The following is a 55,221-nucleotide window of genomic DNA, read 5'->3' as shown; positions in this document are numbered from 1 at the left end:
GGGCAGGATTCCGGCCAGCGCCGCGAACACCACGCCGAGCGACGCCCCGAACACCAGCCCGCAACCGGTCACCTGCCAGGCCAGCCGGCGTGCCCGCTCCGCCTCGTGCGCGCCGAGCGCCGCGCCGACCAGCGCCTGGGCGGCGATGGCCAGCGCGTCGAGCACGAAGGCCAGGAACATCCACAGCTGGAACACCACCTGGTGGGCTCCGGACGCCGCGGCGGAGGTGTGCGCGGCCACCGCGGTCGCCGACACCCAGCACGCCTGGAAGGCCAGGCCGAGCAGCGCCAGGTCCCGCGCGAGGCCGAGCTGGGCGCGCATCGCGGCCGGGACCGGGGCGAGCGGCACACCCTCGGCCCGCAGCGCCCGCACGAACAGGCCCGCCGAGACCAGCTGCCCGGCCACGTTGGCGACGGCCGAGCCGTCGAGCCCCCAGCCGAGGCCGTACACCAGCACCGGGCACAGCACCGCGGACAGGCCGTTGCCCACGAGCACGTAACGCAGCGGGCGGCGCATGTCCTGCACACCGCGCATCCAGCCGTTGCCGGCCATCGTGACCAGGATCAGCGGCGCGCCGAGCAGGGCGATCCGCATCCAGCCCACCGCGGCGGCGGCGACGCGGTCGTCACCGGCGAGCAGGCCGGCGATCGGCGCGGCGAGCAGTTCCCCGACCACGACCAGCACCAGCCCGGCGACCACGCCGAGCCAGGTCGCCTGCACACCCTCGGCCACGGCGTCGGCCCGGCGGCCGGCGCCGTGCAACCGGGCCGCGCGGGCGGTCGTTCCGAAGGACAGGAACGTCATCTGGGACGCGATCTGCGCCAGCACGATCGCGCCGACCGAGAGCCCGGCGAGCGGAACCGCGCCCAGGTGGCCGATCACGGCCGTGTTGACCAGCAGGTACAGCGGCTCGGCGGCCAGAACGCCGAGCGCCGGCACGGCGAGCGTGATTATCTGCCGCAGTGGAGACCCGGTCCCCGCCACGCGCTCGTCCATCCGCCCTCCGGTAAGGGTTGTAGCCCAACACTGATCCTTACCGGCGAGCTTAGATGTAATAGTCTCTTTCCGCTAGAGACCATTACATCAATCGGACGTCCCATGGACGCGTCGACGAAGACGACCCCCTCGGCGAGAGAGGGCCTGCGGCCTGTCAGCCCATCGCCGACTCGCCGCCCGGATAGGCGAAGGAGGATCGGGGTGAGTAGACCCCACACGATCTGCAGGGGGTCGGCCGGGCGGAGCGCGTGGACGGGGTGGCCCGGCTCCAGGAACTCCAGCGAGACGACCTCGAACGGATCGACCGGCTCCGCCACGAACGGATAGTTCCCGCTGACCCGCCGCCCGTCGACATCGGTGACGTACCGCAGTTGCCCGTGGTTGACGGCCGCGCCGGTCCGCCCGGCCCGCGCGGTCGTACGGATCACCGGCACACCGTCGGACTCGGTCGCCGCGACCAGCGTGTCCCCGTCGATCTCGATCGCCGTGCGGGGCGCCCTCGCCGAGGACAGCGACGCGGGCGAACCCGACGACCTCGAACGCGCGCCGGGTCATGTCCTGCACCGCCTCCGGCTTCTCCCGGCCGGTCAGGACCGCGGGGCCGGGCCCGCCGCGGCCAGGGCGAGCGCCTCCGCACCGGTGCCGTCGCCTCCCCCGGCGCGGGTGGCCCACGCGTAGGCGCCGTTGGCGACGACGAATCCCCATGGCGCACTGAACAGCGCCAAGGCCAGTGGGAGACTGCGGGTGGGCGACGAACCGGCCGGCGCGAGCACGTCGCCGGAGGGCGGGACGGAAGACGGGACGGACGTTTCCACGATTCTCCTCGGGGGGGGTACGGCCCGCACGCCTTCGGCGGAGTGCGGGGCGGGTTCGGGCGACGCTCACGTCAGGGGCGACGAGCCGCGCCGGTGAAGGCCGCGGGTTCAGCCGCGGGGCCGCAGCGCCGGCGCGACCAGTGCGATGCAGCCGAGGGTGAGCACGACGCCGGCCGCGGCCATCGCCATCGCCTCGGCGGGAACTCCGCCGGCGAAGAACGCGGGGACGGCGGTCAGCCCCGACAGCAGCCTGGAGATGATCACGGCGACCGCGCCGGCCCGGCTGCCGCGCCAGGCGAACACGACGCCGGCCAGGGTGACCAGCCCGAGGGCGGCCCCTGCGACGGCCACCGCGAACGGCGGGTGTTCCCCATCGCCGAACGGCAGCGTGATCACATCGATGAGGCCGAGCAGGCCGCTCAGGATCAGCCCGGCGACGAGGAGACGGGAGCGTTTCACGGGATCCTCCTTTGTGTGCCTGCCCGCAGTCTCGGCCGCCCGCCCGGGTCCGCGGATCCGGGCGGGCACGGGACCGATCTCCGTACTGGCACGTATTCATCGGGCGGCACCGGCGTCCTACCGTGTAGGCGTGGCCACCCCCCGTCTTCTCGCGTTCGCCCTGGCGCCCCTGATCGGCGTGCTCACGGGCGCCGGGGTGGTGCTGGCGGCGATCGGCGGCGACGGCGGTGTCACGACGGAGTTCGCGGCCGGCGCGACGCTGGCGCTGCCCTCCGTGGTGCTCGGGATGGTGGTCGCCGTACGGCGTCCCGACAGCGTTGTCGGCCCGCTGCTCATGCTGGTCGGCGCGACGGCGGTGTGGGTCACCGTCGGCGACCTGTACGCCTCGGCCGTCACCCGCCGGCCGGACCTGCCGTTCTCCGAGGTGTACGCGGCCCTGTCGCAGGGCGACTGGATGTTCCTGTACGTGCCGGCGGCACTCCTCATGCTGGTGTTTCCGGACGGACGGCTGCCGGGACGGCGATGGCGCTGGGCGATCGCCGGGCTGCTGGGCGTTCCGGCGCTCTTCATGCTGATCACGGCGTTCGATCCCGGCCCCTACCGGCAGCCGTTCGAGTCCACGCCGCACCTCTTCCGGCTCCCGGAGCCCTATCTGCCGGCGCTGCGGGTGGTGGGCCTGGCGCTGCTGCCGGTCTTCCTCGGCCTGCTGGTCGCGTCCGCCGCCGCGGTGGTGCTCCGCTACCGGAGGACGACCGAGAAGGCGAAGCGGGCACAGCTCAAGTGGTTCACGCTCGGCGCCGCCTGCCTGCCGCTGACGCTGCTGCTCTGCTGGGCGAGCTACCTGTTCCTCGGCGGGCCGGATCTCGTGCTCGCCGGCCTGGCGGCGACGGCCCTGGCGATCCCGGTGGCGACCACGATCGCCGTGCTGCGGCACGACCTCTACGACATCGACCGCGCGATCAGTACCGCCGTCACCTACGGCCTGGTGACGGCGATCCTGCTCGGCTTCTATACGGCCGCCTCGTTCCTGGTGGGCCTCGGTGCCGGCCGGAGCTCATCCGTCGCCGCTGCCGCGGGCACGGCCGTCTGCGCCGCCGCGCTGTCCCCGCTGCGCGTCCGGCTCCAACGCTGGGTCGACCGCCGGTTCTACCCGGACCGGCAGGCCGTGCTGACCGCCATCGAGGAGCTGCGCGACCGCACGCACGCGGGTCAGGCGCAGCCCGAGGAACTGGAGACCACATTGCGCACCGCGCTGCGCGACCCGGAGCTGCGGGTCGGCTACCGGCTGCCCGGCACATCCCGGCTCGTCGACGCGACCGGCGCTCCGGTCGACCCCGGCGACGCTCTCGTCGCACAGGTACGGCTCGGCGGCCACGACATCGGTGCCATCGTGCGCGGTGGCACCGGTACCCGGGAGCTGCTGCGCGAGGCGGCCTCGGCCGGCGCGCTGCTCATCGAGGTGGTCCGGCTGCGCATCGAGGTGAGCCGGGCGCTCGACGAGGCCGAGGCCAGCCGCACCCGGCTGCTGCACGCCGGATACGAGGAGCGGCGGCGGCTCGAACGCGACCTGCACGACGGGGCGCAGCAGCGCCTGGTCTCCCTCGGCATGGCGATCCGGCTGGCACAGCGCCACCTCCACGACGGCACGGTCCACGTCGACGACCTGCTCGACCGGTGGGTGGCCGAGCTGGCCGTCGCGGTCACCGAGCTACGGCGGATCGCCCACGGCCTGCGGCCCAGCAGCCTCGACGACGGGCTCGGCAACGCACTGGTCATGCTGGCCGACAAGGTGCCGGCCCCCGTGACACTCGACGTCGCCGCCGACGACCTTCCCGAGGACGTGGCGATGACCGCCTACTACGTCGCGAGCGAGGCGATGACCAACGCGGTCAAGCACGCCGGACCCGTCACGATCGGAGTCCGCGTCACCCGGTCCGGCGATCGGGTCACCGTACGGGTCAGCGACGACGGGCCCGGGGGCGCCGAGATACGTCCGGGGACCGGCCTGGCGGGCCTCGCCGACCGGGTGCGGGCGGCCGGTGGCGCGTTACGGCTGTCCAGCCCGGCGGGCGGCGGCACCCTGGTCGAGGCGGAGCTGCCGTGCGCGTTGTGATCGGCGAGGACTCCGCGCTGTTCCGGGAGGGGCTGGCCCGCCTGCTCGCCGACGCCGGGCACGAGGTCGTGGCCAAAGCCCAGGACGCCCCGGGGCTGATCGCCGCCGTCGCGGCCGCGAACCCCGATCTGGTGATCATCGACATCCGGATGCCGCCCGATCTCACCGACGACGGCGCCCGAGCGGCCCGGCGGATCCGCGACACCCACCCGGAGCTCGGCATCGTCCTGCTCTCCCAGCACGTCGAGACCCGGCACTCCGTCGACCTGGTGTCCCGCGGGAGGTTCGGCTACCTGCTCAAGGACCGGGTCTTCGATGTCGACGACTTCTTCGACGCGCTGCAGCGGGTGGCCGCCGGCGGCTCCGCCCTCGACCCCGAAGTCGTCTCGCGCCTCATCGGCGCCCGCCGGGCCGCCGACCCTCTGGCGTCGCTGAGCGCCCGGGAACGCGAGGTGCTGGCCCTGATGGCGGAGGGCCGCACGAACGTCGGCATCGCCCGGCGCCTCTGGCTGACCGGCCGGACGGTGGAGACCCATGTCAGCTCGATCCTCGCCAAGCTCGGCCTGGCCGGCTCGGAGGAGGACCACCGCCGCGTGCTGGCCGTCCTCCTCTACCTCAACCGCCCCTGAATCTCCACCTCGGCCGCCTCTGGATCCGGCCGCGACCGGCCGTCTCCCGCGCCCGGCGTACCCGGCTGCCCGCGCGTCACGGGGGGCCGTTCGCGGGCGGGCTCATGCGAGATGCCGCCCTATGCGGCGCCGCCGTACCACTGCCACTCCGTACGGTCATCGGCCGCCCTCCGGGTTCCGCAGGACCTCGATCACAGGCGCAGTTCATCGACCTGTCCGTGCCGGCGACCGATGACGAGGGTCTGGGTCCTGTCCTGGAATGGGCCCGCGCGAACCTGGATCAGCCGCTCACGGTCGAGGAGCTGGCGCGACGGGTCGCGATGAGCCCCCGGACCTTCTACCGGCGTCATGCCTGGTGCGGATGGCATTCACCTTCACCTGGCCGTGCTCGGCATAGAGCCGCACCCGGGCTTCGAAACGGAGGCCGCCCAGAATGCGGTCGGCCGTTCCGGAGAAGCAGAGGTGGCCGACACCGAAACCGAAACCGAAACCGCGCCAAGCGAAGGACAACGATGTGAGGGTGATTCCACCGACCTCCTCGGGGAGGTTCTTCAGCGCCCGTTTTCGATCCCCGGCCACGGGATCGGTCACGCTCGCACGGCGCTCGCGGGTGCCGGCGGGTCACCGCGCTCTTCCCCACGGGAAGGGGCGAGATTACCGGCAGCGGTCAACCATGTCAGGAGCAATGTACCTATTGACGCCTATTTTACCCGGCTGGTACTAATCGCGAATCTTGTCCTCTCCCCTTGCGGCCCAAAGGGCGAGGGCGCCACGCGGACCTCCACATCCGCCAGTACCAGGGAGTTCCTCTATGAGGAGTTCATTCGACCACCCCCGTCGGCTCAGGCGACTCGCCGTCGTCGGCGGCTTGGCGGCAGCGCTGGCCCTCGGGACCGTGTCCGCCGCCGTCGGCGGCGTCCAGGCCCAGGGATCGCCGGACGCGGGCCTGACGGCCGCCGCGACCGGCGCGCTGAAGGACTACGACCACGAGATCGTCGACCGGTTCGACTCGGCCAACTCCGTCGACCATATTCGGCGGCTCGCCGTGAACATCGGCCCGCGGCTGAACGGCACCCCGCAGGAGCGGGAGGGCGCGGAGTACATCGGCGGTGTCCTGAAGTCCTACGGCTTCGATGTGACCCTCCAGTCATGGGGCCCGGTCTCGACCAAGAACGTCGCGAAGATCACGTCCCCGAACGCCGACCTGCCGGGAGGACCGAACTGGCAGATGGCCGCGTCGACCAGCGCGAAGTTCACCGGCGATGACGCCGCCGTGGAGGGACGGGTCGTCTACGCCAAGACCGGCCAGTCCGCCGCGGACTTCCCCGCCGACACCGCGGGCAAGATCGTGCTGATGGACTACAGCACCACCGCGTCGGTCCGCAACACCGCGGTGGTCAACGCGGTGAGCCAGGGTGCGGTCGCGGTCATCCTGGCCCACCCGGCCGGCAACAACGCGCCGCCGTCGTTCACGCTCACCACGGCCCAGCCGAACATCCCGGTGATGGGCGGCGGCAGCGCGCACCACACCTGGATCAAGGGCCTTCTGGACAAGGGCCCGCTGACGCTGCGGGTCACGACCAACCAGTACGTCAACCCGATGGGCACCAACGTCATCGGCATCCGGCACGCGGTCGGCGACCCTGACGGCACCAAGGCTCCGATCGTCATGGTCGGCGCGCACATCGACTCGGTGCTGGGCGCGCCCGGCGCCCACGACGACGCCTCGGGGAACGGCGTCTCGCTGGAGATCGCCCGGGTCCTCAGCCAGTACCCGCTGGACAAGGAACTGCGGATCGGCGGCTTCGGCGGTGAGGAGGGCGGCCTCCTCGGCGCGAAGGCGTACGTCAACACGCTGACCGCGGCGGAGAGGGCGCGGTTCGTCGGCGAGTGGCAGATGGACATGGTCGGCACGCCGTACGAGCCGGCCCGGCTGTGGGCGCTGACCCCGAACGGCCAGTCGAACCACGTGGTCCAGGAGGCGTACAACGCGGGCGCGCGCGCCGGTTTCGACGGACTGCGCAACTGCAGGCTCGGGCAGAGCGACCACCAGGCGTTCTTCGACGCGGGCATCCCGTCCTCGCTGTTCATCTGGCTCGACTACCGGCCGCCGACCCCGCCGGCCGTCTGCGGCCCGACCGGTGGGACGTACGTCACCGAACCGCAGTACCACAGGCCGACGGACACGATGGACAACATCAGCCCCGAGCGACTGCAGATCACCCTTGACGTCGTGGGCGGCGCGGTGGCGCACAACGCGTTGAACGCGGTGACGGTGTCCGCGGTCTCCGACGGCGGCCGGCCGCTGACCGGGGCGCCGGTGCGGGCCGACTGCGGCAACGGCCCGCGTGACCTGGGCGCCACCGGCGCCGACGGCCGGCTGCAGGCGGTGCTCCCGCACGCCACCTGCGACTTCACCACGACCGTCGACGGCCGGGTGGCGAACGAGCGCGGGGTGTCGATCGCCGGTGACCAGGCGGTGAAGATGACCGTCGACCTCACGAAGCCGACGATCTCCCTCACCACGCCCGCCGACGGCGCGGTCTTCACGCTCGGGACGGCCGCGACCGCGTCCTACCGGTGCGACGACGACCTCACCGGGGTCGCCACCTGTGTCGGCACGGTGCCCGACGGCGGCGCGCTCGACACCTCCGCCGTGGGCTTCCACGAGTTCACCGTGAACGCCACCGACAAGGCCGGCAACGCGGCCGACACGAAGGTGACCTACCAGGTCGTCTATCCCTGGAAGGCCTACTTCCCGGAGACGATGGACGGCAAGGCCGGCAGCGCCGTACCGATCAGGTTCGGCCTCGGCGGTGACCGCGGCCTGGACGTCATCGCCGCCGGCTACCCGGTCTCCCAGCCGGTGGCCTGCGACTCCGGGAAGGCGACCGGCGCGGCCGAGCCGACCGGCGGCCCCGGCAACTCGAAGCTCGGCTACGGAGACGGCCGGTACAACTACGTGTGGAAGACCGACAGGAGGTGGTCCGGCACCTGCCGTACGTTCGAGCTGAAGCTCGATGACGGCAGCAGCCACTTCACCACCATCAGCTTGAAGTAACCGCGACACGACCCCGGCCGGGGAGCGGAGCCGGCATCGCGCCCCGCTCCCCGACCGCGGACGCGGGACATCCGGGCGGCACGCCGCCGCCCGGAGGTCTCACGATCCGGCCACTCCCCGCTGGAGGCCGTCAGGCCGACACGGCGTCGCAGACCCGGTGGCCGCGGCGCCGCACCACGATCAGCCGGTGTAGGCCGGCCTGACGACGACGGCTTCCTTCGGGCCCGCCGTCGCCTTCTCCGTGGGCCGTTCCTCGGCCGGCGCCGGAGCGGACGTGGGCCGCACCTCGGCCGGCGCCGGAGCGGGCGTGGCGGCCGGCTTCGCAGGATCGGCCGCGGCCGTGCCCGAGAGTCCCGCGAGGCCCGCGGTCAGGGCCAGCACCGCGCTGATGCCGATGAGCGTGGCTTTGATCTTCATAGGATTCCCCTGTTCATTCAAGTCGGGCCTCAGCCCAGTACGACGACCGGAGTACCGATCGCCAGGTTCTTCGCCATCCAGGTGATGTCGTCGTTGCTGATCCGGACGCAGCCATGGCTGGCCCGCGTGCCGATGGCAGAGGGCTTGTTCGTCCCGTGGATCGCCAGCTGGCCTGGGCCGCCGGCGAAGCTCTTCAGCACCGGTGAGAAGCCGCTCAGCCCGAAGGCGTAGGCGCCGTAGGCCCCGCCCTGGTCGACGGGTCTCACCAGCTCGGTGAAGAAGTAGCGACCCGGAGGCGTCGGCGTGCCCGCTTCACCCGTCGCGACCCTGCCCGTCCTGACGGCCCTGTCACCGTCATAGACCGTGAACCTGAACGCCCCTCGGTCGATCTCCACCCGGTGGGCGGTCTCCGCGAGCGTCACGTCGGTGGCCTTGACCCAGCCCTTGCTGCCGTTCGGCCGGATCGGCAGCAGCACCTGGAGCCACTCGCCCTCGTCACGTTCCACCAGGAAGACACGCACCGCGCCGTAGTCGTTGGGGCTCGTGATCGTCCTCTGTGCCGTCCCCTCCTTGCTTCCGTAGACCGTGATCCGAGATCCCTTGACGCTCGCGATCTTCGAACTGCCACTGCTCGCCGGCTCGGATCGTGCGGCGCTGCCCGCCGGCTCGGTTCGCGCGGCGCTGCCCGCCGGCTCGGATCGTGCGGCGCTGCCCGCCGGCTCGGATCGTGCGGCGCTGCCCGCGCTGCCCCCGCAGCCGGTCAGCAGGAAGGCGAGAGTCGCCGCAGCAGCCGTACGAAGCAGGTTGGTTCTCACCTGCCGCAGCCTGGCGACAGAATGTGTGGAACCTGTTTGGTTGTCATGTAGATCCCATGTGCACCCCCCGACATGGGCATAACCTCAGCCCATGTGCGCGTACGTGCTGGTCGCCGAGGACGACCCCAAGCAGGCCGAACTGCTCAGGCGATATCTGGAGCAGGAGGGCCACGAGGTCCTCGTCGTGCACGACGGGCGTTCCGCGATCGACGAGGCGCGGCGGACGGATCCCGACCTCGTGGTACTCGACGTGATGATGCCGAAGGTCGACGGGTTGGACGTCTGCCGGGTGCTGCGTGCCGAGTCCGGCCTGCCGATCCTGATGCTGACCGCCAGGTCCACCGAGGACGATCTGCTGCTGGGGCTCGACCTCGGTGCTGACGACTATGTCGCCAAGCCGTACAGCCCGCGTGAGCTGATGGCCCGCGTGCGGACCCTGCTGCGCCGCACCGGGAGGTCCCACGACGCCGATCGGCAGGTGTTCCAGGTGGGTGATCTCCTCGTGGACCCGGTCAGGCACACCGTCACCGCGGCGGACACGCTGGTGGACTGCACACTCGCGGAGTTCCGGATCATCGAGACGCTGGCTGCCGAGCCGGAGCGGGTGTTCACCAGGAAGCAGTTGCTGGAGCGCATCCATGGTTTCGACAGGTTCATCACCGAACGCACGGTCGACGTGCACGTGATGAATCTGCGCAAGAAGATCGAGTCTGATCCGCGTCGCCCGGTCCGGCTGCTGACCGTGTACGGCGTCGGCTACAAGCTGACCCGCGCATGAGGTCTTTGTTCGCCAGATTGCTCACGAGTTCGGCTGTCGTGGCGGTCTGCTCGATCACGGCGACCGCGTGGCTGGCCGCCAGCAGCACCTCCGGCGCCATCCAGCAAGAGCAGGGCCAGACGCTGGCCAGCGACGCCCGGATCAACAACAGCCTGCTCGGCTACGCCTCCCGCCATTCGGACTGGTCGGGCGTAGCCGGCACCCTGCGCGACCTCGCCGCCCAGAACAGCCGCCGCATCGCGCTGGTCGCCGAGAACGGCACCCTCCTCGCCGACTCGGCGACCGCCGGGACCCCACTGCCCGCCAAGGTGTCGGCCGTCGTCGACCCGCTGGCCGTGGATGTGACCCTGGTGCCGGGGGCGGCCGGGGACCGTATCGATCCACGCGCGGTAGGTCCTTTCCTGTTGTCCGCCCATGATCGCGCCCGGCTGAGGAAGGCCGCCGACGCCTACGCCGCCTGTGCGGGCCGCACCGGGCAGGCCGTACAGGTGACCGTCTCGAACACCGGCAGGCCCCTCGTCACGACGCTCAGCCAGGGGGGCGGTCAGGAGCCGAGCCCGGTGCCGAGCCCGGTGCCGACCGAGGCCCCCGCCGTGGTGGACGTCTGCGACGCCACCATCTTCAGTACGCCGACGCGCACCGAGAAGGCCGCGTTGAAACAGCTCAACCTCCTGGTCGGCAAGTGTCTCAAGGGCAAGGGCAAGGACGCGGGAAGGGGCTCCGTCGGCCTTGACTTCACCTGGGTCTCCAGGGAGAAACAGCCGATGCCGCCGGTCGCCGAACCCGATCAGGTGATCTCCTCCTGCGTCGTCACCGCCCGCAGAGAACAACTCGACCCCTACGTCGCCCCCGCGGCGTATCTGTACATCGGCTCCCCTGCCGAGGGCACCGGCCAGCGCATCCCGCTGCCCTCGATCGCCGGTGCCGCCCTCCTCGTGCTCGTGCTGACCGTGGGCGTGAGCATCATGGCGGCCAGACGCCTGGTCAGGCCCGTCAACGCGCTCACCCACGCCGCGCAACGGATGCGTGACGGGGACAGCTCCGCCCGCGTCACGGTCAGGACCACCGGCGAGATCAGCGAGCTCGCCACGGCGTTCAACGAGATGTCGGAACACCTCCAGCGCATGGAGGAGCAGCGCAAGGCCATGGTCAGCGACATCTCCCACGAGCTGCGCACGCCGCTGAGCAACCTCAGAGGCTGGCTGGAGGCCACCCAGGACGGCGTCGCCGAGTTGGACCCCGCACTGATCGCCTCGCTGGTCGAGGAGATCCTGCTGTTGCAGCACATCGTCGACGACCTTCAGGAGCTCGCCCTCGCCGACGCGGGCAAGCTCCGTCTGCACGTCGAACCCCTCCACCTCGGCGACCTTCTCGACCAGGTGACCACCGCTCACCGTGGTCGAGCCGAAGCCGCAGGGCTCACGCTGACCGCCGTGGTCACCGATGACCCTCCGCTGACCGCGGATCCGGTACGGCTTCGCCAGGCCATCGGCAATCTGGTGACCAACTCCCTGCGCTACACGCCACGCGGCGGGCACATCACGCTGGGCGCCCGCCAGGATGGCGACCAGGTCGTCATCGAGGTGACCGACACGGGGGTCGGGATCCGCGCCGAGCACCTCCCCCACGTCTTCGACCGGTTCTGGCGGGCGGAGAAGTCCCGCAACCGCCAGACCGGCGGCAGCGGGCTCGGACTCGCCATCGTGCGCAACCTGGCCGAGGCGCACGGCGGCACGGCCACGGTCGCCAGCGTGCCAGGTGTCCGCACGACGTTCACTCTGCGTCTCCCGTCGCAGCGGGACCCATGAAGGCCCGCCGTGTCACCCGGAATCGACGGCCGTCCTCGAAGTATCCGCCCCCTGGCGACGCCCTTTCCGCCTGACCGCTCCTCGCGCCTCCCGCTCGCCGAGCCGGCCGTGAGGGCGCCGGCCGGTCAAGGCAGCGTGGAGGTGACGACCGTGGTTCCCGCGGGAGCGCCGCATGCGATGGCGTTCGGTGAAGAACCGGCGCACCGTGGCGGCCGGCGGGTCCCGGTTCGCGGCCAGGACCGTCGCGTAGTCGGCGAGCCGCTCCGGGGTCGTCACCAGGCGGATGTCCAGGCCATCGGCGTGCGGCTCCGGCGGGGCGGCGCGCAGGTCCCTCCACATGCCCGTCTCGGCCTCGGCCGCCTCCGGACCGTCGACCTCGTCGAAGACCGTCCTGTTCACTCCCCGGCGGGCGCGACGCCCACCGGGCACGCGACCCCGGTGCCCCCGATGCCGCAGTGGCCGATACGCGCACATGACATGGAACGCGTCTCCGCTTTCGTGCTCAGAGTCGTTCGGACGGGAGAGCGAACGCGCCCACATGCCGCGACGAGAAGCGGACTCGACACGGGGCATGGACCGGGGCCACTACCAAGCGTTCACCCTCCCGACCACGTACGCATCTTGGCTTCCACTCAAAAATTCTCCTCGACGCACTGGACTGTCAACTTGGCCATTAACCCGGAAACCCGAATCTTCCGGACATTCCGGCCGCCCGTTGAACCGCAAGGATGTGTCATGAACAACCGCCCAGGTAGCAGCCGCGGCACCCGTGCACGGCTCACGCTCTACGCGGCCACCGCGCTGGCCGTCGCGGCACCGCTGTCGATCTCTTCGGTGGCGGCGGCGGACTCGCGGACCGTACCCGCCGCGTCCACCGCCTCGGCGACGGGCCCGGCCACGGAGCAGTGGACGACGCGGACCGTCGCACCGGGCGTGGAAGTGCGCACCGGCACGATCAGGAACCCCGCCGCCGCCCCGGCCTGGGCCGTCACCGTGCAGGCCGCCGTCAAAGCCCGGTTCACCGATGCTCCGGCCTGGGCCACGGTCGGCACGGAGTCATGGGCCTCGGACACCGTGACCCGGCTGCGTACGGCCGGCTTCGAGCCGAAGGCGGCCCGGATCCCGTGGCCGGATTACGCCGACACGCCGCACGGTCTCATGGGCGTGCGGGTCCGGATCGGCTCCTACCCCACCCAGGCCGCGGCCCAGAGCGCGGCGGCGCAGGTCACCGCGGCGGGATTCCGCAACGTCGTGGAGTGGACCGGCTACGACGCCGACCAGCCGGCCGACGTGGAGAACATCCACGTCGCGGTCATCGAGCCACGCGTGTTCGACGGTTCCGTCGTCGCCACCCACGACGACAGCGTCACCCAGCGGGAGACGACCTCGTCGGTGGCCGCCAAGCTGGGCTCCCTGGTGGGCGTCAACGGCGGTTTCTTCCTCACCTCCGACGCCGACGGCGTCCAGGGCGCCCCGGCCGGCATCAGCGCCCACGACGGCGAACTGGCCTCGATGGCGGCGGGTTCGCGCGCGGCGCTGATCCTCGGGGACGGCGGCCGGCACAACCGGATCGCCGACCTGACCACCGTCGTCACCGCGCGCATCGGCTCCTCCACCCATCCCGTCCAGGGCGTCAACCGCACGCCGGGGCTGGTGCGGAACTGCGGCCGGCCCGGCGCGACCCCCACCGCGGAACCCCGCCAGGACCTCACCTGCACCGAGACGGACGCCCTGGTCAAGTTCACGGGTGAGTACGCCCACGCCCTGCCGACCGGTCCCGGCACCCAGGCGGTGCTGAGCCCCAAGGGCCGCGTGGTGTCGATCGGCAACCGGGGCGGCACCGTCCCCGCCGGCCACACCGTGCTCCAGGGCGTCGGCTCGGCGGCCGACTGGCTCACCGACCACGCCGCGGCCGGTGGAAAGGTCTCCATGACGGAGGTCATCCGCGACACCGACGGCAGGCGGGTCAAGCTGGGCCCGGACGACAGCATCGTCAGCGCCGCCCCGACGCTGGTGAAGGACGGGCGGATTCACATCGACGCCGCCGCCGAGGGTGTGGTCGACCCGGCGGACCTGTCCTTCGGCTACGCCTGGGCGAACAACCGCCAGCCCCGCACGATGGCCGGCATCGACCGGCAGGGCCAGCTGCTGCTGGTCACCGTGGACGGCCGCCTCAGCGACGGGAGCGAGGGCTTCACGATCGCCGAGGCGGCGGCCTTCATGCGATCCCTCGGCGCCGTCCAGGCGCTGAACCTCGACGGTGGCGGCTCCAGCGCCATGGCGGTGAAGGGCGCACTGGTCAACCGCCCGTCCGACGCGGCGGGCGAACGCCCCGTCGGCGACACGATCCAGGTACTGCCCCGCACTCCCTGACGCCGTAGCGTCACCCGGCGTCCTTCGGAGAACGAGCCCGGCGACGCGCGTCCCCCTCTCCTCCCCCGCCAAGCCCCGCAGAGCCCCGCAGAGCCCTGCAGAGCTCGAAAAGGCCGCCTTCAGGATCACGGAAGGCGGCCTTCCGCTCGCCCCGGCGCACGTCGTCAACGGCGCCGCAGGACTACGTGCCACGCGGTTTCGCGCGGACGTGCATGCGTTCCCCCTGTGCCCCGAACAGGCTGAGGATCTCCACCGGCCCTTCCCCGGTGCTGCCGAACCAGTGCGGTAGCCGGGTGTCGAACTCCGCGGCCTCCCCCGCCCCGAGCACGATGTCGTGCTCGGCGAACACCAGCCGCAGCCTCCCGCTGAGCACGTACAGCCACTCGTAGCCCTCGTGCGTACGCGGCTCGGGATCGCGGCGGGCGACCCCGATGACCATCTTGAACGCCTGCAGGCCACCGGGGTGCTGGGTCAGCGGCACGACCGTCGAGCCCGCGCGTTTGATCGGCTTCAACCGTACCCGCGGATCACCGACCGGCGGCGCGCCGACGAGCTCGTCGAGCGGCACCTGGTAGGCGCGGGCGAGCGGCAGCAGCAACTCCAGCGTGGGCTTGCGCTCACCGGATTCGAGGCGGGACAGGGTACTGACCGAGATGCCGGTGGACTCCGCGAGCCGGCTCAGGGTGCTGCCGCGCTTCTTGCGAAGCTCACGCAGCCGCGGGCCCACAGAGGTCAGGACAACGACGTCGTCATTTGCCATACCGGCAACGTTACTTGCCGAACCGGCGGTGAAGGGCGCACCGTGGGCGCACTCGGCGAACGAAGGGAACCACGGTGGGCAGAGCTCCGGCGAACGCGGCAAAGGCGGGAAGCGCCGAACGGACGTCTTCGGCTCGATGGGCGCTCACGTGCCTTTCGCTCTCCATGTTGCTGCCCTCGCTCGGCACCAGCATCGCCAATGTCGGCCTGCCGACACTGTCGCAGGCGTTCACCGCCTCCTTCCAGGAGGTCCAGTGGATCGTCCTCGCCTATCTCCTCGCCACCACCATCCTGGTCGTCAGCGTCGGACGGCTCGGTGACCTCATCGGCCGCCGGCGGCTGCTGCTGGCCGGGATCTCCCTGTTCACGGTGGCCTCGGCACTGTGCGGCGTCGCGCCCACGCTCTGGCTGCTGATCGCCGCCCGGGTGGCGCAAGGGGTCGGAGCGGCCACCATGATGGCTCTCACCATGGCCTTCGTCGGCGGGACGGTGCCGAAGGCGAAGACCGGCAGCGCCATGGGACTGCTCGGCACGATGTCCGCGATCGGCACCGCTCTCGGCCCCTCGCTCGGCGGTGTCCTGATCTCCGTCCTGGGATGGCGGGCGATCTTCCTGGTCAAGGTACCGCTGGGCGCGCTGGCCCTTCTTCTCGCGCGTCGCCATCTGCCCGTCGACCACCAGGGGCGGAAAACCGGCCGGACCGGCTTCGACAACACGGGCACGCTGCTCCTTGCCCTGACGCTCGCGGCCTACGCGCTCGCCATGACGGCCGGACGCGGCCGTCCGGATCCGCTCAACACGGCTCTGCTGCTGGCCGCCGGAGTCGGAGCCGGCCTCTTCGTCCTCGCCGAGAGAAAGGCGGCGTCACCTCTGATCCGGTTGACGATGTTCCGCGATCCCATGCTGAGCACGAGCCTCGCCATGAGCGCGCTCGTCTCGACGGTGATGATGACGACGCTGGTGGTCGGGCCGTTCCATCTCTCCCGTGCGCTCGGGCTCGACGCGGCTCCCGTCGGACTCGCCATGTCCGTCGGTCCGCTGGTCGCCGCACTGACCGGCGTGCCGGCCGGTCGGATCGTGGACCGTCTCGGCACCCAACGCATGACCGTCCTGGGACTCGCCGGGGTGGCGGCAGGGTGCTCCGCTCTGGCCGTGATGTCGGCGTCGCTCGGCATCGCCGGCTACATCGCCCCCGTCGTTGTCATCACCTCCGGCTACGCGCTTTTCCAGGCGGCCAACAACACCGCCGTCATGGCGGACGTCCCCCCGGAGCGGCGAGGCGTCGTCTCCGGCATGCTCAACCTGTCGCGCAACCTCGGGCTCATCACCGGCGCGTCCGTCATGGGCGCCGTGTTCACCCTCGCCTCGGGGGCCACCGATGTCACGACGGCGCGCCCCGAGACCGTGGCCACCGCCACGCGGATCACGTTCGCGGTCGCGGCGGCTCTGATCGTCGTCGCACTGGCCGTCGCAGCCGGAGGCCGCGCCCTTACGGCCCGCCGTTCGAGTCCTGAGGCGGATGGCCTCGGGACATGACGCGGCACCGTTCCCAACCGCCGTGGACGGTGTCGTCCGGGTTCCCGGCCGGGGACACCTCCTCACTCACCGGGGAACCGAAGCCGGGCGGCCGCCGTACCGTGGCGGGATGCGCCGCGCGGAGCGACCATGCGGGCGGCGGCCGGTGCCCGGTGCATGGCCCGCTGCTCGGGGTGGGCGGCGACGAGGTCGCCGGCGGCGCCGACGGCCAGGGCCGGGACGTCGTTGTGAACCGCGTACCCACCGGCCGGGCTTGGCCGCGGGTTCCTGGCCTAACGGTCCGGGTCGTGAATGACGGCCCACGTGTCACCGCGCTTGAAGTAGAGCATCTCCGTATCCGTGTAGAGGGTGGGGGATGCCTTGCGGTCGTTGCGAATCCACAGCCTGCCGGCCCGTGATGTGGCGAGATCGAAGATCACCAAGGCTTTCCGTCCCTGTTCGTCCACCTGGTCCATGCTGACGAAACGGTCGGCCACGAGTGACCGGGGGTTGTCGCCCGGCAGGTCCAGAACCTGGCTGCCGTCGCGGCGGGTCGCCCGGTCGCCGGTGAGGCACCAGGTCACATCGCACCGCGCCCGCGCCGGGTTTTTCAGCCGCTCCCCGGTGCTCAGGTTGAGCAGATTCGTCATGACCCCCGGGCCATCGGCGGGACGCCCCGCCCAGGGCCAGGAGAAGAGGCGCAGTCCCTTCGTGCCCGGGACGGGCGACGGTTCGCCGCCCGCCACCGGAACCTGGTTGACGCCCCCCGACTTGGTCGACGACCAGAAGATCCTGCCGTCTCCGACGGCCAGATCCACACCGTAGATGGTGTCCCCGTTCACCTTGTCCACATCCCGTTCGGCCGGGAACGAGACCACCGTGCGAGGAGTGCCCCCGGTCACCGGAATCGTCATGATGTGGATGTCTCGGTCCACATACTCGAACCAGGCGATCACGCCTTCGCCCACCGCCGGCGAGTCCACCGGCGCGATGGGGCGGTCGATGACGGCCAGGCGCTTAAAGGTCTGCGATTCCAGACGATAAACCCACAACTCAGGCGCAGGATCGTAGCCCTTCTTCGACACGTACCCGAGCATGGTGCGTGAGTCGATGAACAGCTTCGGCGTGAAGGCCCTACCGTTCGGGACCTTCCGGGGGACCTCCGCGACCACCGAAGGCAGGACCTGTTCCAGCGGCGGCGCGATCTCCTTCACGATCCGTCGTTCGTGAATGTACGGCGTGGGCTTGGCCGTGGTGGCGGGTCGCTGCTCGGAAGCCCACCATGTCACGCCTGACGCCGCCCAGATCGCCAGGCAGGTGGCCATCGCGGTCGCCGGCACCAGGCCACGGCGTCCGCGCCGGGTCCGCCCCACGGTCACCTGGCGCAGCAGATCCGGCGGAGTGGCCGGGATCCGCGTCTCCGCACCGGCGAACGTACGGCGCAGCGCCTCTTCGACGTCGTTCATCGCAGTCTCCTTAGCGGGGTGACGGTGTCACGCAGTTTGCCGAGGGCGCGGGATGCCTGGCTCCGTACGGTTCCGGGAGAAATGCCGAGGATCTCGGCGATCTCGGCGTCCGATCGGTCCTCGTAGTAGCGCAGGACCAGTACGGCACGCTGCCTCTTGGGCAGTTCGGCCAGCTCGTCCCAGAGGTCCAGCGGTGGCTCCGCCACCGGTTGCGGCTGTTCGGGCACCTCCCATGTCAGATGTTCGCGCCTGCGCCGCCTCCAGACGGAGATGTGCAGCCGGGTGATCGTGGTTCGCACGTAGCTCTCCGGGTTGTGCTTGCGCCGCACGCGCGGCCATGAGCTGCGCAGCCGTACCATCGCCTCCTGAACGAGGTCGGCGGCGTCGTGCGGGTTGCCGGTGAGCATGTAGGCGTAGCGGAACAACGCATCGATCCGATCGGCGGCGAAGTCCGCGAAATCCGGCGCGTCATCCACGGGCGGGAATCCTCTCGTTCATCCCGGCTGAGACGCACCAGTACCCCGAAATGTTGCATCGTCTGGAATCCGCTGAAGCACGGCAGGGTGCGGGCCCGTACACCGGGGAACGGCGACAGGCCGCCCAGCAGGCGACACGCCACGCCTGGCGAGCAGTGCCGGATCCAGCGCCGTCATCGCGATGGCGCTACGGCGGCCTGACGACCCAGGTGCCGGGTGCAGCGCAGCAGCGCCGAGCGGACCACCGTACGCTCCTCCAGCAGATCGCTCAGCCGGGTCTGGGTGAAGCCGTCGATCCGGCTCCACAGTCCGACGTAGGGCCGGTTCGGCTCCTGGGCCTGCATCGCAATCAGATGCCCGATCACCTCCAGTGCGGTACGGCCGGTGCGCCGCACCAGGAACTGCCGGTGCGGCGGGGCCCGGTTGAGCGCGCGCCGGGAGAGCCTGCTCACGCCAACCGCACCGCGACGTTGCCCCGGTAGGAGCCCTTGAGCATGGACAGGAACGCGCCGGGCACCTCCTTGATGCCGCCCTCCACGATGGTCTGTGGGAAGACGAAACGGCCTTCTCCCAGCCATCGGGTGAAGTGCTCACGCCAGGCCGCGACCTGTTCCGGCGTGTGGTGGCAGGAGAACGGCGACAGCTCGATGCCTCTGGCCTGGGCCGCCGCGCGGTCCGGCTCGGGAAAGCGGTCGGCGCCGCCGCCGAGCTGGTGGGAAAGGGAGCCGCACAGCGCGAAGCGGGCGCCGGGCCGCGCCGTCTGGACCGCCGCCTGGTACTGCTCGCCGCCCACGACGTCGAAGAAGACCGTGATGCCCTCGGGCACGAGTTCCCGCAGCCGGTCGGCCACCGGTCCGTCGTGGTAGTCGAAGGCGGCGTCATAGCCGAGCTCGTCGACCAGGTAGGCGGCCTTCGCCCGGCTGCCCGCGCTGCCGATCACCCTGGCCGCGCCCCGGCATCTGGCGATCTGCCCGGCCAGCGAACCGACCCCGCCGGCCGCGCCCGAGACGAACACCACGTCCCCCTCACCGACGGCGGCGACGTCGGCCATCCCGTAGTAGGCCGTCACACCCTGGCCGAGGTGATAGGAGGGCTCGGGGAAAAGGTCACGGTCGAGCTTGACGTACTGCGCGGCCGGGCCCGCCGAGTGCTCGCTCCAGCCGGTCATCGACTGCACCAGATCGCCCACGGCGAGATCCGGGCTGTCGGAGCGGACCACGGTGCCCACGACGGCGGCGCCCACCCGGTCGCCGGGCTGCCAGGCGGGCACCGGGATCCGGCAGTCGGCCCGCATCAGCTCCAGATAGGCCGCGGCCAACCCCACGTAGTCGGTCCTGACGATCACCTCGCCGTCCACCTCGGTCTCGGCGAGGGCGAAGTGATCGAGGCCGGGCTCATCGGTGACGTGCGCGGCCAGCCGGATCTCACGAGTGATCATTCCTGTTCCTTCCTTGCGGGGCTTCGATCTCAACGCTAAGGAGGCTTCCGGCCACTTTCTGACCGGAAGCCTGGGCAGACTGGAACCATGGCGAACACGAGCTCACGCACCCTCCGGCTGCTGGCCCTCCTGCAGACCCACCGCCAATGGGCGGGCGCGGAGCTGGCCGATCGGCTCGACGTCTCCGAACGGACGCTTCGTCGTGACGTCGACCGGCTGCGGGAGCTGGGGTATCCGGTGCACGCCGCGCGCGGGACCGACGGCGGGTATCAGCTCGCGCCCGGCGCCGTGCTGCCGCCGCTGCTGCTCGACGAGGAGGAGGCGGTCGCGCTCGCCGTCGGCATGGGTGAGGCCGCGCGGAGCTCGATCACGGGCATGGAGGCGTCCGCGATCCGGGCTCTCACCAAGGTCGTCCAGGTCATGCCGCCCCGGCTGCGCCGCCGCGTGGACGTCCTGCGCGGGGCGACGGTCTCCGCGACCTCGGCGGAGCCGGTCGTCACGGTGGACGTGCTGACCACCGTCGCCCAGGCGTGCCGGGACGAGGAGCGGCTGCGCTTCTCCTACGCCGCACGGGGCCGCGAGCCCTCATCGCGCGAGGTCGAGCCGTACCGGCTGGTGACCCTCGGCCGCCGCTGGTATCTGGTCGCCTACGACCTGACCCGGCAGGACTGGCGCAGCTTCCGGCTCGACCGCCTGGCACAGGCGCAGGCGACGGGAGCACGTTTCCGCCCGCGCGACCTGCCCACGCAGGACGCGGCGGCGTTCGTCAGAGCGGCCGGCGGCGTGCCCGAGCCGTACACGGTCGAGGCGCTCGTGCACGCACCCGCCGCATGGGTACGCACGACGGTCGGTCAGTGGGGGACGGTCGAAGAAGCCGGCGAACGCAGTTGCCTGCTCAGGATGACCTCGGCCTCACTGGACTGGCCGGCCCAGGCGCTGGGCAACGTGGGCGCGGAGTTCGAGGTACTGGGCCCGCCGGAGTTCGTCACGTACATCCGCGAATGGGGCGAGCGCTTCGTCCGGGCCGCATCACCCAGATCATGAGGTGGCAGGCTTCCGTAACGACCGTCGTGGGAACGAGAAGCGACCGGGACGGCTCCGCAGAAGCATGGGCTGAGCGCGGCCGGCTTACGCTTCGAGACCGGCCACGGGCAGGAACCGCTGGGGTGTGGATCAGCGTGAGGGGCGGCAGAGCGCGGCGTCGAGGGCGGCGAAGAGATGCTTGTCGTCCTTCGGCGTGCCGGTGACGTAGACGGTCGCGGCCTTGCCCGCGCGGTTGCGCCCGCTCAGCACACGGGTGCCCGGCAGACCGCCGTCGTGCATCCATGCGGGGCCGCAGCTCAGCTGATAGGTGTACAGGCCAAGGCCGTAGCGGCTGCCCTTGGGGTCGGAGGCGGGCACCGGGTCGGCGAGCATCGTACGCAGCGTCGCCTCGGGGATGGACTGCCAGAAGCGGTTGAGGTCTTCCGGGGTGGAGATGAGGCCGCCGCCGGCGCCGAAGGCGTAGCCGGGCAGTCGGGTGGTGTCCGTCTCTCCGGACCGCGGGGAGGCGGGGTTGACGCCGTAGGTGTGCGCGTGCCGGTCGCGGACGCCGAGTTCGCCGTTCTTCGGCCAGTAGGTGCCGGGCAGGCCCTTCAGCACGCCGTCCTCGGTCACCTCGCGGAAGTCCTTGCCCGTCACCTTCTGGATCAGCATGCCGGCCACCAGATAGTTGGTGTTGGAGTAGAACCATCGCTCGCCCGGTTCGCCGACCATGGGGCGGGTCAGGGCGAGCGCGAGGTGATCAGCGGGAATGGCGGGCTTGGTCCAGTCGACCAGGTCGAAGTACTCCGGCAGGCCGCTGGTGTGCTTCAGCAGCTGACGGACGGTGACACGCGCACCGTGCAACGAGCCGGGCAGGTAGTGCTCGACCTGCTCATCCAGGTCCAGCTTGCCACCGTCGACCAGCCGCATCACCGCCGCCGCGATCACCGGTTTGGTGACGCTCGCCGCGCGGAACCGGCCGTCCCCGCCGACCATCGGCCTGCCGGTGCCACGCTGCGCGGTGCCGGAGGTCCACGTCGTCATACGGCCATCGCGGTCACGCACGGAAAGCACCGCACCGGCCATGCCGTCCTGCCTTGTCAGCCGGTCCACCTGCTGCTGGACGGTCTTACCACTGGAGACGGCGGCGCCGGCGGCCAAGGCCGGCGAGGCAGCGCCCAGGAGGATGGCGAAGGCCGTGCCGGCGGCCGCGGCGGCAAGAAGCTTACGCATCGAGAGAATCTCCTTGTACGTGAGGTGATGCCCCTATCGTTCAGCTCTCGCATTCGAAGATCAGTCATGCCGTCAGGGCTGTTCATGGTGGGGCCTGCACTACCGAGCCGGGGTCCGTCCGGTGAGCGGCTCCGCCGCGGATTCGCCGGTGACGAAACGTCCCGGGAGGCGCCACGCCGACAACCGCCTCCGGTTGGTCGTTCGGGAAATCCCCGCCTTCTGCCTTCTGCATTCAACGGAGTTTCGAAGCGATGCTCAAGCGCTGGAACGGCCTCCGGTTCCTCGGCCATCGGGGCTTCTACGGGGTGCCGCAGCCGGCGTCGGACGCGCGCCACCGGGTGCCGTTGCGGATCGATGCCCGGACGGTCCGGGTGATCGCCGATGGGGTGCTGATGTGCACCCGGCCGAGCCCGTTGACGCCCTCTCAGCGCGGCAGGCTGCACGGCGCCCGCCTGGCCCAGGGCGCCGACGGTGCCCTCGTCGGCCGCTTCCCTCAGGTGGAGCGGGTGGTGTCAGGCAACGGCACGCTCATGGTGGCCGGCTGCAAGGTCCAGGTGGGGCAGGTGCACCGCGGCAAGGTCGTCACCGTCGTCCTTGAACAGACCCGGCTGCGGGTGCTGTTCGAAGGTGAGGAGCTGTCGGTGCACCCACGAACGATCACCAAGGAGGTCAACCGGCTGCGAGCGAGCGGCCATATCGACTACAGGATCTAGGCCTGGTGGAAAGCATCACCCGACACCGATCCGTCAAGCATCAGTTGGAGCTTTACAGTCACTCTGTGTGATGTCCGCTCCGGATCACATAAGCCGCCGCGAGGTCACAAGCCAGTTTGACCTGAGCGTGAAGAAGGTCATCCTTCCGGACACCGAATACCTCAACGGAGATCACCGTGCCGCCCACAGCCTGGGCGAGCCTGACGTCCAACCGCGCCATCGCCCCGATCAGTGGGTGGTCATACCAGCGTTCGGCCTGCTCATCATCGGTGTCAGGCAACGCGGTACGGATGGCCTGCCAGTCGAGATCATCGAACTCATAACCAATGAGCGACGCGAGGATCTCGCAGAAGACCCTCGCGTTCTCCTCCCTGATCCACCCCTCATGGATCAGACCTGGCTCGTCAGGCATCGCCGGACGTCAGGCCCACCGGACAGGAGACCCCTGTGCCCCCGATCCCGCAGTAGCCGTTTTTGTTGCGGTGAAGGTACTGCTGGTGGTACTCCTCGGCGTAGAAGTAGTCGCCGGCCGGGGCGATCTCGGTGGTGATGTCGCCGTAGCCCGCGTCGGCGAGCACCTTCCGGTAGGCGTCGCGTGAGGCCAGGGCGGCCTTCTCCTGCTCGGGCGAGTGGAAGTAGATCGCCGAGCGGTACTGGGTGCCGACGTCGTTGCCCTGGCGCATGCCCTGGGTGGGGTCGTGGGCCTCCCAGAAGACGCGCAGCAGCTCCTCGTAGGAGATCCTGGCCGGGTCGAAGACCACGCGGACGACCTCGGCGTGACCGGTCTGCCCGGTGCAGACCTCCTCGTAGGTGGGGTTGGGGGTGTACCCGCCGGCGTAGCCGACGGAGGTGGACACCACGCCGGGGGTCTGCCAGAACTTCCGCTCGGCGCCCCAGAAGCAGCCGAGGCCGAAGTCGGCGATCTCGGCCCCCTCGGGGTACGGCGGAGCCAGCGGGGCGTCGAGGACCGCGTGGCGCGCGGGCACCGCCATCCTCGTGTCACGGCCCGGCAGCGCGTTCTCCGGGGACACCATGGAAGTCTTGTTGCCGAACAGCCAGCCCATGTGCCGACATCCTCCTCACCTGTCGCTCCAGGGGACCCGGGCGTCCTCACCTGTCGCTACAGGGTGAACCAGTGCGCGCACCCCGATGTTCCCGTAAGCGCCGCTTAACGATTAGCGAAGCATCGCTAATTTGTATTAAATGTGGTAAGCAGCGAAAATATAAAACATGCCTGAATCGCGCCGAGGAGTCCTGTACGGCATCGCCGCCTACGCCATGTGGGGCCTCTTCCCCCTGTACTGGCCGCTGCTGAAGCCGTCCGGCGCCCTGGAGATCCTCGCCCACCGCATGGTGTGGTCCCTGGTGGTCGTCGCCGCCATCCTGGTGGTCCGGCGGCACTGGTCGTGGTTCGGCGAGCTCCTGCGCACTCCCCGCAAGCTCGGCCTGCTCGTCCTGGCCGCGGCGGTCGTCACCGTGAACTGGGGCGTCTACATCTACGCGGTCAACACCGGCCACGTGGTCGAGAGCGCGCTCGGCTACTTCATCAACCCCCTGGTCAGCGTCCTGTTCGGCGTCTTCCTGCTCAAGGAGCGGCTGCGGCCGCTGCAGTGGGCGGCGGTCGGCATGGGCGCCCTGTCCGTCGTCGTCCTCACCGTCGACTACGGCAGGCTGCCGTGGATCGCGCTGGTCCTGGCCGCCAGCTTCGGCACCTACGGTCTCATCAAGAAGATCGCGGCGGTCGGGGCCGCGGAGAGCATGACCGTCGAGACGCTGGTGCTGCTGGTGCCCGCGTTCGCCTACCTGGTCTACCTGCAGGTCCAGGGTGAGGGCACCTTCGCGAACGCGGGCGCGGGCCACGCCTTCCTGCTGGCCGGCGCCGGCGTGATCACGGCCGTGCCGCTGCTCTGCTTCACCGCCGCCGCGATCCGGGTGCCGCTCACCACGATCGGCCTGCTGCAGTACATCGCCCCGGTGCTGCAGTTCCTGTGCGGGGTGTTCATCGCCCACGAGGCGATGCCGGCCAGCCGGTGGGCCGGGTTCGCCATCGTCTGGCTGGCCCTGTCGATCTTCACCTGGGACAGCCTCCGGGCCGCCCGCCAGGCGCGCCGCGTCGCGCTCCGTGACCTGGAGCCGGCGGGCACGCCCGGCTAGGAGGCGCCGTACCGGGGCTCCACCGGGGCCGCGGCCCGGTCAGCCCGAGCGCTCGACCACGTAGTCGCACAGCGCCAGATAGGCGGCGCGGGCCGGGATGTCCGGCAGGCCCGACAGGTCCTCGCGGGCCCGGTCGGCCCAGGCGACGAGCTCGGCGCGGGCCTGCTCCATGGCCGGGTTGGCGCGCAGCAGGCGCAGGGTCTCCTCGACGTCCTCCTCGGCCACCGGACCGGCCAGCAGCTCGCACAGCCGGGCGTCGGCGGGGTCGCCGGAGGCCAGGACATGCAGCACCGGCAGCGTCCGGACGCCCTCGCGCAGGTCGGTGCCGGGGGTCTTGCCGGACTCGGCCGACTCCGAGGCGACGTCGAGCAGGTCGTCGCCGAGCTGCCAGGCCACGCCGATGGCCTCGCAGGCCCGGGTCAGCCGCTCGACGACCTCCGGCGCGGCGCCGCTCAGCAGGGCGCCGAACCGGCCGGAGGTCGCGATGAGGGAGCCGGTCTTGTCGGCCAGGACGTTGATGTAGTGGGCGACCGCGTCCTCGCCGGGGCGGGGGCCGATGGTCTCGCGGATCTGCCCGCGCACCAGGCGGGAGAACGTCTGCGCCTGGATGCGGATGATGTCGGCGCCGAGGTCGGCGAGGATCTCCGACGCCTGGGCGAACAGGTAGTCGCCGGTCAGGATCGCCACGGTGTTGTCCCACCGGGCGTTGGCCGACGGGGAGCCCCGGCGCACCGGGGCCTCGTCCATGACGTCGTCGTGGTAGAGCGTCGCCAGGTGGGTCAGCTCGATGACCACCGCCCCCGGCACGACCCCGGGGGCGTCCGCGGCGCCGAACTGGGCGGCCAGCAGCACGAGCATCGCCCGGAACCGCTTGCCGCCGGCCTCGATGAGGTGTTTGGACGCCTCCGTCACGAAGGCGTCGTCGCTCTCCACCGAGGCCCGCAGCAGCTTCTCGACCTCTGCCAGCCCCGCTGTGAGGTCCTGCGCCAGCCGTTCGTCGATGAAAGGCAGATCAACAACCGGTGGCGCAGCCATGAAGCACTACTCCTCTAACGAATGAACAACGCGGACGCAGCCTGGTCCGCGAGATCGAGCACCGGCTGGGGGAAGACTCCCAGCACTACGGTAGCCGCTGCCGCGAGTGCGACCACAGCCGAGGTCCCCACAGTGGGGACGGCGATGCTCGGCCCGTCCGCCGCGGGGTCGTTGAAGAACATCAGCACGATCACCCGGACGTAGAAGAACGCGGCGATGGCCGAGCTCACCACACCGACCACGACCAGCGGCACCGCGCCGCCGGAGACCGCCGCCGCGAACACCGCGTACTTCCCGAAGAAACCGCTGGTCAGCGGGATGCCCGCGAAGGCCAGCAGGAAGAACGCGAAGACACCGGCCAGGAACGGCGACCGCTTGCCCAGGCCCGCCCAGCGGGACAGGTGACCGGCCTCGCCGCCCGCGTCGCGGACCATGGTGACCACCGCGAACGCGCCGACCGTGGTGAAGCCGTACGCGGCGAGGTAGAACAGGATGGCCGACAGGGCCTTGGCGTTCTGCGCGGCGGCGCCGGTGGCGATCACGCCGGTGAGCAGGAAGCCCGCGTGCGCGACCGAGGAGTAGGCGAGCATCCGCTTGATGTCGGTCTGGGTGATGGCCAGGATCGCGCCGACGACCATGGTCAGGATCGCGATGCCCCACATGACCGGCTGCCAGTTCCACTCCAGGCCGCCCAGGGCGACCCAGAAGACGCGCAGCACCGCGCCGAAGGCGGCCACCAGCACGGTGGAGGCCATCAGGGCGGTGACCGCGGTAGGCGCGCCCTGGTAGACGTCGGGCTTCCACGCCTGGAACGGCGCGGCGCCGATCTTGAACAGCAGGCCGACGCCGAGCATCGCGGTGCCGATCAGCAGCAGCGTCTCCTGGCCGGAGCCCGCGCCGAGCGCGTCACCGATGCCCCTGAGGCTCACCGTCCCGGTGTAGCCGTACACCAGGGCCATGCCGTACAGGAAGAAGGCCGAGGAGAACGCGCCCAGCAGGAAGTACTTGACCGACGCCTCCTGCGACAGCAGGCGGCGACGGCGGGCCAGGCCGCACAGCAGGTACAGCGGCAGCGACATGACCTCCAGGCCGACGAACATCGCCAGCAGGTCGTTGGCGGAGGAGAACAGCAGCATGCCGCCGACCGCGAACAGCAGCAGCGGGTAGACCTCGGTCTGCGCGTAGCCGCTGCGGACCGCCTCCTCCTCGTCGGAGCTGCCCGGTACGGCGGCCGCCTGCGCGACGAACTGCTCGTCGTCGTTGATCAGCAGCACGCTGACGAACGCGAGGATGAGGATGATGCCCCAGACGAACAGGGCCGGCCCGTCGACCGCGACCGCGCCCATGGCGGAGGCGCTGGTCGGCAGGCCGTTCGCCGCCCCGAGGATCGTGGTGGCGAACGCGCCGAGCAGCGCCAGCAGCGTCAGCGGCATGTGGATCGACTTGCGCAGATAACGAGGTGCGAACGCCTCGATCAGAACTCCGATGATCGCCGCGCCGAACACGATCAGCATCGGGGAGAGCAGCGCGTATTCGATCGTCGGAGCTTGGATGGTGCCGTTCACTGCCCGGCCCCCTTCTTCTCAGCGACGGCCGGGGTGAACGGGGTCACGTGAACGCTGGAGAGCGTCTTGTCCACCGCGGGATTGATCACGTCGAGCATCGGCTTGGGGAAGAAGCCGAAGACGATGAGGAGCGCGACCAGCGGGCCCACCACCCACCGCTCACGTGCGTTGAGGTCGGTGAAGCCCTTGACCGACTCGGCCGTCGGGCCGTTCATCGTCCGCTGGTACATCCACAGGATGTAGATCGCCGCCAGCACCACGCCGGAGGCGGCGATGATCGCCGCGACCTTGTAGCGCTCGTAGGAGCCCATGAGGACCATGAACTCGCTGACGAACGTCGACAGACCCGGCAGTGACAGGCCGGACAGGCCGGCGATCAGGAAGGTCCCGGCGAGCACCGGGGAGACCTTCTGCACGCCGCCGTAGTCGGCGATGCGGCTGGAACCCCGGCGGTAGATCAGGAACCCGGCGATCAGGAACAGCGCGCCGGTGGAGAACCCGTGGTTGACCATGTACAGCGTGGCGCCCGCGCCGGCGTCCTTCGTCATCGCGAAGACGCCCAGCGCGATGAAGCCGAAGTGCGAGATCGAGGTGTAGGCGATCAGGCGCTTCATGTCGGTCTGGCCGATGGCCACGATCGCGCCGTAGACGATGCCGACCACCGCCAGCACGATCACCAGCGGCGTGAAGAACTTCGACGCCTCCGGGAACAGCTCCAGGCAGAAGCGGAGCATGCCGTAGGTGCCGACCTTGTCCAGCACGCCGACCAGCAGCACGGCGGCGCCGGCCGGGGCCTGCGCCGCGGCGTCGGGCAGCCAGGTGTGGAACGGCCACAGCGGCGCCTTGACCGCGAAGGCGATGAAGAAGCCCAGGAAGAGCCACTTCTGGGTGCCCGGGTCCTGGATGGCCCCGATCAGCTCGGGGAACATGAAGGTGTTCTTCTCGGCGACCACGTAGAGGGCGATCACCGCGACCAGCATGAGCAGGCCGCCGAAGAGCGAGTAGAGCAGGAACTTCACGGCCGCGTAGGACCGCTGGACGCCGCCGTACGACCCGATCATGAAATACATCGGGATCAGCATGGCCTCGAAGAACACGTAGAAGAGGAAGACGTCGGTCGCCGCGAAGACGCCGATCATCATCGCCTCCAGCACCAGCAGCAGCGCGAAGTAGGTCCGCACCGACCGCTTGGGCGGGGCCGCGGCCCCGGTGCCGTCCGCGTCGTGCCAGGAGGCCAGGATCACGATCGGCACGAGCAGCGCCGACAGCGCGATCAGCACCAGCGCGATGCCGTCCACGCCGACGCCGTAGTGGACGCCGAACCGCGGGATCCACTGGTGGACCTCGGCGAACTGGAACCGCTCGGCCGAGGCGGGGTCGAACCGGGTCGCCATGACGACGGTGAGCGCCAGCACGACCAGCGAGACCGCCAGGGCGACCTGCTTGGCGAGCTTGTCGTTCTTGACAAGGGAGACACCCACCGCGCCCAGTACGGGCACGGCCATCAGGGTTGAGAGCCAGGGCATCACATGGTCCCTACGTAGAGCAGCGCGCCAACGACCACGGCGGCACCGAAGAGGATGGACAACGCGTAGGACCGGACGTAGCCGGTCTGGATGCGGCGCACCCGCCCGGAGGTCCCGCCGATGCCCGCGGCCAGCCCGTTGACCAGGCCGTCGATGCCGCGGTTGTCGAAGAACACCGCGATCCGGGTCAGCCACTGGCCGGGGCGCATGAACAGCGCCTCGTTCAGGGCGTCGCCGTACAGGTCGCGGCGAGCGAAGACGGTGAGGAAGGAGCCGCGCGGGGCGACCTCGGGCACCTCGGCGGCGCCGTACCGGAACCAGGCGAACGCGGCGCCGATCGCGACCAGCGCGAGCGTGGCCAGGCCGACCGTGCCGACGCCGAAGATGTGCGGCTCGGGCAGCTCCGCCGGCAGGCCGACGGCCGGGGCGAGGAACTTCATGAACCGGTTGCCGAGGATCAGGTAGGCGCCCAGGCCGATCGAGCCGATGGACAGCAGGACCAGCGGGACGGTCATGACCGACGGCGACTCGTGCGGGTGGGCGTCGTCGGCCCAGCGCCGCTTGCCGAAGAAGGTCATGAAGACCATCCGCGACATGTAGAAGCCGGTCAGGCCGGCACCGAGCACGGCGAGCCAGCCGAGGATCTCGTTGTGCTCCATGGCCGTCTCGATGATGCCCTCCTTGGTGTAGTAACCGGAGAGCAGCGGGAAGCCGATGATCGCGAGGTAACCGATGAAGAAGGTGACCGCGGTGATCTTCATCACCGCGAACAGGCCGCCGTAGCGGCGCATGTTGACCTCGTCGTTCATCGCGTGCATGACCGAACCCGCGCCGAGGAACATGTTGGCCTTGAAGAAGCCGTGCGTGATCAGGTGCGCGATGGCGAAGGCGTAGCCGACCGGGCCGAGGCCCGCGCCGAGCATCATGTAGCCGATCTGCGACATCGTCGAACCGGCCAGGCCCTTCTTGATGTCGTCCTTGGCGCAACCGATGATCGCACCGGCGAGCAGCGTGGCCACGCCGACGATGGTCACGACGAGCTGCGCGGTCGGGGCGGCCTCGAAGAACGCGCCGGACCGGACGACCAGGTAGACGCCGGCGGTGACCATGGTCGCGGCGTGGATGAGGGCCGAGACCGGGGTCGGGCCCTCCATCGCGTCGAGCAGCCAGGACTGCAGCGGCAGCTGCGCCGACTTGCCGCAGGCGCCGAGGAGCAGCAGCAGGCCGATCGCGGTGACCGTGCCCTGGGACAGGCTGCCGCCGGCCATCGCGTCCTGTACGGCACCGGCGCCGAGGTTCTTGTAGGCGAACGAGCCGAAGACCGACCAGATCGTGAACAACGCGATCAGCAGCCCGAAGTCGCCGACGCGGTTGACGATGAACGCCTTCTTCGCGGCGGTCGCCGCGGTGGGCTTGAACTGCCAGAACCCGATCAGCAGGTAGGACGCCAGACCCACGCCCTCCCAGCCGACGAACAGGCCGAGGTAGTTGTCCGACAGCACCAGCAGCAGCATCGCCGCGACGAACAGGTTCAGGTAGGAGAAGAACCTGCGCCGGTCGGGGTCGTGCGACATGTAGCCGATCGAGTAGATGTGGATCAGCGAACCCACACCGGTGATCAGCAGCGCGAAGCTGATCGACAGCGGGTCGATCAGCAGCCCCATGTCGGCGACGCCGGGGATGAACTCGTACAGGCCGACCGCCTGGCGGCGCTCCCCGGCGGGCAGGCCGAGCAGCTCGACGAAGGCCGCGACGGCCACCACGAAGGCGGCCAGCGACATCACCACGCCGAGGAGGTGACCCCAGCGGTCGGTGCGGCGGCCGCCCAGCAGGAGGACCGCGGCGCCGAGCAGCGGCAGCGCGATCATCAGCCAGGAGACCCCGATCACCCCACCGGAGTGCTGGAAGATCTCAACGGGAGATTGCACCGGCCACCTCTTAGTACTTCAGCAGGTTCGCGTCGTCCACCGACGCCGACCTGCGGGTTCGGAAGATCATCACGATGATGGCAAGGCCGACCACGACCTCGGCCGCGGCCACCACCATCACGAAGAACGCGATGAGCTGACCGTCAAGGTTTCCGTGCTGCCGGGCGAAGGTCACGAACGCGAGGTTGCAGGCGTTGAGCATGAGCTCCACGCACATGAACACCACGATCGCGTTGCGCCGGATCAGCACGCCGACGGCGCCGATCGCGAACAGCAGCGCGGAGAGCACCAGGTAGTGGGTGGTCACTGGCCTTCCTCTCGTTGAGCCGCTTCCCGGTCGTGTCCGGCGACGGCGGAGTCGCGCTCGGCGACGCCGTCCTCGGCCGGGGCGCCCTGGGCGGCCGCGGGACTCTCGACGGCGGGGTTGCGCTCGGCGACGCTCTCCTCGACCCGGAAGCCCTCGCCCGCCGCGGCCTCACCGGCCGCCTCGTCGGGCTCGCCGGCCTTCTCCTTGCCGATGACCTGGCGGATGAGCGCGGCCTTCTCGGGATCGGTGGGCCGGATGCCGTCCTCCAGATCGTGCCGGGCCAGCACCCGGTTGATCGACTTGACCGCCACCGAGCCGTCGGGCAGCAGGGCCGGCATGTCGATGGCGTTGTGCCGGGCGTAGGTGCCGGGGCCGGGCAGCGGCGACGGCTGCGGCCCGGCGAACCGGGCGCGGGCCAGGTCGCGCTGGGTGGCCTTGGGCCGGACCCGCTCGCGGTGGGCCAGGACCATGGCGCCGAGCGCGGCGGTGATCAGCAGCGCCGAGGTGACCTCGAAGGCGAAGACGTACCGGGTGAAGATGAGCTGGGCCAGCGCCGGGACGTTGCCGCCCGCCTCCTTCACCGCGCCCTCGACGCCGACCGCCGGGCTGAACGCGGCGTTGCCGACGCCCAGGGCGAGCAGGAGCACGAAGGCCAGGCCCGCGATCGCGGCCCAGAAGCGCTGCCCCCTGATCGTCTCGACCAGCGAGTCGGCGGAGTCGACGCCGACGAGCATGAGCACGAACAGGAAGAGCATCATGACCGCGCCGGTGTAGACGACGATCTGCACCGCGGCGAGGAACGGGGCGTCCTGGACGGCGTAGAGCACCGCGAGGGACAGCATGACGACGCCCAGCATCAGGGCCGAGTAGACGGCCCTGCGGCTGAAGACGAGGCCGAGGGCGGCGGAGACCGAGACCACGGCCAGCACCCAGAACGTGACGGTCTCACCCATTGTTGCGTCCCAGCCGGTAGTAGTCCTCTTCGGTCTCGCCCAGGCGCATGGGGTGCGGCGGAGTCTCCATCCCCGGTCCGAGCGGCGCGAGGAGCATCTCCTTGGTGTAGATGAGGCTCTCGCGGCTGGAGTCGGCGAGCTCGTACTCGTTCGTCATGGTCAACGCGCGGGTCGGGCAGGCCTCGATGCACAGGCCGCACAGGATGCACCGCAGGTAGTTGATCTGGTAGACGCGCCCGTAGCGCTCACCCGGCGAGTAGCGCTCCTCGTCGGTGTTGTCGCCACCCTCGACGTAGATCGCGTCCGCCGGGCAGGCCCAGGCGCACAGCTCACAGCCGACGCACTTCTCCAGGCCGTCGGGCCAGCGGTTGAGCTGGTGCCGGCCGTGGAACCGCGGAGCCGTGGGCCGCTTCTCCTCGGGGTAGTTGACCGTTTCGACCTTCTTGAACATCGTGTGGAAGGTCACGCCGAACCCCTTGACGGGGTTCAGCCAATCAGTTGCTCCCACTGGAAACCTCCTTGCGCGCCACCCCGTGGTAGTGCGGCAGGTCGAGCGGCGGCACGGGGAAGCCGCCCGCGGCGGGCTCGGCGCCGAGTTCCTCGAACTCGGCCTGGACCTGGGCCTCCCGCTCCTCCTTGCGCCGCTGCATGACGCTGTCGAAGCGCCACCAGATGAGGGCGCAGCCGACGAGCACCACGATGCCCAGCGCGTACACGAGCGTCCGGTCGGTGCCGGTCAGGCGGAACGCCTTGGCGGTGGCGATCAGCAGGATCCAGGCGAGGTTGACCGGGATGAGGATCTTCCATCCCAGGGCCATGAGCTGGTCGTAGCGGACTCGCGGCAGCGAGGCGCGGCACCAGATGAAGAAGGCGAAGACCAGCACCATCTTCGCGAAGAACCACAGCAGCGGCCACCAGCCGCTGTTCGCGCCGTCCCACAGGGAGATCGGCCACGGGGCGCGCCAGCCGCCCATGAAGAGGGTGATCGACATGGCCGAGACGACGAACACGTTGACGTACTCGGCGAGCATGATGACCGCGAACTTCAGCGAGTTGGAGTACTCCGTCTGGAAGCCGCCGACCAGCTCGCCCTCGCCCTCGGGAAGGTCGAAGGGCACCCGGTTGGTCTCGCCCAGCATCGTGATGACGTAGATGACGAAGGACGGGAACAGGGTGATCATGTACCACGACGGCATCGGCACGCCGAAGATCTCGTTGCCGCCGGCCTGCGCGCCGACGATCTCGGAGGTGGACAGCGTCCCGGCGTACAGGAACACGCCGACGAACGACAGGCCCATCGCGATCTCGTAGGACACCACCTGGGCGCTGGCCCGCAGGCCGCCCAGCATCGCGTACGGCGAGCGCGACCCCCAGCCGGCGAGCACGATGCCGTACACGCCGACCGAGGCCATCGCCAGCACCAGCAGCACCGCGACCGGCAGGTCGGTGAGCTGCAGCGGCGTCTCGACGCCGAACATGGAGACCTTCGGGCCCATCGGGACGACCGAGAAGGCCAGGAACGCCGGGACCGCCAGGACCACCGGGGCGATGAAGTAGATCACCTTGTCGACGGTCCGGGGCATCAGGTCTTCCTTGAGACCCATCTTCAGGCCGTCGGCCACCGACTGCAGGAGACCGAACTTGCCGGCCCGGTTGGGGCCGTAGCGGTTCTGCATGCGGGAGATCAGCTTGCGCTCGAACCACACGCCGAACAGCACGCCCAGCATCAGGACGATGAAGATGACGACGGCCTTGATGATGCTGATCCAGAGCGGGTCATGGCCGAAGTCGGCGAGGGTCGGATCGGCCGCCGCCAGCAGGGTAGTCCTCACGAGACACTCCCGATCTTTACGGTGTCACCGGCGACGGCGCCCAGGTCTCGGGTCACCGAGCGGCCGGCGGAGTTCGACGGCAGCCACACGACCCCGTCGGGCAGGTCGGCGATCCGCACCGGGACGCTCAGCGAGCCCCGCTCGCCGGTGACGACGATCTTGTCGCCGTCGGAGACCCCCGACGCGGCCGCGGTGGCCGCCGACACCAGCGCCGCGGCCTCACGGGCGGTGCCCGCGAGGTACGGCTCGCCGTCCTGCAGGCGCCCGTCGTCGAGCAGCAGGTGCCAGGTGGCGAGGGTCGCCTCGCCCGGCCGCAGGGCCGGGACCGGGCGGCCGGCGATGTCCGGGGCGGCGGCCCGGGGACCGCGCCAGGCGCCGATCGAGCCGAGCTCGCGGCGGGCGGCGGCCGGGTCGGGCAGGCCGAGGTGGACGTCCATGTGGTCGGCGATCGCGGTCAGGGCCCGCAGGTCGCTCATCACCCCGGGCACCCGGAGCGCCTGGTCGAACGTGCGGCCGCGCCCCTCCCAGTTGACGAACGTTCCGGACTTCTCGGCCGTCGCGGCGATCGGCAGCACCACGTCCGCGCGGTCGGTGACGGCGCTGGCCCGCTGCTCCAGGCTCACGATGAACGGGGTGTTCTCCAGGGCCGCCAGCGCGGCCTCGGGGTCGGCCAGGTCGTAGGGGTCGACGCCGGCCACGATGAGCGCGTCCAGCTCGCCGTCCAGCGCCGCGCCCAGGATGCCGGAGGTGTCGCGGCCGGGGGTGTCCGGCAGCGAGGTGACGTTCCAGACCCGGGCCACCTCGGCGCGGGCCGTCTTGTCGGCGACCGGGCGGCCGATCGGCAGCAGGTTCGGCAGCGCGCCCGCCTCGACGGCGCCGCGCTCACCGGCCCGGCGCGGCACCCAGGCCAGCCGGGCGCCGGTCGCGTCGGCCAGCCGTACCAGCGCCGAGAGCGCGCCGGACGAGGTGGCGAGCCGCTCGCCGGCGAGGATGACCGCGCCCGGCCTGCGGAGAGCCTCGGCGGCCGGCGAGCCTCCGGAGATCAGCTCGTCCAGGGCCTCGGCCTCGGCGCCGGGCAGCGTGCGCAGCAGCGTGCCGCCCATCTTGGCCAGGCCGGGGCTCGCGAACGGGGCGATCGAGAAGACCGGCAGGCCCTTCTTGCGCCAGGCCTTGCGCAGCCGCAGGAAGACGATCGGCGACTCCTCCTCGGGCTCGAAGCCCGCGAGGAGCACGGCCGGGGCCGCCTCCAGGTCGGAGTAGCGGACCTCGATGCCCTTGCCGGCGACGGCGTGCGCGAGGAACAGCGTCTCCTCCGTCGACAGGGGGCGGGAGCGGAAGTCGATGTCGTTGGTGCCGAGCGCGGTCCGGGCGAACTTGGAGTAGGCGTAGGCCTCCTCGACCGTGACCCGGCCGCCGACGAGCACGCCGGCGCGGCCGCGGGCGGCGGCCAGCCCGGCGGCGGCGACGGCGAGCGCCTCCGGCCAGGAGGCCGGGACCAGGCGGCCCTCCTCGTCACGGACCAGCGGGGTCTTCAGCCGGTCGGCCGCGGTGGTGTAGGTGAACGCCCAGCGGCCCTTGTCGCAGTTCCACTCCTCGTTGACCTCCGGGTCGTCCCCGGCGAGGCGGCGGGTGACCTTGCCGCGGCGGTGGTCGGTGCGCAGCGAGCAGCCGCTGGCGCAGTGCTCGCACGCGCTGGGCGTGGAGACCAGGTCGAACGGCCGGGCCTGGAAGCGGTAGGCGGCGCCGGTCAGCGCGCCCACCGGGCAGATCTGCACGGTGTTGCCGGAGAAGTAGGACTCGAACGGCTGCCCGTCGGCGGCGCCGACCTGCTCCTTGGCCCCGCGCTCGAAGAAGTCGATGAGCGGGTCGCCGGCGATCTCGTCGGAGAAGCGGATGCAGCGGGCGCACTGGACGCACCGCTCGCGGTCGAGCAGCACCTCGGTGGACAGCGCGACCGGCTTGGGGAAGGTCCGCTTGGCCTCGGTGAAGCGGCTCTCGCCCTGCCCGTTGGACATCGCCTGGTTCTGCAGGGGGCACTCGCCGCCCTTGTCGCAGACCGGGCAGTCCAGCGGGTGGTTCATCAGCAGCAGCTCCATGACGCCGCGCTGCGCCTTCTCCGCCACCGGGGAGGTGAGCTGGGTCTGCACCACCATGCCCGGGGCCACCTCGATGGCGCAGGACGGCTGCGGCTTGGGGAAGCCGCGGCCGTTGCCGGCGTCGGTGATGTCCACCAGGCACTGGCGGCAGTTGGCGGCCGGCTCCAGCAGCGGGTGGTCGCAGAACCGCGGGATCTGGATGCCGAGCAGCTCCGCCGCCCGGATGATCATCGTCCCCTTGGGGACGCTGACCTGGAAGCCGTCGATCGTGAGGGTCACCAGGTCTACCGGCGCCTGGGCCGGGGTGGTCGCTTCGACTGTCATGCGGTCCCCCACACCGTGGACGGAGCGTGATCGAACGGGCAGCCGCCGATCTCGAAGTGCTTGAGGTACTCGTCGCGGAAGAGCTTCACCGACGAGTGGATGGGGCTGGTGGCCCCGTCGCCCAGGGCGCAGAAGGAGCGGCCCAGGATGTTGTCGGCGATGTCGGTGATCGTGGTCAGGTCCTCCTCGCTGCCCTGACCCTTCTCCAGCCGCTTGAGCACCTGCTTGAGCCAGTAGGTGCCCTCCCGGCAGGGGGTGCACTTGCCGCAGGACTCGTGCGCGTAGAACTCGGTCCACCGCAGTACGGCGCGCACCACGCAGGTGGTCTCGTCGAAGATCTGCAGGGCCCGGGTGCCGAGCATGGAGCCCTTGGCGCCGACCGACTCGAAGTCGAGCGGCACGTCCAGGTGCTCGTCGGTGAAGATCGGGGTGCTCGACCCGCCGGGGGTCCAGAACTTCAGCCGGTGGCCCGCGCGGATCCCGCCGGCCATGTCGAGCAGCTCGCGCAGCGTGATGCCGAGCGGCGCCTCGTACTGGCCGGGGCGGGTGACGTGCCCGCTGAGGGAGAAGATGCCGAAGCCCTTGGACTTCTCTGTGCCCATCGAGGCGAACCACTCGGCGCCGTTGGCGATGATCGAGGGAACACTCGCCACCGACTCCACGTTGTTCACAACAGTCGGCGAGGCGTACAGGCCCGCCACGGCGGGGAAGGGGGGCTTGAGCCGAGGTTGGCCGCGATAGCCCTCCAGCGAGTCGAGCAGCGCCGTCTCCTCGCCGCAGATGTAGGCGCCCGCCCCGCTGTGGACGACCAGCTCCAGGTCGAAGCCGGAGCCGAAGATGTTCTTGCCGAGCAGGCCCCGCTCGTACGCCTCGGCCACGGCCGCCCGCAGGCGGCGGATGACGTGCAGCACCTCGCCGCGCACGTAGATGAACGCGTGGCTGGCGCGGATCGCGTAGGAGGTGATGATGACGCCCTCGACGAGCGAGTGCGGGTTGGCCATCATCAGCGGGATGTCCTTGCAGGTCCCGGGCTCGGACTCGTCGGCGTTGACCACCAGGTAGTGCGGCTTGCCGTCGCCCTGCGGGATGAATCCCCACTTCATGCCGGTGGGGAAGCCCGCGCCTCCACGCCCGCGCAGACCGGAGTCCTTGACCGCCTGGATGACGGCGTCGGGGTCCATGGTCAGCGCCTTGCGGGCGGCGGCGTAGTCGCCGTACCCGTCGAGGGTGAAGGAGTCGGGTCGGTCCCAGTTCGCGGTCAGGACCGGGGTGAGAGTGGTCATGGTGCCTCGGGCGCCTTCCATCCGTTGGCCTTGGCGACCTTCAGGCCCTCCAGCGAGGCGCCGGCGGCCGAGGGGCCCTCACCGGCCAGGCCGTCGGACAGCCCGGCGAGCACCCGGGACGCCTCCTTGAAGGTGCACAGCCTCTTCGGGCCGCGGGTCGGCGTGACGTCCTTGCCGTCCCTCAGGTCGTCGACGAGCTGCTTGGCCGAGTCCGGGGTCTGGTTGTCGAAGAACTCCCAGTTGACCATCATCACCGGGGCGAAGTCGCAGGCGGCGTTGCACTCCAGCCGCTCCAGCGAGACCTTCCCGTCCGGGGTGGTCTCGTCGTGACCCACCCCGACGTGCTCGGACAGCTCGTCCCAGATCTGGTCGCCGCCCATGACGGCGCACAGCGTGTTGATGCACACGCCGACGTGATACTCGCCCATCGGCCTGCGCTTGTACATCGTGTAGAAGGTCGAGACGCCCACGACCTCGGCCTTGCTCAGGCCGAGCATCTCGGCGCAGAACTCGTGGCCGGCGTCGGAGACGTAGCCGTCCTCCGACTGCACCAGGTGCAGCAGCGGCAGCAGGGCCGAGCGCGGCTTCGGGTAGCGGCCGATGATCTCCTTGGCGTCCCGTTCCAGACGCTCGCGGACCTCCGGCGGATAGGTCGCGCCCACGACGGCGCCCTCCTCATGGCTCATCGGTCCACACCTCCCATAACCGGGTCGATGGAAGCGACCGCGGAGATCACGTCGGCCACCATGCCGCCCTCGCAGGTGGCGGGGACGGCCTGCAGGTTCGTGAAGGACGGGTCGCGGAAGTGCACGCGGTAGGGGCGGGTGCCGCCGTCGCTGACGACGTGCGCGCCCAGTTCGCCGCGGGGCGACTCGACCGAGGCGTAGGCCTGACCCGCCGGGACCCGGAAGCCCTCGGTCACCAGCTTGAAGTGGTGGATCAGCGCCTCCATCGAGCCGCTCATGATGTGCGCGATGTGGTCGGGCGAGTTGCCGTAGCCGTCGGGGCCGAGCGCGAGCTGCGCGGGCCAGCCGATCTTCTTGTCGTCCACCATCACGCGGTCGCCCTTGAGCGGTCCGGCCAGCCGGTCGAGGGCCTGCTCAATGATCTTGAGCGACTCCTCCATCTCGGCCACCCGCACGAGGTAGCGGCCGTAGACGTCGGCGCTGCGCTCGGTCGGCACGTCGAACTCGTAGGTCTCGTAGCCGCAGTAGGGCTGCGTCTTGCGCAGGTCCCACGGCAGGCCCGCGGCCCGCAGCATCGGCCCGGTGACGCCCAGGGCCATGCAGCCGGTGAGGTCGAGGTAGGCGACGTCCTTGGTGCGGGCGAGGTAGACCGGGTTGGCGTCGAGCATCTTGCGGAAGTCGCGGATGCGGCCCGGCATGACCTTGAGCAGCTCGCCGACCTTGTCCACGGCGCCGGCCGGCAGGTCGGCGGCGACGCCGCCGGGCCGGACGTAGGCCATGTTCATCCGCAGGCCGGTGATGTACTCCATCAGGTCGAGCACCATCTCGCGCTCGCGGGACCCGAAGAGGAACGGCGTGGTCGCGCCCAGCTCCATGCCGAAGGTGCCGATGGCCACCATGTGCGAGGAGATGCGGGTGAGCTCCATCATCATCACGCGGATGGCCTGGGCCCGCTCGGGGACCCGGTCGGTGATGCCGAGCAGCTTCTCCACGCCCATGCAGTAGGCGGTCTCGTTGAAGATCGGCGCGAGGTAGTCCATCCGGGTGACGAACGTGGTGCCCTGGGTCCACGTCCGGTACTCGAGATTCTTCTCGATGCCGGTGTGCAGGTAGCCGATGACCGTGCGGGCCTCGGTGACCGTCTCGCCGTCGAGGTTCAGCACCAGGCGGAGCACGCCGTGCGTGGACGGGTGCTGCGGGCCCATGTTGACGACGAGCTGCTGGTCCTGCTGGCCGCTGAGGGAGTCGACCAGCTCCGACCAGTCGTTGCCGGAGACGGTGTACACCCTGCCCTCGGTGACCTCTTCGTCGTGGGGGGCACTCATTGGTAGGACCTCCTCTGGTCCGGTGCCGGGATCTCGGCGCCGCGGTACTCCACCGGGATGCCGCCGAGCGGGTAGTCCTTGCGCTGGGGGTGGCCGTCCCAGTCGTCGGGCATCATGATGCGGGTCAGCGCCGGGTGGCCGTCGAAGACGATCCCGAAGAAGTCCCACGTCTCACGCTCGTGCCAGTCGTGGGTCGGGTAGACCGAGACCGTGGACGGGATGTGCGGGTCGGCGTCGGGGCAGGAGATCTCCAGGCGCAGCCGCCGGTTGTGCGTGATCGAGCACAGGTGGATCACCGCGCGCAGCTCCGCACCCTCCAGGTGCGGGTAGTGCACGCCGGAGACGCCGAGCGACAGCTCGAAGCGCAGCGCCGGGTCGTCGCGCAGCGTCCGGGCGACCTTCGGCAGGTGCTCGCGCCGGACGTGGAGGGTCAGCTCGCCGCGGTCGACGACCACGCGCTCGATCGCGTCGCCGAAGTCCGCGCCGAGCGCGCGCTCCAGCTCGTCGGCGATGGTGTCGAAGTAGCCGCCGTAGGGGCGCGGGGTGGCCAGCTCGGGCTTGCGCCGCACGACCAGCCGGCCGTACCCGGAGGTGTCGCCGGTGCCGGTGGCGCCGAACATGCCCGTGCGGGCGATCGGCTCCTCCGGGATCTCGGGGAGGTTGTCAGTCATCGGTCGCCTTACCGCTCCTCGTCCGCCGTGCGCGGCCCCGCCGCCGGGAAACCGCCGGTCACTTCGCGGCCTCCTGGTCGATCAGCGGCAGCGTCCGCAGCGCCTGCAGTTCGAGCTCGTCGATCTGCTTGGCGCGGTGCGCGCCGAACTTCATGTTCTGGATCTTGTCGTGCAGCTTCACGATCGCGTCGATGAGCATCTCCGGCCGCGGCGGGCAGCCGGGCAGGTAGATGTCGACGGGCACGACGTGGTCCACGCCCTGCACGATGGCGTAGTTGTTGAACATGCCGCCGCTGGAGGCGCAGACGCCCATGGCGATGACCCACTTGGGCTCGGCCATCTGGTCGTAGATCTGGCGCAGGACCGGGGCCATCTTCTGCGAGAGCCGACCCGCGACGATCATGAGGTCGGCCTGTCGCGGAGACGCCGAGGCGCGCTCCATGCCGAAGCGCGCCAGGTCGTGCTTGGGACCGCCGGTGGACATCAGCTCGATGGCGCAGCAGGCCAGACCGAAGGTGGCCGGCCACACGGAGTTCTTGCGCGCCCAGCCGGCGACCTGCTCGACCGTGCTGAGCATGAACCCGCTCGGAAGTTTCTCTTCAAGTCCCATATCTAGTCCCAGTCCAGACCCTTGCGGCGCCACACGTACGCGTAGGCCACGAGAACGGTGACGATGAACAGCACCATCTCGACCAACCCGAAGACGCCGAGCCGGTCGAAGGCGACCGCCCACGGGTAGAGGAAGATGATCTCGATGTCGAACACGATGAAGAGCATCGCGGTGATCATGTACTTCAGCGGGAAACGGCCGCCGCCGACCGGCTGGGGCGTCGGCTCGATGCCGCACTCGTAGGCGTCGAGCTTCGCGCGGTTCCAGCGCTTGGGACCGGTGAAGGGAGCGATCGTCACCGAGAAGATCGCGAATCCCGCCGCGAGAACGGCGAGCACCAGGATGGGCGCGTACAGGTCCATCGCTACGCCTCCTCTCCCATCTCCACGCGCGCCGGCGCGTAGCTGATCGTGTCTGTGTGGTGTGCAAGTCTAGGCAGGGCGGTCATCGCGCTCGCCTCCCGCTGGCCGGGCTTCGCAAAGCAGGTGTTCATGCCGGTGGCGCCACCTTCGACAGGGCGTTGATGATGCGGTCGGACGCGTCGCCGCGCCGGTCGGTGAGGTTGGCCAGCAGTTTCAGCGCGAACCTCATCAGCGGCGGGTGCGGCAACGCGTGACGGGTGACGAAGTTCATCACCCCGCGGTGGCCGATGAGCTCCACGAATCCGCGGCCCAGGGTGAAGTAGCCGCCGTAGGCGTCCTTGAGGATGCTCGGATAGGCCCGCAGCACCCGCTCGCGCTGGGCCGCGGTCGCCCGGCCGAGCGCCTGGACGATCGTCTCCGCCGCGATGTGGCCGGTCTCCATCGCGTACGCGATGCCCTCGCCGTTGAACGGGTTGATCATCCCGCCCGCGTCGCCGACGAGCACCAGGCCGCGGGTGTAGTGGGGCTGGCGGTTGAAGGCCATCGGCAGCGCCGCGCCCCGGATGGGGCCGGTCATGTTCTCCTCGACGTAGCCCCACTCGGGCGGCATGGCCGCCACCCAGCGCCGCAGCAGGTCGCGGTAGTCGGTGCCCTTGAAGGCGTCGCTGGTGTTCAGCAGCCCGAGGCCGACGTTGGAGGTGCCGTCGCCGACGCCGAAGATCCAGCCGTAGCCGGGCAGCAGGGTGTCGCCGTCCCACAGCTCCAGCCAGGTCTCGAGGTAGTCGTCGTCGTGGCGCGGGCTGGTGAAGTACGTCCGTACGGCCACGCCCATCGGGCGGTCCTCGCGCTTGTGCAGCCCCATCGCCAGGGAGAGCCGGGTGGAGTTGCCGTCGGCGGCGACCACCAGGCGGGAACGGTAGGAGACCTCCTCGCCGTCCTTCTTCGCGGTGACGCCGACGACGTGGCCGCTGCGCTCGTCGAGGATCGGGGCGATGACGTTCACGCCCTGCAGCAGGCGGACCCCGGCGCGCTCGGCGTTGGCGGCGAGGATCTGGTCGAAGTCCTGCCGGGTGCGCACCAGGCCGAAGTCGGGGTAGCTCGCCAGCTCGGGCCAGTCGAGCTCGAAGCGCAGGCCGCCGCCGACCACCCGCAGGCCCTTGTTCCTGATCCAGCCGGGGGCGTCGATGTCGATGCCCATGGCGATGAGCTGCTTGACCGCCCGGGGCGTCAGGCCGTCGCCGCAGACCTTCTCCCGGGGGAAGGTGGTCTTTTCGAGCAGCAGGACCTCAAGGCCGGCCCGGGCGAGATGGAAGGCGGTCGTCGAGCCGGCGGGTCCGGCGCCGACGACGATCACGTCGGCGTCGATTTCGGTGACGTTCCGCTGCGCGGCGGCTGGCACGGTCACGGGACCCGTCCTGTCCTACAGCTTCGAGGCCTTTGAGTATTCGGCCCTTCGTTCCTTTGTGAAGTGCTTCACAAACTTGTCGGCCCGAAGTCTAGCCCCTTTACGGCCAGAAGTGTCAGCGGGGTACGGCAACGCCCGCGAATCCTTCACGCCGGCTTGTAGGCGCGGTGAAGCGCCACGATCCCCAGGGCCAGGTTGCGCCACGCGACCCGTTCCCACCCGGCCTCTCGGATGATCTTAGCCAGTCCGGCCTGGTCCGGCCAGGCCCTGATCGACTCGGCCAGATATTCGTAGGAGTCGCCGTTGGAGCCGAACAGCTTGGCGGCCTGCGGCATCAGCCTCATGAGGTACTGGCTGTAGACGAGGTCGAACGCCTTGCTCGTCGGGTGGGAGAGCTCCAGGATCACCAGGCGCGCGCCCGGCTTGGCCACCCGCAGCATCTCACGAAGCGCCTGGCCGGTGTCCTGGACGTTGCGCAGCGCGGTCGAGATCGTCACCGCGTCGAAGACGCCGTCGGCGAACGGCAGCCGCACCGCGTCGCCGGCGACGAAGGTGACCCCGCGCACCCCGCCGCCGGACAGGCCCGAGCCGCCCCGTCGCCGCACCGCGGTGCGCAGCATGCCGAGGGAGAAGTCGGCGGCGATCGCACGGGCGCCCAGGGCGGTGAACGTGTCGGTGGAGGTGCCGGTGCCCGCACCGAGGTCGAGGACCAGCTCGCCCGGGCCGGCGTCGACGGCCGCCGCGGTCGCCTTGCGCCACAGCCGCACCTGGCCGAGGGAGATGATGTCGTTTACCAGGTCGTAGCGCCGGGCCGTGCGATCGAACATCGCGGCGACCTCGTGCGGTTGCTTGTCCAGCGAAGCGCGCGTCATGAGGACAAGACTAGGCCCGCAAGGACATTCCACGGAAAGTAGCCATTCGGTTACTCACGGTCTGCTAGTAATTGCGGAATGCTCCCCGAAACCGCCCTTCCCCGGGCCGTCGCCCCCGTTCCGGCCCCGGCGGCGGCCGCCTCCGCCCCCCGCCGGGTCGCCGCTCCCGCCGCGGCCGTCCCCGCTCTCCGCCGAGCCTCCGTCACCGCCGCGTCGGCCCTCGCCGTCATCGCCGTCCTCGCCATCCCCCCGCCGTCCGCCGCGGCCGGCACGGTCCGGCACCCCGCGGTCGTCTCGGCCGACCCGGTGGACACCACCCCGCACGTTCTCGACGGGATCGTCAACGCCATCGCCCTGGTCGGCGGCACGGTGGTGGTCGGCGGCAGGTTCGGCCGGGTGCGCGAGGCCGGCTCGGCGCGGGCGGTGGAGCGGCGCAACCTCTTCGCCTACGACCTGGTCACCGGGCGGATCCTGCCGGGCTTCGCGCCGCGGCCCGACCGCCCGGTCCGGGCGCTGGCCGCGGGCGACGGCGGCACCGTCTACGCCGGCGGGGAGTTCACCGCGGCGGGCGCCCCCGCCCTCCGCCGGACCGGCGCGCTGGCCCGGCTGCGGCTGTCCGACGGCTCGCCGGTGGCCGGCTTCGCCGCCCAGATCCGCGGCGGCGCGGTGACCGCCCTGGTCAGAGACGGTTCGGCGCTGTACGCGGGCGGCGGCTTCACCCACGCGGGCGGCCTGGCCCGTCCAGCCCTGGCCCGGCTGGACGCCGCCACCGGTGCCGCCGACCCCGCGTTCGGCATCCGGCCCGGCGCGCCGCGGGGCTCCCGGGTACGGGTCCACGCGCTGGCCCTCGGCGGCGGGAGGCTGGCGGTCGGCGGCGACTTCACCACCCTCGGCGGACTGCCTCGGGCCCAGCTCGGCCTGGTGGACGTCCGCGCCGCCCGGGTCGACGCCTGGCGGACCGCCTTCTACGCGGCGCGGTGCGCCCGCGACTTCCCGAGCTATGTGCGCGGCCTGGACTTCGCACCCGACGGCGCCTACTTCGCGGTCGTCACGACCGGCGGCCCGCGCGGGGCGGGCCGGCCGTGCGACACCGCCGCGCGCTTCGAGACCCGCCCGCCGCGCGCCTCCGGCGAGGTCTCCCCCACCTGGGTCAACCACACCGGGGGCGACTCGCTGTACGCGGTGGCGGCGACCGGGGCCGCGGTCTACGTCGGCGGCCACCAGCGCTGGCTGGACAATCCGGAGGGCCATGACTCCGCGGGCCCCGGGGCGGCCCCGCGGCCGGGGATCGGGGCCATCGACCCGCGCACCGGCCGGGCGCTGTCGTGGAATCCCACCAGGGACCGGGGAATCGGGGTCAAGGCGTTCCTCGCCTGCCCCCGAGGACTACTCGTTGGTAGCGACACAACTCGGCTCGGTCACGAGTACCATGCCCGAGTCGGCATGTTCCCGCTGCCGTGATCACTTCTGATTCTTGGCGATTCGCGCGCTCACCGCGTCCCGCTGTTTGGACAGCAGGACGTAACTGGCCACCCCACTGACCAGGAATGCGGCGACTATGAGGATCAAGGGCTCACGCAGGCCGAGGAGATACAGCAGGCCGAGGCTCACGGCGAACAGTCCCAGCCGGGAGACGGTGTAAACGAAGACGGGATGCACACCGTCGAGGTTACGTCACTCTCCACGTATGGTCCGTGCCGCCCGGGAGTATCCGGGCGCATGACGGTGCCATAAAGACAGAGCGGACGCTCTTCGCACCGAGCACGGGCACTGCTAGTGTGCCCAACAGATCAGTTTTGTAAAGAAACACCCACGAGAGCGTCAAAGACGCTCTATCATATAACAATCGGGCAGTCAGTCGGTAACAACCCGTGATCTTTGTTAGAAACCACGGATAAATCAGACTTCGCTCGGCACACTGGTTACCTGTCCGCCCGCTGGCAGGAAGCGGGATGCGAGGGGGAGAGATTGTGGAGAGTAGCAGCGAGCGTCTGCTGACGCCCGGAGAGGTCGCCGCCCTCTTCCGGGTCGACCCAAAGACGGTCACGCGGTGGGCCGCGGCAGGCCGCATCAGCAGCATCCGTACCCCCGGAGGGCACCGGCGGTTCCGCGAGTCGGAAGTGCACGCCCTCCTGCGCGGAGAGGACGTACTGACGGCCGAACGGCCGGCAGGCGAGACCCCGCGCGTCTGACGACTGAGGACGTCACCTCATCGGTGGTCCTGCGCGCCTTACCCGGAGTGCCGCAGGATCGCCGATGGAGTCGCGCGGCCCACGGGCGAACCGGCCCGCCGGCCGCGCCCCGCGAGGCGGCGGGACGCCCGCCGCTCACCCCTCCTGTTCCGCCTTGAAGGCCAGGAACTCCCGCTCCAGCTCGTCGTTCTCCTCCAGCCAGCGCCGCCGCCGGAGCGCGAACTCCTCCTCGGTGAGCGACTCCGCCAGCCAGCGGTCGTAGTCCGGGTCCCCCGGCGAGACCTCCACGTACGCGTTGCCGATCAGACGCCCGTCATCGCTGGACAGGCTCTGCGGCACGCGCAGAGTCCCGTCAGCGAGCCTGATGACGTACATCCCCAGATCACCTAGATTCCGTAGCGCCGGTTGAAGAACAACATGACATTGAGCGCCATCCGCGTATCGCCGCCGAGCATGTCCACCAGGGCCGGCCGCTGCCGGGAGGCGATGGCGGCGAACGCGTCCGCGAAGAACTCCCGGCGCCCCAGCTCCCCCGCCTGCAGGTGGAAGCCCGAGGCCAGCACCGGCACGCACTGCTCGTAGAGGGCGACGAACTCCGCCGAGTCGGACACCCAGCCGTCATGGGGCATGTCCACGTCGTCCAGGGCGTGCCCGATCTCGTGCATCATCACGTCGGGCGTGGGCGAGGGCCGGTCCCCCACGACCACCTTGCGGTCACCGTACGCCCCGGCGCAGATGTCCCAGGTGGCGCGGCCCGACGGCAGCGCCGCGCCGCGCAGGTAGCCCATGTCGTCCAGGTCGGGCACCCCGCCCTCGCCGACGTAGATCCCGGTGAGCCCCTCGGCCAGCTTCTCCTTGAGCCTGTCGGGCAGCCGGGCGAGGCTCTCCACCGCCCGCACCGTCTCCGGGGAGGGCGGGCCCTCCCGGGAGTCCCACTGGCGGTGCAGGATCGCCTCCAGGGGCCCGCAGTGCCGCAGGCCGTCGCCGAGGCCGGGGGCGTCGGGCGGGTTGGGCAGGGCCCGCGGCCGCTCGTCCGCCAGCTCGAAGTCGCGCCAGGTGTACCGCGGGCGGTCCGCCGCGGTCGCCGTCACGGTGCCGGCCCGGCGCTCGGGACCGGCCCCCACCTCGCGCACCGCGCCCGTCTCCCGCATCGCGCCCGTCTCCCACACCGGGCCGGTCTCGCGCTCCGTCCCCGCCTCGCGCACCGGGCCGGTCTCGCGCGGCGCCGGGCCCGCGTCGCGCGGCGCCCTGCCGGCGCCGCCGTCCACGCGCCGGGACGACAGGCCGCTCTGCCACCAGCGCCGCCGGTGGCGGCCCTTGTCGGCGGAACTCGCCATCGCATGCCCTCCAGGGGAAGTGGCAACGGATCCCACCGTACGACGTGGATCTTCACCAGTCACCCGAAACCGGGCTCTTGCCTCACCCGGACCGGCGATGGCCTACAGTGCGGAACATGCCCTTGCTAGCCCTGGCACTGCTCGCCCTGTGGCTGTACTGCCTGTTCGACGCCATCACCACGCCGGACGAGGAGGCGAGGAACCTGCCCAAGCTGCTGTGGGTGATCATCATCGTGCTGGTCCCCCTGGCCGGCGGGGTGTTCTGGCTCCTGCTCGGCAGGCCGGTCGGCCCCCGCCCGCCCCGCGTCTCCCTGCCCGAGGACACACCGCGGCCGCAGGCCCCTCGGGGTCCGGACGACGACCCCGACTTCCTGCGCGACCTCGACCGGCGCCTGCGCGACGACGACTGAGGCGCCGCGCCCGGCGGGCCGGGGCCGACCCGCCGGAGGGCCACAGGGCCGCCGGAACGCGGACGGGGCGGCGCGGGATCACCCCGCACCGCCCCGTCACGGACGTTCTGCCCGGACATCCTCCGATCAGCCCGGCACCTCCGCGTAGGAGTGCAGGCCGCCGATGAAGACGTTCACCCCCACGAGGTTGAACAGCAGGCAGGCGAAGGCGATGAGCTGCACGATCATGGCGGCCCGGCCCTTGAAGCCGGCGGTGGCGCGGGCGTGCAGGTACGCGGCGTAGGCGATCCAGGTGATGAACGCCCACACCTCCTTGGGGTCCCAGCCCCAGTAGCGGCCCCACGCCTTGTCGGCCCAGAGCGCGCCGGCGATGACGGCGAAGGTCCAGATCGGGAAGGAGAACACGATCGCCCGGTGCGCGATCCGGTCGAGGTCCTCCCGGGACGGCAGCCGCAGCGCGGTGTCCTTGCGGACGAGGTAGAGGATGCCGCAGACCCCGGCGACGGTGAACAGGCCGCTGGCGATGATCGCCGCCGACACGTGGATCGCGATCCAGTAGGAGTTGAGCGCCGGCACCACCGGGCCGGCCTGCACCTCCAGGTACTTCACGGAGAAGCCCAGCCCGAGGGCGGCGGCGACCGTGACGAACGCCCCGAGGAAGCGGACCCGGTAGCGCAGGTCCATGAACAGGAACGCGGTCACCGCCGCCAGGCACATGGCGACCACGAACTCGTACATGTTGCCCCACGGCCACCGGTCCACCGATATGCCCCGGGTGAGGACCGCCGACAGGTGCGCGGCCCAGCCCAGCCAGGTGAGCACCACCGCGACCGTGCCGGCCCGCGACGCCCAGGACGAAGGCTCCTTCTCTACGGGGACGTCCCGCCCGGCGGCCTCCACGGCCTCCGCGGTCTCCGCGGAGGCCCCCGCGGGCCCGGCGGCTCCGCCGGCGGGCGGGGCCGCACCGCCGCCGACCGTGGCGAGCACGGCGTCGGCCCGGACCTCCGTCCCGGCGTCGGCGCCTGCTTCCGCCCCGGCGGCCCTCGCCCTGGACCGGGGACGGCCGAAGCCGAGGTCCAGGGCGTATCCGATCATTGCGAAGACGTACAGCAGCACCGTCACCAGGACGAGCTGGTCGCTCAGTACGGCGAGGCCGCTGTTCTCAACGGGCATCCTTAACTCCTGGGTTCAAGGCGGCGACGACCCCGGCGAACTCCTCGCCGAAGTCACCGCCTTCGGTGCGCGTCAGACCGCCCACCTCGATGTGCCGGAGGCCGGGCGCGGACCCGTCCGGTTCCCCGGTGGCCACGGCCTCGTTCTTCACCCGTACCCACACCCTGCGGCGGCGGACGGTCAGGGACAGCACCAGACCGAGGACGGCCAGCGCCGAGAAGACCAGCGCGGGCATCCGGCCCGGGTCGTGGGTGATCTGCAGGGCCACCCACTCCTTGACGCCGGTGAACTCGATCGAGCCCGCGCCTCCGGGCAGGTCGAGCTTCTGGCCGACGGCCAGCGGGTCGGCCTGCGTGACGGGAGCCCCCGCCCCGCCGGGCAGGTCGGGCTTCTGGCCCGCGGGCAGCTCGCCGGCCTTCATGACCAGCGGCTTCATCTTCTTCAGGCTCTCCGGGTCGAGCTGGTACACCGACTGCGGCCGGCCGTTGCCCATTCCCAGGTCGCCGGCGAAGACGCCGTAGACCTGGGCCAGGGGGTTGGCCGCGCCGGGGAAGACCGACACCCACTCGCCGCCCATCGGCACGCCGCTCGGCAGGAAGCCCATGAGGATGCCGAGCTGCTGGGGCTGGGCGTCCGGCACCTTGATCGTGCACTCGGAGGTGAACGTGCTCGGCTGGGCGACCAGGCACGGCACCGGGCCGTCGTAGGCGACCTGGCCCTTGCCGTCTGTGATCTTGAAGGTCGGCGCGTAGCCGTGGTCGATCAGGTAGGTCAGCGTGCCGTCGACGTCCAGCGGTTCGTTGACCTTGAGGGTGTAGTCGCGCTCGGCCGCGCCGGGGGCGTCGGTGACCTTGAGCTTGGCCGAGTAGTCCAGAGGCTGGCCGCGCCGCTCGCCCTGGGCGATGTAGGTGGCCTGGAAGTCGTCCACGGTGAAGGAGAACGGCTCCAGCGACTCGGCGTTCACCTGCTGGCCGGGGATGTAGCGGTCGTAGGCGGCGACCGTGTTGGAGAACCCCTCCCCCTCCACGACCAGCACGTTGCCGCGGTAGCCGTACAGCGCGCCCATGGCCACGGCGACCAGGATGCCGACCAGCGCGACGTGGAACATCAGGTTGCCGGTCTCGCGGAGGTACCCCTTCTCCGCCGACACCCAGCCGGGACCGGTGGTGACGCGGTAGCGGCGGGCGCGCAGCCGCGCGGCCGCCTCCTCCACGGTCAGGCTCGCGTCGAAGGAGGCGTGGTGCGGCAACCGGACGAGGTTGCGCGGCGGCGCGGGCGGCTTCCTGCGCAGCTCGCGCAGGTGGGTGGCGGCCCGGGGGAGCACGCAGCCGATCAGGGAGACGAACAGCAGGAGGTAGATCGCGGCGAACCACGGCGCGCGGAACACGTCGAACAGCCAGAAGCGGTCCAGCCACTCGGCGAGCCCGGGATCGTCGCGGAAGTACTGGGCGACCTTGGCGTCGGCGATGCCGCGCTGCGGCCACAGCGATCCGGGGATCGAGGCCAGCGCGAACAGGAACAGCAGGATCAGCGCGGTCCGCATCGACGTCAGCGTGCGCCAGAACCACCGCGCCCACGCCACCGCGCCGAACGACGCCGGCCGTACGGCGGGCTTCTGCCCGGCCGGAGACGGCGTCTCCACGGCCACGCCCGCCCGGCCGGTCCGCTCGGTCTCGCTCACCGCGTCCCCCTTTCGTCGCGCTCGGCCCGGTCCATCAGATCACCGGCTCGAATCCACCGATCCACGTCTGCATCGTCGCGATCAGCCCCGACCAGAGCCCGGTGACCAGCAACAGGCCGACCGCGACCAGCATGGCCCCGCCCACCCGGGTGATCAGCCGTGAGTGGCGGCGGAAGACCTTGAACGTGCGCAGCGCCTTGCTGTAAGCCAGGCCCGCCAGAAGGAAGGGCAGGCCGAGACCCAGGGCGTAGGCGAACGCCAGCAGCGCGCCGCGCCCGGCGCTGCCCTCGTTGAGCCCGAGGGTCAGCACCACTCCCAGGGTAGGGCCGATGCAGGGTGTCCAGCCCAGGCCGAACACCACCCCGAGCAGCGGCGCCCCGGCCAGGCCCGCCGCCGGCGCCCGGTGGATGCGGAGATCCCGTTGCAGGCCGGGGATCACGCCCATGAACGCCAGTCCCATGACGACGGTCACCACGCCCAGCACCCGCGTGATGTCCTCGGCGTTGCCGAGCAGCACCGCGCCCAGCCCGCCGAACAGCGCGCCGCCCGCCACGAACACCGCGGCGAACCCCAGGACGAACAGGGCGATGCCCCCGACCATACGGCCGCGCCGGGGGTCGGCGCTCATCCCGGTCACGTACGACAGGTAGCCGGGCACCAGCGGCAGCACGCACGGCGACAGGAAGGACACCAGCCCCGCCGCCACCGCGATCGGCAGCGCCAGGGCGAGCGACCCGCCCGCCACCGTCCCGGCCAGGTCAGCGCTCATCACACCCGCGTTCATCGGGTCCGCCGCCGGTCACTGTGACTCATCGCTCAGCTTGGTGACCGTCGCGAGCAGGTCGCTGTACTTGACCGCGCCGAGCGCGCGGGCGGCGATCCGGCCCTGACGGTCGATGATCAGCGTCGAGGGGATCGCCGCGGGCGGCACCGTGCCCTGGAAGGAGAGCGCGATCTTCCCCGGCTGGTCGAAGATGCTGGGGTAGCCCGTCTGCTGCCCCCGCTCGAAGGCCAGCGCGTCGGCCTTGCGGTCCTTGAAGTCGATGCCCAGGAACTCCACGCCGGAGCCCTTGGTCTTGGCCGCGATGTCCTTGAGCACCGGCGCCTCCGCCCGGCAGGGCGCGCACCAGGAGGCCCAGAAGTTCAGCACCACGACCTTGCCCCGGTGCGCGGCGAGCGTGGCCCGGCCGCCGTCCAGGGTCTCCCCCTCCACCGCGGGGGCGGCCTTGCGGGAGGCCGCGTCGAACATGGTGATCTTGCCGTCACCGGCCACGAAACGGGTGTCGCCCGCCTGCGGCTGCGACCCCTCGTTCCCGGCGCACCCGGACACGGACACAGCGACGGCGGCGCACAGCGCGGCAGCGGAGAAGAGTTTTGCGCGCATCGGTGGCGGGGTCTCCCTGTACTACAACCGGTAGAGCAGCCACTCTACCGGCGGGGTCACGCGCCCCGGCACAGTGGGGCGTCCGGCGGGCGCGTCCACGGGTGCCACGCGCCCGCCGGCGCGTGTCACGTGCCCGGCAGCGCGTCCGCGGGTGTCACGCGCCCGGTACGGCAGGGCGCTGGACGAGTGCGCCGGCCGGCTCGCTGTAGCCCACGCTGGTCAGGCGGTTCCCCTCGAAGGACAGGGTGGTGAGGCTGGCCAGGCCGCACTGCCTGCGGCGCGGGTCGTGCGGCAGCCGCCTGCCCTCGGCCGCGAGCCGGATGATCCAGATCGGGAGCTGGTGGCTGACCAGCACGGCCTCGTGGCCGCGCGCCGCGTCGCGGGCGGTGTCGATGGCTGCCTTCATCCGCCGGACCACGTCGGTGTAGCGCTCGCCCCAGGAGGGGCGGAGCGGGTTCCACAGGTAGCGGTAGCGGCTCGGGCTCCGGAAGATCCCGTCACCGCCCCCGACCATCAGGCCCTCGAAGATGTTCTCCGCCTCGATGAGCCGGTCGTCGAGCGTGACGTCCAGCCCGAAGGTGGCGCTCAGGGGGGCCGCGGTCTCCTGGGCCCGCTCCAGCGGGGAGGAGAACAGGGCGACGACGTCGCGGGAGGCGATCGCCTTGGCGACCGTCTCGGCCATCTGCACACCGGTCTCCGAGAGGTGGTAGCCGGGCAGCCTGCCGTACAGGACGTTGGCGGGGTTGTGCACCTCGCCGTGGCGCAGTAGATGAACGATGGTGGTCTCGGCCATGGTGTCATCAGCCTACCCATCCGTACGGCGCGCCCCACCTGGTGCCCCACCGCGCCCGGGGCCGCGGTTCGGGCGCACCCGGCGGGCGTGACCCTCATGCGGCCTTCATGCGGTCTTCGCCCAGCCTTTGCGCGCCCTTCGCACGGCCCCGCATGGCTTTCGCGCCGCCGCACACGGCCGGCGGCGACGGCGTCCGGCAGGCGTTTCTCAATGGCCTTTCAATGGCCTTTCAATGGCCGCGTTCGGCGGCCACGGCCTTGAGTGCCTCCACGGCGGCCCGGATCGCCGGGCGGCGGGCCGCGTCGGCGCGCCACAGGGCGTAGATCCGGCGGGACAGTCTGGGCCGGAGCGGGACGATCCGCACTCCTTCGGGCACGAAGTCGCGGCCGAGACGCGGCACGATCGCGCACCCCTGCCCCGCGGCGACGAGGGCGAGCTGGGTCGGGTACTCGTCCACCATGCAGGAGATCTCCGGCTCCAGCTCGGCCGCGCGCAGCGTGTGGGCCAGCCAGTCGTGGCAGACCGTGCCGGGTGAGGAGCTGACCCACCGCTCCCCGGACAGGTCGGCGAGCTCGATCTCCGGCCGGTCGGCCAGCGGGTGGGACGCGGGCAGGATCGCGTCCGCGATGTCGTCGAGGAGCATCGCCCGCGACAGCCCCTCGGGGATGGCCATCGGCCGGTTCGACCAGTCCTGGGCCAGCGCGAGGTCCAGCTCGCCCCTGGCCACCTCGCGCACCTGCCGTTCCGGCTCGCGCTCCACCATCTGCAGCCGCAGGTCGGGGTGGCGTTCCTGCAGCAGGCGCAGCGCCCCGGGCATCAGGCCGCGGGCCGCGGTGGGGAAGGCTCCGATGCACAGCCGCCCCACGACCTCCCCGCGCAGCGCCTCGAAGTCGGCCGCGGCGGTCTCCACCAGCGCGAGGATGCGCCCGGCGTGGTCGGCGAGCAGCCCGGCCGCGTCGGTCAGCCGCACACCGCGCCCGTTGCGCTCCAGCAGGGGCGCGCCGGTCTCCCGCTCCAGTTTGGCGAGCTGCTGGGAGACCGCCGACGGGGTCACCATCAGCGCCTCGGCCGCGGCGCCCACGGAGCCGTAGACCGCCACGGCGTGCAGGGCCTTGAGGCGGTTGAGATCCAACATGTAAGTGATTCTAAAGCCATTGAGAAAGAAAGTCTCGCTTGTCCTGAATTATTGGCGCGGGCAACGATGAAAAAGTGAGAACCAGACACCTCCTCCTGGCCGTCGGCCTCGCCGCCGTCTGGGGCTTCAACTTCGTCGTCATGGAGGCGGGGCTGCGCCACTTCCCGCCACTGCTCTTCGTGACGCTGCGGTTCGCCCTGGCGGCCTTCCCGGCGCTGCTGTTCGCCGGGAGCCCCGGTGTGCCGTGGCGGCGGGTCCTGGCCGCCGGGGTCACACTCGGCGTCGCGCAGTACAGCCTCCTGCTGCTGGGCATGCGAGCCGGCATGCCCGCCGGCCTGACGTCGATCGTCGTCCAGGCCCAGGCGGTGTTCACCGTGGTCCTGGCCGTGTTCCTGCTGAAGGAGCGGATCACCGGGCGAAGGGTCGCAGGCCTCTGCGTCGCGTTCGCCGGGCTGGTACTGATCGGCGTGGACCTGGGCGGCGAGGGGGGCCCGATCGGCGCCTTCCTCCTGGTCGTCGGCGGCGCGTTCGGCTGGGGTCTGGGCAACATCGCGGTGCGGAAGGCGGCGCCGCCCAGTTCCCTGCGGTTCATGATCTGGCTGAGCGCGGTGGCGGCCGTACCCATGTTCGGCCTGTCACTGCTGGTCGAGGGTGTCCCCCAGGTACGGCTCTCCACCGAAGGCGTGCTGGCGGTCCTGTACGTCGCGCTGCTCGCCACCCTCGGCGGCTTCGGGGTCTGGGGCTTCCTGCTCAAGAGGTACGACGCGTCCGTCGTCGCGCCCTACAGCCTGCTCGTCCCGGTCTTCGGCATGTCCTCGGCGCTCCTGGTCACCGGGGAACCGATCTCCCCGATGAAGCTCGCCGCCGCCGTACTGATCATCTCCGGAGTCCTGTACGCGGGCGCCCGCCCGCGCCGGAGGGCTGTTCCCGGCGGGACTTCCAGCGGGGTTTCCGGTGGGGCTTCCAACGGGGTTCCCGGCGGGGCTTCCAACGGGGTTCCCGGCGGGGCGGGACGGCGGGACGGCGACCGGTCCCGCGCGGGCAGCACCGCTCCCACCGGGGACAGCCGGTACGGCCCCGCTGCGGTCGCTGATGGTTCCTGACCGGCCAGGCCGGTGCTTGTTCGGGTGTTCCGGCTGTTCAGGCTGAGGCTTTTCCCACCTGGGGACGTTTCCCCGTTTTGGGCGGGTCGGTGGTTGCCGGGCCGGTCGTTTGTGCGCGCTGCGGTGGGTGGGTGTTCCGGCCGGCGCTGTGGTTGCTGTCTGGTTCCGACCGGCCTTCGGCCTGGTCTCGGG

The 55,221-nt window shown here is 70.9% G+C and carries 55 protein-coding genes (1 of these 55 only partly in view); 14 read left to right on the top strand and 41 right to left on the bottom strand.

The annotated features are described in order from the left end of the window. The 3 genes from IEZ10_RS33935 to IEZ10_RS33925 all read right to left on the bottom strand — a co-directional run. Positions 1 to 996: the 5' portion of an MATE family efflux transporter gene (locus IEZ10_RS33935; RefSeq protein ID WP_189250607.1), read on the bottom strand. Its footprint begins 321 nt before the window's first position; the window shows 996 of its 1,317 coding nt (coding positions 1-996); its start codon is at positions 994 to 996; its stop codon lies off the left edge, out of view. A 587-nt stretch (positions 997 to 1,583) separates the two neighbouring features. Continuing rightward, positions 1,584 to 1,811, bottom strand: coding sequence for a hypothetical protein (locus IEZ10_RS33930; protein ID WP_189250606.1), 228 nt, complete (start codon positions 1,809 to 1,811; stop codon positions 1,584 to 1,586). Between the two features lie 108 nt (positions 1,812 to 1,919). Further along, entirely contained in the window at positions 1,920 to 2,270 is a 351-nt protein-coding gene (locus tag IEZ10_RS33925; RefSeq protein ID WP_189250605.1) for a hypothetical protein, read from the bottom strand. 130 nt (positions 2,271 to 2,400) lie between these two features. Here IEZ10_RS33925 and IEZ10_RS33920 point away from each other — a divergent pair, with 130 nt between their 5' ends. Together IEZ10_RS33920 and IEZ10_RS33915 are read left to right on the top strand one after the other, a co-directional pair. Continuing rightward, positions 2,401 to 4,383: a sensor histidine kinase gene (locus tag IEZ10_RS33920; RefSeq protein WP_189250604.1), complete on the top strand. Its 1,983-nt coding sequence runs from the start codon at positions 2,401 to 2,403 to the stop codon at positions 4,381 to 4,383. After that, positions 4,371 to 5,012 (top strand): response regulator, encoded by a 642-nt coding sequence (locus IEZ10_RS33915; RefSeq protein WP_189250603.1) that lies wholly within the window; start codon positions 4,371 to 4,373, stop codon positions 5,010 to 5,012. The genes IEZ10_RS33920 and IEZ10_RS33915 overlap by 13 nt, the downstream gene beginning before the upstream one ends. A gap of 288 nt (positions 5,013 to 5,300) precedes the next feature. Here IEZ10_RS33915 and IEZ10_RS33910 read toward each other — a convergent pair whose 3' ends face one another. After that, positions 5,301 to 5,603 (bottom strand): hypothetical protein, encoded by a 303-nt coding sequence (locus tag IEZ10_RS33910; protein WP_189250602.1) that lies wholly within the window; start codon positions 5,601 to 5,603, stop codon positions 5,301 to 5,303. Between the two features lie 220 nt (positions 5,604 to 5,823). On the opposite strand from IEZ10_RS33910, the gene IEZ10_RS33905 reads away from it, so the two are divergent. Then, entirely contained in the window at positions 5,824 to 8,073 is a 2,250-nt protein-coding gene (locus IEZ10_RS33905) for a PxKF domain-containing protein (protein WP_189250601.1), read from the top strand. Positions 8,074 to 8,253: 180 nt separating this feature from the next. On the opposite strand, the gene IEZ10_RS33900 is transcribed toward IEZ10_RS33905, so the two are convergent. Then, the gene (locus IEZ10_RS33900) at positions 8,254 to 8,490 is read right to left on the bottom strand and encodes a hypothetical protein (RefSeq protein ID WP_189250600.1); all 237 of its coding nucleotides are present in this window, start codon (positions 8,488 to 8,490) and stop codon (positions 8,254 to 8,256) included. A gap of 29 nt (positions 8,491 to 8,519) precedes the next feature. Further along, complete coding sequence (locus IEZ10_RS33895; protein ID WP_229811913.1) at positions 8,520 to 9,305, bottom strand: L,D-transpeptidase; 786 nt, start codon at positions 9,303 to 9,305, stop codon at positions 8,520 to 8,522. A gap of 91 nt (positions 9,306 to 9,396) precedes the next feature. Here IEZ10_RS33895 and IEZ10_RS33890 point away from each other — a divergent pair, with 91 nt between their 5' ends. Together IEZ10_RS33890 and IEZ10_RS33885 are read left to right on the top strand one after the other, a co-directional pair. Beyond that, entirely contained in the window at positions 9,397 to 10,083 is a 687-nt protein-coding gene (locus IEZ10_RS33890; RefSeq protein WP_189250599.1) for a response regulator, read from the top strand. After that, positions 10,080 to 11,891 (top strand): sensor histidine kinase, encoded by a 1,812-nt coding sequence (locus IEZ10_RS33885; protein ID WP_189250598.1) that lies wholly within the window; start codon positions 10,080 to 10,082, stop codon positions 11,889 to 11,891. The genes IEZ10_RS33890 and IEZ10_RS33885 overlap by 4 nt, the downstream gene beginning before the upstream one ends. A 12-nt stretch (positions 11,892 to 11,903) precedes the next feature. Here the strand turns inward: IEZ10_RS33885 and IEZ10_RS39480 are convergent, their stop codons facing one another. Next, on the bottom strand, positions 11,904 to 12,290 hold the full coding sequence (locus IEZ10_RS39480) for a hypothetical protein (protein ID WP_229811912.1): 387 nt from the start codon (positions 12,288 to 12,290) through the stop codon (positions 11,904 to 11,906). Between the two features lie 336 nt (positions 12,291 to 12,626). Between IEZ10_RS39480 and IEZ10_RS33875 the strand changes: the two genes are divergently transcribed. After that, positions 12,627 to 14,264 carry a phosphodiester glycosidase family protein gene (locus IEZ10_RS33875; protein ID WP_189250597.1) on the top strand — a complete coding sequence of 546 codons (1,638 nt, stop codon included), beginning with the start codon at positions 12,627 to 12,629 and terminating at the stop codon, positions 14,262 to 14,264. A gap of 181 nt (positions 14,265 to 14,445) precedes the next feature. On the opposite strand, the gene IEZ10_RS33870 is transcribed toward IEZ10_RS33875, so the two are convergent. Beyond that, positions 14,446 to 15,024, bottom strand: a complete 579-nt coding sequence (locus tag IEZ10_RS33870; RefSeq protein ID WP_189250596.1) for a helix-turn-helix domain-containing protein — start codon at positions 15,022 to 15,024, stop codon at positions 14,446 to 14,448. A gap of 164 nt (positions 15,025 to 15,188) precedes the next feature. On the opposite strand from IEZ10_RS33870, the gene IEZ10_RS33865 reads away from it, so the two are divergent. Then, complete coding sequence (locus IEZ10_RS33865) at positions 15,189 to 16,559, top strand: MFS transporter (RefSeq protein WP_189250595.1); 1,371 nt, start codon at positions 15,189 to 15,191, stop codon at positions 16,557 to 16,559. A 272-nt stretch (positions 16,560 to 16,831) separates the two neighbouring features. Here IEZ10_RS33865 and IEZ10_RS33860 read toward each other — a convergent pair whose 3' ends face one another. From IEZ10_RS33860 to IEZ10_RS33845, 4 genes are all read right to left on the bottom strand, one after another. Next, positions 16,832 to 18,004 carry a TolB-like translocation protein gene (locus tag IEZ10_RS33860; RefSeq protein WP_189250594.1) on the bottom strand — a complete coding sequence of 391 codons (1,173 nt, stop codon included), beginning with the start codon at positions 18,002 to 18,004 and terminating at the stop codon, positions 16,832 to 16,834. Then, complete coding sequence (locus tag IEZ10_RS33855; protein WP_189250593.1) at positions 18,001 to 18,480, bottom strand: SigE family RNA polymerase sigma factor; 480 nt, start codon at positions 18,478 to 18,480, stop codon at positions 18,001 to 18,003. Before IEZ10_RS33855 ends, IEZ10_RS33860 begins: the two co-directional genes overlap by 4 nt. Before the next feature lie 173 nt (positions 18,481 to 18,653). After that, positions 18,654 to 18,932, bottom strand: a complete 279-nt coding sequence (locus IEZ10_RS33850) for a DNA glycosylase AlkZ-like family protein (RefSeq protein ID WP_189250592.1) — start codon at positions 18,930 to 18,932, stop codon at positions 18,654 to 18,656. Beyond that, positions 18,929 to 19,918: an MDR family NADP-dependent oxidoreductase gene (locus IEZ10_RS33845; RefSeq protein ID WP_189250591.1), complete on the bottom strand. Its 990-nt coding sequence runs from the start codon at positions 19,916 to 19,918 to the stop codon at positions 18,929 to 18,931. Before IEZ10_RS33845 ends, IEZ10_RS33850 begins: the two co-directional genes overlap by 4 nt. A gap of 87 nt (positions 19,919 to 20,005) precedes the next feature. Here IEZ10_RS33845 and IEZ10_RS33840 point away from each other — a divergent pair, with 87 nt between their 5' ends. Further along, positions 20,006 to 20,962, top strand: coding sequence for a helix-turn-helix transcriptional regulator (locus IEZ10_RS33840; protein WP_189250590.1), 957 nt, complete (start codon positions 20,006 to 20,008; stop codon positions 20,960 to 20,962). A 129-nt stretch (positions 20,963 to 21,091) separates the two neighbouring features. Here IEZ10_RS33840 and IEZ10_RS33835 read toward each other — a convergent pair whose 3' ends face one another. Next, positions 21,092 to 22,174 carry a serine hydrolase domain-containing protein gene (locus IEZ10_RS33835; protein WP_189250589.1) on the bottom strand — a complete coding sequence of 361 codons (1,083 nt, stop codon included), beginning with the start codon at positions 22,172 to 22,174 and terminating at the stop codon, positions 21,092 to 21,094. Between the two features lie 251 nt (positions 22,175 to 22,425). Here IEZ10_RS33835 and IEZ10_RS33830 point away from each other — a divergent pair, with 251 nt between their 5' ends. Then, entirely contained in the window at positions 22,426 to 22,887 is a 462-nt protein-coding gene (locus IEZ10_RS33830) for a hypothetical protein (protein ID WP_189250588.1), read from the top strand. 58 nt (positions 22,888 to 22,945) lie between these two features. On the opposite strand, the gene IEZ10_RS33825 is transcribed toward IEZ10_RS33830, so the two are convergent. Both IEZ10_RS33825 and msrA read right to left on the bottom strand, forming a co-directional pair. Next, entirely contained in the window at positions 22,946 to 23,299 is a 354-nt protein-coding gene (locus IEZ10_RS33825; RefSeq protein ID WP_189250587.1) for a hypothetical protein, read from the bottom strand. Continuing rightward, positions 23,292 to 23,951, bottom strand: a complete 660-nt coding sequence (msrA, locus tag IEZ10_RS33820) for a peptide-methionine (S)-S-oxide reductase MsrA (RefSeq protein ID WP_189250586.1) — start codon at positions 23,949 to 23,951, stop codon at positions 23,292 to 23,294. The genes IEZ10_RS33825 and msrA overlap by 8 nt, the downstream gene beginning before the upstream one ends. A gap of 166 nt (positions 23,952 to 24,117) precedes the next feature. On the opposite strand from msrA, the gene rarD reads away from it, so the two are divergent. After that, the gene (rarD, locus tag IEZ10_RS33815; RefSeq protein ID WP_189250585.1) at positions 24,118 to 25,041 is read left to right on the top strand and encodes an EamA family transporter RarD; all 924 of its coding nucleotides are present in this window, start codon (positions 24,118 to 24,120) and stop codon (positions 25,039 to 25,041) included. Between the two features lie 39 nt (positions 25,042 to 25,080). Here the strand turns inward: rarD and IEZ10_RS33810 are convergent, their stop codons facing one another. The 17 genes from IEZ10_RS33810 to IEZ10_RS33730 all read right to left on the bottom strand — a co-directional run bounded on the left by IEZ10_RS33810 (position 25,081) and on the right by IEZ10_RS33730 (position 43,821). After that, positions 25,081 to 26,076, bottom strand: coding sequence for a polyprenyl synthetase family protein (locus IEZ10_RS33810; RefSeq protein WP_189250584.1), 996 nt, complete (start codon positions 26,074 to 26,076; stop codon positions 25,081 to 25,083). Between the two features lie 14 nt (positions 26,077 to 26,090). Then, on the bottom strand, positions 26,091 to 27,641 hold the full coding sequence (nuoN, locus tag IEZ10_RS33805; protein ID WP_189250583.1) for an NADH-quinone oxidoreductase subunit NuoN: 1,551 nt from the start codon (positions 27,639 to 27,641) through the stop codon (positions 26,091 to 26,093). Next, on the bottom strand, positions 27,638 to 29,167 hold the full coding sequence (locus IEZ10_RS33800; protein ID WP_189250582.1) for an NADH-quinone oxidoreductase subunit M: 1,530 nt from the start codon (positions 29,165 to 29,167) through the stop codon (positions 27,638 to 27,640). The genes nuoN and IEZ10_RS33800 overlap by 4 nt, the downstream gene beginning before the upstream one ends. Further along, positions 29,167 to 31,035, bottom strand: coding sequence for an NADH-quinone oxidoreductase subunit L (gene nuoL / locus IEZ10_RS33795; RefSeq protein WP_189250639.1), 1,869 nt, complete (start codon positions 31,033 to 31,035; stop codon positions 29,167 to 29,169). Before nuoL ends, IEZ10_RS33800 begins: the two co-directional genes overlap by 1 nt. A gap of 70 nt (positions 31,036 to 31,105) precedes the next feature. Then, positions 31,106 to 31,402, bottom strand: a complete 297-nt coding sequence (nuoK, locus tag IEZ10_RS33790) for an NADH-quinone oxidoreductase subunit NuoK (protein ID WP_179820454.1) — start codon at positions 31,400 to 31,402, stop codon at positions 31,106 to 31,108. Beyond that, a complete protein-coding gene (locus IEZ10_RS33785) occupies positions 31,399 to 32,355 on the bottom strand; it encodes an NADH-quinone oxidoreductase subunit J (protein WP_189250581.1) in 957 nt (318 codons plus the stop codon). The genes nuoK and IEZ10_RS33785 overlap by 4 nt, the downstream gene beginning before the upstream one ends. Next, positions 32,348 to 32,863, bottom strand: coding sequence for an NADH-quinone oxidoreductase subunit NuoI (gene nuoI, locus IEZ10_RS33780; RefSeq protein WP_179820459.1), 516 nt, complete (start codon positions 32,861 to 32,863; stop codon positions 32,348 to 32,350). Before nuoI ends, IEZ10_RS33785 begins: the two co-directional genes overlap by 8 nt. Continuing rightward, the gene (gene nuoH / locus IEZ10_RS33775; RefSeq protein WP_229811911.1) at positions 32,850 to 34,187 is read right to left on the bottom strand and encodes an NADH-quinone oxidoreductase subunit NuoH; all 1,338 of its coding nucleotides are present in this window, start codon (positions 34,185 to 34,187) and stop codon (positions 32,850 to 32,852) included. The genes nuoI and nuoH overlap by 14 nt, the downstream gene beginning before the upstream one ends. After that, positions 34,184 to 36,607 carry an NADH-quinone oxidoreductase subunit G gene (locus tag IEZ10_RS33770; RefSeq protein ID WP_189250580.1) on the bottom strand — a complete coding sequence of 808 codons (2,424 nt, stop codon included), beginning with the start codon at positions 36,605 to 36,607 and terminating at the stop codon, positions 34,184 to 34,186. Before IEZ10_RS33770 ends, nuoH begins: the two co-directional genes overlap by 4 nt. After that, complete coding sequence (nuoF, locus tag IEZ10_RS33765; protein WP_189250579.1) at positions 36,604 to 37,890, bottom strand: NADH-quinone oxidoreductase subunit NuoF; 1,287 nt, start codon at positions 37,888 to 37,890, stop codon at positions 36,604 to 36,606. Before nuoF ends, IEZ10_RS33770 begins: the two co-directional genes overlap by 4 nt. Then, a complete protein-coding gene (gene nuoE / locus IEZ10_RS33760) occupies positions 37,887 to 38,576 on the bottom strand; it encodes an NADH-quinone oxidoreductase subunit NuoE (protein WP_189250578.1) in 690 nt (229 codons plus the stop codon). Before nuoE ends, nuoF begins: the two co-directional genes overlap by 4 nt. Continuing rightward, entirely contained in the window at positions 38,573 to 39,901 is a 1,329-nt protein-coding gene (locus IEZ10_RS33755; protein WP_189250577.1) for an NADH-quinone oxidoreductase subunit D, read from the bottom strand. The genes nuoE and IEZ10_RS33755 overlap by 4 nt, the downstream gene beginning before the upstream one ends. Continuing rightward, positions 39,898 to 40,572 carry an NADH-quinone oxidoreductase subunit C gene (locus IEZ10_RS33750; protein WP_189250576.1) on the bottom strand — a complete coding sequence of 225 codons (675 nt, stop codon included), beginning with the start codon at positions 40,570 to 40,572 and terminating at the stop codon, positions 39,898 to 39,900. The genes IEZ10_RS33755 and IEZ10_RS33750 overlap by 4 nt, the downstream gene beginning before the upstream one ends. A 58-nt stretch (positions 40,573 to 40,630) precedes the next feature. After that, a complete protein-coding gene (locus tag IEZ10_RS33745) occupies positions 40,631 to 41,182 on the bottom strand; it encodes a NuoB/complex I 20 kDa subunit family protein (protein ID WP_179820475.1) in 552 nt (183 codons plus the stop codon). A 2-nt stretch (positions 41,183 to 41,184) separates the two neighbouring features. Further along, positions 41,185 to 41,544, bottom strand: coding sequence for an NADH-quinone oxidoreductase subunit A (locus IEZ10_RS33740; RefSeq protein ID WP_179820493.1), 360 nt, complete (start codon positions 41,542 to 41,544; stop codon positions 41,185 to 41,187). A 127-nt stretch (positions 41,545 to 41,671) separates the two neighbouring features. Beyond that, positions 41,672 to 42,949, bottom strand: coding sequence for a geranylgeranyl reductase family protein (locus tag IEZ10_RS33735; protein ID WP_189250575.1), 1,278 nt, complete (start codon positions 42,947 to 42,949; stop codon positions 41,672 to 41,674). Positions 42,950 to 43,095: 146 nt separating this feature from the next. Further along, a complete protein-coding gene (locus tag IEZ10_RS33730) occupies positions 43,096 to 43,821 on the bottom strand; it encodes a demethylmenaquinone methyltransferase (protein ID WP_189250574.1) in 726 nt (241 codons plus the stop codon). A gap of 78 nt (positions 43,822 to 43,899) precedes the next feature. On the opposite strand from IEZ10_RS33730, the gene IEZ10_RS33725 reads away from it, so the two are divergent. Next, positions 43,900 to 45,282 carry a hypothetical protein gene (locus tag IEZ10_RS33725; protein WP_229811910.1) on the top strand — a complete coding sequence of 461 codons (1,383 nt, stop codon included), beginning with the start codon at positions 43,900 to 43,902 and terminating at the stop codon, positions 45,280 to 45,282. Here the strand turns inward: IEZ10_RS33725 and IEZ10_RS33720 are convergent, their stop codons facing one another. Then, entirely contained in the window at positions 45,283 to 45,480 is a 198-nt protein-coding gene (locus IEZ10_RS33720) for a DUF4229 domain-containing protein (RefSeq protein WP_189250573.1), read from the bottom strand. Positions 45,481 to 45,773: 293 nt separating this feature from the next. Here IEZ10_RS33720 and IEZ10_RS33715 point away from each other — a divergent pair, with 293 nt between their 5' ends. Further along, complete coding sequence (locus IEZ10_RS33715) at positions 45,774 to 46,013, top strand: BldC family transcriptional regulator (RefSeq protein WP_179820504.1); 240 nt, start codon at positions 45,774 to 45,776, stop codon at positions 46,011 to 46,013. Positions 46,014 to 46,148: 135 nt separating this feature from the next. On the opposite strand, the gene IEZ10_RS33710 is transcribed toward IEZ10_RS33715, so the two are convergent. Beyond that, positions 46,149 to 46,388 (bottom strand): hypothetical protein, encoded by a 240-nt coding sequence (locus tag IEZ10_RS33710; RefSeq protein WP_179820507.1) that lies wholly within the window; start codon positions 46,386 to 46,388, stop codon positions 46,149 to 46,151. Between the two features lie 11 nt (positions 46,389 to 46,399). Beyond that, entirely contained in the window at positions 46,400 to 47,350 is a 951-nt protein-coding gene (locus IEZ10_RS33705; protein WP_189250572.1) for a hypothetical protein, read from the bottom strand. A 116-nt stretch (positions 47,351 to 47,466) separates the two neighbouring features. Between IEZ10_RS33705 and IEZ10_RS33700 the strand changes: the two genes are divergently transcribed. Then, positions 47,467 to 47,760 carry a PLD nuclease N-terminal domain-containing protein gene (locus tag IEZ10_RS33700; RefSeq protein ID WP_189250571.1) on the top strand — a complete coding sequence of 98 codons (294 nt, stop codon included), beginning with the start codon at positions 47,467 to 47,469 and terminating at the stop codon, positions 47,758 to 47,760. A 126-nt stretch (positions 47,761 to 47,886) separates the two neighbouring features. Here the strand turns inward: IEZ10_RS33700 and ccsB are convergent, their stop codons facing one another. From ccsB to IEZ10_RS33670, 6 genes are all read right to left on the bottom strand, one after another. Beyond that, on the bottom strand, positions 47,887 to 48,933 hold the full coding sequence (gene ccsB, locus IEZ10_RS33695) for a c-type cytochrome biogenesis protein CcsB (protein ID WP_189250570.1): 1,047 nt from the start codon (positions 48,931 to 48,933) through the stop codon (positions 47,887 to 47,889). After that, the gene (gene resB, locus IEZ10_RS33690; RefSeq protein ID WP_189250569.1) at positions 48,923 to 50,614 is read right to left on the bottom strand and encodes a cytochrome c biogenesis protein ResB; all 1,692 of its coding nucleotides are present in this window, start codon (positions 50,612 to 50,614) and stop codon (positions 48,923 to 48,925) included. The genes ccsB and resB overlap by 11 nt, the downstream gene beginning before the upstream one ends. A 34-nt stretch (positions 50,615 to 50,648) precedes the next feature. Then, positions 50,649 to 51,383: a cytochrome c biogenesis CcdA family protein gene (locus tag IEZ10_RS33685; RefSeq protein WP_189250568.1), complete on the bottom strand. Its 735-nt coding sequence runs from the start codon at positions 51,381 to 51,383 to the stop codon at positions 50,649 to 50,651. 30 nt (positions 51,384 to 51,413) lie between these two features. Beyond that, positions 51,414 to 51,998 carry a TlpA family protein disulfide reductase gene (locus IEZ10_RS33680; protein WP_189250567.1) on the bottom strand — a complete coding sequence of 195 codons (585 nt, stop codon included), beginning with the start codon at positions 51,996 to 51,998 and terminating at the stop codon, positions 51,414 to 51,416. 154 nt (positions 51,999 to 52,152) lie between these two features. Next, positions 52,153 to 52,791, bottom strand: a complete 639-nt coding sequence (locus IEZ10_RS33675) for a histidine phosphatase family protein (protein ID WP_189250566.1) — start codon at positions 52,789 to 52,791, stop codon at positions 52,153 to 52,155. Positions 52,792 to 53,020: 229 nt separating this feature from the next. Beyond that, positions 53,021 to 53,926, bottom strand: a complete 906-nt coding sequence (locus tag IEZ10_RS33670; protein WP_189250565.1) for a LysR family transcriptional regulator — start codon at positions 53,924 to 53,926, stop codon at positions 53,021 to 53,023. A 74-nt stretch (positions 53,927 to 54,000) separates the two neighbouring features. On the opposite strand from IEZ10_RS33670, the gene IEZ10_RS33665 reads away from it, so the two are divergent. Next, on the top strand, positions 54,001 to 55,029 hold the full coding sequence (locus tag IEZ10_RS33665; protein ID WP_229811909.1) for an EamA family transporter: 1,029 nt from the start codon (positions 54,001 to 54,003) through the stop codon (positions 55,027 to 55,029). Positions 55,030 to 55,221: the final 192 nt, after the last annotated feature.

This window comes from Streptosporangium pseudovulgare (genome assembly GCF_014648055.1).
In the GTDB taxonomy this organism is placed as follows: Bacteria; Actinomycetota; Actinomycetes; order Streptosporangiales; family Streptosporangiaceae; genus Streptosporangium; species Streptosporangium pseudovulgare.
Note: the sequence above shows the minus strand (reverse complement) of the source record. Positions and strands in the feature narration are given on the sequence as shown.

What these genes read in the sequence shown, in the direction of transcription:
- IEZ10_RS33840 (WP_189250590.1), top strand. Translation starts at nt 20,006, where the DNA reads ATGGCGAACACGAGCTCACGCACCCTCCGGCTGCTGGCCCTCCTGCAG.
- IEZ10_RS33785 (WP_189250581.1), bottom strand. Translation starts at nt 32,355, where the DNA reads ATGGGTGAGACCGTCACGTTCTGGGTGCTGGCCGTGGTCTCGGTCTCC.
- IEZ10_RS33670 (WP_189250565.1), bottom strand. Translation starts at nt 53,926, where the DNA reads ATGTTGGATCTCAACCGCCTCAAGGCCCTGCACGCCGTGGCGGTCTAC.
- IEZ10_RS33905 (WP_189250601.1), top strand. Translation starts at nt 5,824, where the DNA reads ATGAGGAGTTCATTCGACCACCCCCGTCGGCTCAGGCGACTCGCCGTC.
- IEZ10_RS33745 (WP_179820475.1), bottom strand. Translation starts at nt 41,182, where the DNA reads ATGGGACTTGAAGAGAAACTTCCGAGCGGGTTCATGCTCAGCACGGTC.
- IEZ10_RS33675 (WP_189250566.1), bottom strand. Translation starts at nt 52,791, where the DNA reads ATGGCCGAGACCACCATCGTTCATCTACTGCGCCACGGCGAGGTGCAC.
- IEZ10_RS33730 (WP_189250574.1), bottom strand. Translation starts at nt 43,821, where the DNA reads ATGACGCGCGCTTCGCTGGACAAGCAACCGCACGAGGTCGCCGCGATG.
- IEZ10_RS33705 (WP_189250572.1), bottom strand. Translation starts at nt 47,350, where the DNA reads ATGGCGAGTTCCGCCGACAAGGGCCGCCACCGGCGGCGCTGGTGGCAG.
- IEZ10_RS33875 (WP_189250597.1), top strand. Translation starts at nt 12,627, where the DNA reads ATGAACAACCGCCCAGGTAGCAGCCGCGGCACCCGTGCACGGCTCACG.
- IEZ10_RS33900 (WP_189250600.1), bottom strand. Translation starts at nt 8,490, where the DNA reads ATGAAGATCAAAGCCACGCTCATCGGCATCAGCGCGGTGCTGGCCCTG.
- IEZ10_RS33750 (WP_189250576.1), bottom strand. Translation starts at nt 40,572, where the DNA reads ATGACTGACAACCTCCCCGAGATCCCGGAGGAGCCGATCGCCCGCACG.
- IEZ10_RS33810 (WP_189250584.1), bottom strand. Translation starts at nt 26,076, where the DNA reads ATGGCTGCGCCACCGGTTGTTGATCTGCCTTTCATCGACGAACGGCTG.
- IEZ10_RS33755 (WP_189250577.1), bottom strand. Translation starts at nt 39,901, where the DNA reads ATGAGTGCCCCCCACGACGAAGAGGTCACCGAGGGCAGGGTGTACACC.
- IEZ10_RS33685 (WP_189250568.1), bottom strand. Translation starts at nt 51,383, where the DNA reads ATGAGCGCTGACCTGGCCGGGACGGTGGCGGGCGGGTCGCTCGCCCTG.
- msrA (WP_189250586.1), bottom strand. Translation starts at nt 23,951, where the DNA reads ATGGGCTGGCTGTTCGGCAACAAGACTTCCATGGTGTCCCCGGAGAAC.
- IEZ10_RS33835 (WP_189250589.1), bottom strand. Translation starts at nt 22,174, where the DNA reads ATGCGTAAGCTTCTTGCCGCCGCGGCCGCCGGCACGGCCTTCGCCATC.
- IEZ10_RS33700 (WP_189250571.1), top strand. Translation starts at nt 47,467, where the DNA reads ATGCCCTTGCTAGCCCTGGCACTGCTCGCCCTGTGGCTGTACTGCCTG.
- IEZ10_RS33740 (WP_179820493.1), bottom strand. Translation starts at nt 41,544, where the DNA reads ATGGACCTGTACGCGCCCATCCTGGTGCTCGCCGTTCTCGCGGCGGGA.
- IEZ10_RS33710 (WP_179820507.1), bottom strand. Translation starts at nt 46,388, where the DNA reads ATGTACGTCATCAGGCTCGCTGACGGGACTCTGCGCGTGCCGCAGAGC.
- nuoL (WP_189250639.1), bottom strand. Translation starts at nt 31,035, where the DNA reads ATGATCGCGCTGCCGCTGCTCGGCGCCGCGGTCCTCCTGCTGGGCGGC.
- IEZ10_RS33830 (WP_189250588.1), top strand. Translation starts at nt 22,426, where the DNA reads ATGCTCAAGCGCTGGAACGGCCTCCGGTTCCTCGGCCATCGGGGCTTC.
- IEZ10_RS33770 (WP_189250580.1), bottom strand. Translation starts at nt 36,607, where the DNA reads ATGACAGTCGAAGCGACCACCCCGGCCCAGGCGCCGGTAGACCTGGTG.
- IEZ10_RS33885 (WP_189250598.1), top strand. Translation starts at nt 10,080, where the DNA reads ATGAGGTCTTTGTTCGCCAGATTGCTCACGAGTTCGGCTGTCGTGGCG.
- IEZ10_RS33725 (WP_229811910.1), top strand. Translation starts at nt 43,900, where the DNA reads ATGCTCCCCGAAACCGCCCTTCCCCGGGCCGTCGCCCCCGTTCCGGCC.
- ccsB (WP_189250570.1), bottom strand. Translation starts at nt 48,933, where the DNA reads ATGCCCGTTGAGAACAGCGGCCTCGCCGTACTGAGCGACCAGCTCGTC.
- IEZ10_RS33680 (WP_189250567.1), bottom strand. Translation starts at nt 51,998, where the DNA reads ATGCGCGCAAAACTCTTCTCCGCTGCCGCGCTGTGCGCCGCCGTCGCT.
- nuoE (WP_189250578.1), bottom strand. Translation starts at nt 38,576, where the DNA reads ATGAGCCATGAGGAGGGCGCCGTCGTGGGCGCGACCTATCCGCCGGAG.
- IEZ10_RS33845 (WP_189250591.1), bottom strand. Translation starts at nt 19,918, where the DNA reads ATGATCACTCGTGAGATCCGGCTGGCCGCGCACGTCACCGATGAGCCC.
- IEZ10_RS33890 (WP_189250599.1), top strand. Translation starts at nt 9,397, where the DNA reads ATGTGCGCGTACGTGCTGGTCGCCGAGGACGACCCCAAGCAGGCCGAA.
- IEZ10_RS33865 (WP_189250595.1), top strand. Translation starts at nt 15,189, where the DNA reads ATGTTGCTGCCCTCGCTCGGCACCAGCATCGCCAATGTCGGCCTGCCG.
- IEZ10_RS33800 (WP_189250582.1), bottom strand. Translation starts at nt 29,167, where the DNA reads ATGCCCTGGCTCTCAACCCTGATGGCCGTGCCCGTACTGGGCGCGGTG.
- IEZ10_RS33860 (WP_189250594.1), bottom strand. Translation starts at nt 18,004, where the DNA reads ATGAACGACGTCGAAGAGGCGCTGCGCCGTACGTTCGCCGGTGCGGAG.
- IEZ10_RS33870 (WP_189250596.1), bottom strand. Translation starts at nt 15,024, where the DNA reads ATGGCAAATGACGACGTCGTTGTCCTGACCTCTGTGGGCCCGCGGCTG.
- rarD (WP_189250585.1), top strand. Translation starts at nt 24,118, where the DNA reads ATGCCTGAATCGCGCCGAGGAGTCCTGTACGGCATCGCCGCCTACGCC.
- IEZ10_RS33715 (WP_179820504.1), top strand. Translation starts at nt 45,774, where the DNA reads ATGCGAGGGGGAGAGATTGTGGAGAGTAGCAGCGAGCGTCTGCTGACG.
- nuoF (WP_189250579.1), bottom strand. Translation starts at nt 37,890, where the DNA reads ATGACCACTCTCACCCCGGTCCTGACCGCGAACTGGGACCGACCCGAC.
- IEZ10_RS33825 (WP_189250587.1), bottom strand. Translation starts at nt 23,299, where the DNA reads ATGCCTGACGAGCCAGGTCTGATCCATGAGGGGTGGATCAGGGAGGAG.